Below are 56,550 nucleotides of genomic sequence, written 5' to 3'. Positions count from 1 at the left end.
GGCATCCGAGGGCGGCGCGTGGGGCGTCGCGGTCCTCGCCGCGTTCGCGAAGGCGGCCCGAGCGGGCGACGCGCCCGGCCTCGCCGACTACCTCGACGCCGTCGTCTTCGCGGGCGCCGCTCAGTCGACGCTCGAGCCGGACCCCGACGACGTGGCCGGGTTCGCCGCCTACCTCGAGCGCTACCGCGCCGGCCTCGCGGTCGAAGCGGCGGCGGTCGAGGCGCTCTGAGCCCGGCCGCGCCTCGCAGGATCGCCCCGCGGAGCGCCAGTAGGCTCGCGACCATGGGCGATCTCTTCGACGACTACGACAAGCCCTTCGCGACGCCGAGGAAGCGCGAGGGCAAGCCGTGGGACGAGATGTTCGAGAGCAAGGGCGTCGCCCGCGGTCCGTACAAGCCGCTGTACGACGCGCTCTCCGAGCTGACGAAGGAGGACCTCCGAGCTCGCGCCGATGCGCTCGCGACCTCCTACCTCGCGCAGGGCGTCACGTTCGACTTCGCGGGGGAGGAGCGGCCGTTCCCGCTCGACGCGATCCCCCGCATCATCACCGCGGAGGACTGGAAGCACGTCGAGTCGGGCGTGCAGCAGCGGGTCCGGGCGCTCGAGGCGTTCCTCGCCGACATGTACGGCCCGCAGCGCGCCGTCGAGGACGGCATCATCCCCGCGAAGCTCATCAGCACATCCACCCACTTCCATCGCCAGGCGGCCGGCGTCGTCGGCGCGAACGGCGTGCGCATCCACGTCTCGGGCATCGACCTCATCCGCGACGAGCTCGGGGAGTGGCGCGTGCTCGAGGACAACGTGCGCGTCCCCTCGGGCGTGAGCTACGTGATCTCGAACCGCCGCGTCATCGCGCAGACGCTGCCGGAGATGTTCGCGTCGATGCGGGTGCGCCCGGTCGGCGACTACTGCGACAAGCTGCTCTACGCGCTGCGCGCCGCCGCGCCCGCGGGCGTCGACGACCCGCGCGTCGTGGTGCTCACGCCCGGCGTCTACAACTCGGCGTACTTCGAGCACACGCTGCTCGCGCGCCTCATGGGCGTCGAGCTCGTCGAGGGCCGCGACCTGTTCACGAGCGGCGGCCGCGTCTACATGCGCACGACCGAGGGGCCGGCGCGCGTCGACGTCATCTACCGCCGCGTCGACGACGACTACCTCGACCCGCTGCAGTTCCGCGCCGACTCGATGCTCGGCAGCCCCGGCCTCATGCTCGCCGCGCGGCTCGGCAACGTCACGATCGCGAACGCCGTCGGCAACGGCATCGCCGACGACAAGCTCGTCTACACGTACGTGCCCGATCTCATCCGCTACTACCTGTCGGAGGAGCCGATCCTCAAGAACGTCGACACGTGGCGGCTCGAGGATCCGGGCGCGCTCGAGGAGGTCATCGACCGCCTGCACGAGCTCGTCGTGAAGCCCGTCGACGGCTCGGGCGGCAAGGGCCTCGTCGTCGGTCCCGACGCGACGCCGGAGGAGCTCGAGGCGCTCAAGCAGCGGCTGCTCGACGACCCGCGCGGCTGGATCGCGCAGCCCGTCGTGCAGCTCTCGACCATCCCGACGCTCGTCGACGAGGGCATGCGGCCCCGGCACGTCGACCTGCGGCCGTTCGCCGTCAACGACGGCAAGGATGTCTGGGTGCTGCCGGGCGGGCTCACCCGGGTCGCGCTCCCCGAGGGGCAGCTCGTCGTCAACTCCTCGCAGGGCGGCGGCTCGAAGGACACGTGGGTCATCGCGGGCGCGCGCGAGCAGCTGCCGCCGATCGATCACGACGCGGAGTTCGGCGCGTCCGGGGAGCCGATGACCCGGCCCGTCCCCGTCGTCGCGGGCCACGAGCATCCGCAGGACCAGTCGCCGCAGGACGCGCCGCGATCGAAGACCAAGCAGGCCGAGCAGCAGCAGCAGACCGGAGGTGAGCGCCGATGATGCTCTCCCGCATCGCCGAGAGCCTGTTCTGGATCGGCCGGTACATCGAGCGCGCCGACGGCACCGCGCGCATCCTCGACGTCTACCTCCAGCTGCTGCTCGAGGACGTCGCGGTCGACGAGGACACCGCGTGCCGCGCGCTGCTCGGCGTCATGGGCCACGACGCCCCGCCGGAGCGCAAGCTCACGCGCGTCGACGTCGTGAACACCCTCGCGACCGACCGCACCCAGCCTGCGTCGATCGCGTACTCGGTGAACGCGGCGCGCGAGAACGCCCGTCGCGCTCGCGAGATCATCTCGACCGAGCTGTGGGAGGTGCTCAACTCCACGTACGCGAACATGCCGCGGCGCGTGAGCCCCGAGCAGGTGCACGTCATGTTCGGCTGGGTGCGCGAGCGCGCGGCGCTCGCGGGCGGCATGGCCGACTCGACCGCGAGCCGCGACGACGCGTGGAGCTTCCTCAACCTCGGCCGCTTCATCGAGCGCGCCGACATGGTCGCCCGCCTGCTCGCGACGCGCGCGCTCACCGAGGCGTCGGGCCCGTCGTGGACGACGATCCTCCGCTCCGTCGGCGCGTACGAGGCGTACCTGCGCACCTACCGGGGCGTGCCGTCGTCGACGAACGCGGCGGAGTTCCTGCTGCTCGACCGGCTCTTCCCGCGCTCGATCCTCTTCTCGGTGCGGGGCGCCGAGGCGTGCCTGCACGACATCGAGCCGCGGCAGGATCGGGTCGGCTACGTCGACCCGGCCCAGCGGATGCTCGGCCAGATCCGCGCGGAGCTCGAGTTCACGCCCATCCAGGAGATCATCGAGAACCTGCCGACCGTGATGGACAAGGTGCAGACGACGACGACCGCGGTCTCGCACGCGGTGCGGGAGCGCTACTTCCCGACCCACAACCTGCCCGCCTGGACGAGGGAGGCCTCGTGAGCCGGCTCCGCATCCGCCACACCACCGGCTACCGCTACGAGCGGCCGGCCGTCGCGTCGTACAACGAGTCGCGCATGCTGCCGTCGACGAGCGACGGGCAGTTCGTCATCTACTCGAACCTCGACATCCGCCCGAACACCTCGATCAACACCTACGAGGACTACTGGGGCACGAAGGTCGTCTCGTTCGACGTGCTCGCGCCGCACACCGAGCTGCAGCTGACCGCGACGAGCCTCGTCGAGGTGCGCCCGCGCATCAAGGGCGGCCACGACCTGACGTGGGAGCAGCTCGAGAAGGTCGCGTCGCGCGCGACCCAGCACGTCGAGCAGCTCGGGCAGACGGTGCGCACGCGGCCGTCGGCCGATCTGGTGACGGCGTCGCGGGAGATCGCGGATGCGTCGGAGACGCCGGGCATCGCAGCCGCCGCGATCGCCCGCATGGTCGGCGAGGAGATGGAGTACATGTCGGGCGTCACGCACGTCCACACGCTCGCCTCGGAGGCCTGGCCGAACCGCAAGGGCGTGTGCCAGGACATCGCGCACATCACGATCGGTGCGCTGCGCTCGGTGGGGATCCCGGCGCGCTACGTCTCCGGCTACCTGCACCCGAAGCGGGAGCCGGTGATCGGCGAGACGATCCGGGGCGAGTCGCACGCGTGGGTCGAGTGGTTCACGGGCGAGTGGGATGCGTGGGATCCGACGAACCTCATCGACATCGGCGAGCGACACGTCAAGGTGGGACTCGGCCGGGACTACAACGACGTGCCGCCGCTGCGCGGCGTGTACGCGGGAGCGGGCAAGAGCCAGCTGTTCGTGTCGGTGGAGATCACGAAGGAGTCGTAGGCCGTCGGGTTCCCGTCACGCGCGCATGACGACGCGGCGCGGTGGGCCGAGGAGGTCGAGCGCCCGCGTGTGCGGACCCGATCGGCCGCGCGTCGACGCCCGTCGGCGCAGCCGCACCTCGATGGAGACGGCCGAGCCCGGCGCATGCTGCTTCGACGCCATGGGTGGTGGCTCGATCTGCGGGAGCACGCCGACTCTCACCGAAGCGATGGGCCTGATGGGCTCGGGAATGCGGACCGCGAGCGGTGGCGGGGCCGACGCCGCCACGGCGGTCGCCCGCTGGGGCTCGCGCGGCGGGGCTGCGGCACGGGACGTGCGCGCGTAGGGATCGCTCGGCCGCAGCTGCGGGACGACGCGCCAGTCGCCCGGCTGCCCGATGACCACCAGTCGGCCGCGGTGCACCTCGTGGTGGCAGTGGCTGCAGAGCAGGATGCCGTTGGCGGTGTCCGTCTTACCGCCGCGCTCCCACCAGACGACGTGGTGCGCCTCCGTCCACGCGACGGGGAAGCCGCAGCCCGGAGTCGCGCAGCCGCCGTACTCCGCCGCGAGCGCTCGACGCTGCGCCTGGGTGAACAGGCGCACGGTGCGACCGAGGTCGAGCACGTGCCCCTTGCTGTCGGTCACGGCCCGCTGCACGACGCCGTCGCACAGCAGCCGGTCGATCGTCTCGATGGGCACCATGGATCCGGTGTGCTCGATCTCGAGAGACCGGTCAGGGTGCTCGACGCCTCGCAGGTATGCGTCGAACGCCTCGATCGTGCCGGTGAGGACGAGCCGTGGCACCTCTCCGCCCGCAACCGGCGCACCGCCGGAAGCGACGTGCGCCTCCACCATCGCGATGAGCGCGTCGTGGCGCTTCTGCTGCGGCGACCGGTCGTCGGCAGGCGCCGTCGGGTCCCCGGACGCGGCGGTGTCCGCTACTGACCGGTCCGCGGGCTCGCCGGCGTCGCTCTCGGCCTGCTCGTCACGGAACCGCACGACGCGCGGCGCGGTGAACGCATCCAGCGCGGTCTTGAGCGCGGCTCCGTCTTCGGCAGGGGAGTGGACGACGGTGCGCCAGCTGCCGTCGGGCAGCTGCGTGATGCGGAGCGACCGCATGGCGCGCTGTCGCTCGCTGTCAGGCAGCACGCCGTCGGGGTCGAGCACGGCGACGTACGCCTGCGCCTGCGTCTGCAGCAGCTCGGGCACGAGCCGCCGCTCGGGGTGCGTGGCCTCGTCGACGAGGCAGCGCTCCGCCCAGGCGAGCTGGCCGAGGTCGGCGCGCGGGGCGGCCGGCGCGAGCGTGCTGACGATCGCTCGCGCTTGCGAGAGCGAGATCGCACCGGCGTCGAGCGCGGCGCCCACCTGAGGGAACGGGACCGCGATGCTCTCGCCGGTGATGCTGCAGGCCGAGGATGTCGCCGCGGCGAGCGAGAGCAGGTCGGCCGCTTCGCGGACCCGCAGCCCGAACGCCTTGCCGACCGCTTCTCGAGCGTGTCGAGCGCCCAACCCGTCGGAGAGCGCGTCGTCGTCGGACCCATGCGAGCGCTCGGCGATCGCGCCAGCGAGGCGCACGCGCTGCGCATCGACCAGGCGGCTCAGCTCGGCCGTGAGCGCGAGCAGGTCGACGACCTCCTGGGGCGTGGCTCGGGACAGCGCCGCCTGGTCGGCGAACGCGACGCGGGCGGCATCGACCGCTGCTGCAGCCGCTTCCACCATCGCCATGCGCGCTCCGCTCCTTCGCGACCGACCATCTTCGAACGTTCGTTGCGAACACAGTAGCGAGCACCACTGACATCGGGTGCCCTCGCTCGAGCGCCTGTGGACAACCGGACACGCCTCTGCCGCAGCCCGACGAGAGCGATTACCGTGACCGCCATGTGCAGGAACATCACCGAGCTCCGCGGCCTCGAGCCAGCCGCGAACGACGAGGAGATCGAGGCGGCCGCCCGTCAGTACATCCGCAAGGTCTCGGGGATCACGCATCCGACCGACCGCACGCGTGAGGCGTTCGAGCGCGCCGTCGCCGAGGTGGCGCACATCACTCAGCACCTGCTCGAGGACCTGCCCGACCGCCGCCAGCCGCCGAAGACGCTGCCGCCGCTCCGTCGGCCGGAAGTGCGCGCTCGGATCGCGGAGCGTGAGGCGGCACTCGCCGCCCGCTGACTGGAGTCAGCTGGTGCGCCGGCGCCGGCGCCGCGCGACGGTGATGGTCGCTCGCGCGCGCACCGGCGGAAGCCGCCCGTCGCTGGTTGGAACCCCGTGCCGTCGCCGGAGGCGCGCTCAGCCGCGGCGCATCCGCATGGCCGCCGCGACGTCGTCCATGACCCGCATGATCGCGACCGACTCGTCGAGCGGCATGAGCGGGCTCTCGAGGCGGCCATCGGCGATACAGCGCTCGACCTCCAAGGCCTGGAACTGCATGCCGCGCCCCACGAGCTGCGGCTCGAACTCCTCGACCGCGGTCGTGTGGGCGGATGCGTGGCGTCGCCGATAACGCGTCCACGAGTAGAAGGCGGGGTCGAGCTCGATGACGCCCTCGGTGCCGGCGATCGTCGCCCGGTTCGAGCCGAGCGTCGTCATCGAGAAGGTGTGGGTGGACATGCCGCCGCCCTGGTGCTCGAGGATCACCGCGCCCCGGTGGTCGACGCCGTACTCGTCGACGTGGCCTGACGCCTGCACCGCCTCGACGGGCCCCAGCAGCGCGTGCGCGAGCGAGATGCAGTAGACGCCGAGGTCGAGCAGGGCGCCGCCGCCGAGCGCCGCCTCGATCATGCGGCTGCCGGGGGAGAGATCGAGCATCTGCGAATGGTCGGCGGTGACGCTGACGACCTCACCGAGATCTCCGGCGGCGATCCGCTCGCGCACCGCGACCATCGTGGGCAGGAAGCGGGTCCACATCGCCTCCATGGCGAAGATGCCCTTCGCGCGGGCGGCGTCGGCGATCGCCTGCGCGTCGTCGCCGGTCGTCGTGAAGGCCTTCTCGACGAGCACGTGCTTGCCGGCGTCGATCGCGAGCAGCGCGTGCTCGCGGTGATGCGAGTGCGGTGTCGCGACGTACACGACGTCGACGTCGGGGTCGGCGACGAGAGCCTCATAGCCGGCGTGCGCTCGCGGGATCCCGTGCCGCTCGGCGAATGCCCGCGCACGGTCGCCGTCTCGACTGCCGACCGCGGCGACGCGGTGTCCGCCGATCGCGAGGTCCTTCGCGAACCCGCCGGCGATTCCGCCGGCGCCGAGGATGCCCCAGCCGGGCGTGGACTCGTTCATGCCGGCGACTCTACGAGCGCTCGCCTCCGAGCGGGGCGAGCGTCAGCCGCCACAGCCGGCTGCCGACGGGTTCGCCATGCAGTCGCCGTCGGTCAGCACGGTCCCCACCTCGAACACCTTCACCCCCACGCTGGGCGCTTGCACGGCCAGCGTGCCTGATACCGCGAACCACCCGCCGCCTGCGTTCACCTCCGCCGTGAAGACGACGGTGACGGATGCAGTCACGTCATCGCGCGACGCGTACGTGTGGCTCGTGGCCGTCTCGGTCCACGACTCCTCAGGTCCTTGCCAGGCGGTGCCGGATGCGCTGCTCGTCTCGGACGTGCCGTCGCCGTAGTCGAAGACGTATGACGTGGGGGTCCACCGCACCTGGATCGGTACGTCGAACAGCTCGCCGTCCATCGTGTGCGACTCGGCAGTCGCGTAAAAGTTGGTCGGCGTGTCCACGACGCCCCACCCATCGGGCTCCACGACCAGCTGGCCGACGATCGGGCGGAACGCAGCAAGGTCGCTCATCGTGATCGGGTCGATGGCCGGCGCGGGCGCTGTCGCCCCCGGCCGGCGGTCAACAACCACAACGTCACATCGCGCGAGTCCCGGCGTCGCCGCGTCGACGCAGTCTTCGAAGCGAGCGGCCAAGTACGCCTGCCATGCGGCTGCCCAGTCTTCCGACGTCAGGCGCTTAGTCCCTGGTGAAGTGCCCGGCACGAGGCGATCGCCGGCCACCTCCAGTGTTGAGCCGCCGAAGAAACCCACCTCTGGCGGATCGTCGTCAGCGGCCGAGGCGAGTGCGGTCAGCACTGCCGCGGCGACGCACATGATTACGCGCATGGATCCGCGGCCGCGCTGTCGTCGAATGCCGTCACGCTCTCCACGAAGAAGCCCCGCTCGCTTGCGCGGGTCACCAGCGTGACGGACACCGCTTCCAGTGCGGGCCTCTCTGAATCGACGATCTCCAGGCCTTCGTCGCCGATCACGCGCTCGCCGGTGAGGTCGACGCACGCTGCTGCTTCGACCCGCTCCGGGGCAGCCGACGCATCAACTACCGCGAACTCCGTCGTTTCTCGCTTTCCCTCTGTGTGGATACGTCGGTCGGCGGCCTCGCGGAAGTTGTCGGCGAGAAACTCGGCGTGGGCGGGTTCAGCGACGTCCCGCAGGGCGTCGATGTCAGCCGACGCTGGGTCTGCGCCCAGCTCGGCAAGTCGCTCTTGATACCGGTCCCACCCTTGGCGCGCTTCCTGCTCAATGTCGACGCTGTCGGGCGAGGGCGTTCGCTCAGCAGGAGTGGAGCCCGGCGTCTGTTGAGGCGGTGAGCAACCGACGAGCACAAGAGCAGCGACAGACGCGAGCGCCGCAGCGCTGCCCAGCCTTCGGATCATGCGGGCAGGCTACGGGAACCCACCAGACCAGTGAGGCAGCTCTCCACAGGCGCTGGGTGGCCCACGATGCGCGCGCGGGCCACCCAGCGGGGCGGGGGTGCTCAGCCCAGCTCGGAGAGCACGCGCTCGACGATGCTGTCCTTCGACAGGCCGTAGCGGTGGTGGAGCGTCGGCAGCGCACCCGCATCGATGAACTCGTCGGGCAGTCCGATCGGCACGATGCGCTTGCCGAGCCCGCGCCGTGCGGCCGCCTCGGCGACTGCAGAGAAGAGCCCGCCGACGACGGTGTGGTTCTCGAGCGTCACCGCGAGGCGCGGGGTGTCGATCTCCCGGAGCACCGTCTCAGCGTCGAACGGCTTGATCGTGGGGGAGTGCACGACCGCCACGTCGACCTTGTGGGCCGCCAGCGCATCCGCCGCCTGCAGCGCGCGCATGGTCATCAGCCCCGAGGAGACGAACACGACATCGGCGCCGCCGCGCAGCACCTTCGCCTTGCCCAGCTCGAACGAGTAGTCGTACTCGTCGAGCACGACCGGCACCTTGCCGCGGAGGAGCCGCAGGTAGGTCGGGCCCTCGTGCGCGGCCAGCTGCGGCACCGCCTGCCGGAGGTCGACGGCGTCGCACGGGTCGACGATCGTCAGGTTCGGCAGCCCGCGGAAGATCGCGACGTCCTCGGTGGCCTGGTGGCTCGGCCCGTACCCCGTCGTGAGCCCCGGCAGCCCGCCAACGACGTTCACGTTGAGGTTCGGCTCCGCGATGTCGAGCGCGATGAAGTCGTACGCCCGACGGGCAGCGAACACCGCGTACGTCGACGCGAAAGGGATGAGCCCGGTCTCCGCCATGCCCGCGGCGGCGCCGAAGAGGAGCTGCTCGCTCATGCCCATCTGGAAGAAGCGCTCGGGATGCTCCTGCGCGAAGATGTGCATGTCGGTGTACTTGCCGAGATCGGCGGTGAGCCCGACGATCCGCTGGTCCTCCTCGGCGGCCGCCGCGAGCGCGTGCCCGAACGGCGCGCTGTCGGTGCGCTGATCGGCGTCGGCGATCGACGCGATCATCGCGCTCGTGCTGGGCCCCTTGCGCTCGAAGCGCTGCACGGGAGCGGTCGCGCTCATCGGTCGTCCTCCTCGTAGCCGGCGGTCAGCTGGTCGCGGCAGATCTGCCACTCGTGCTCCTCGATGCGCATGAAGTGCGCCTTCTCGCGCTGCTCGAGCAGGGGCACGCCCTTGCCGACCTTCGTGTCGCAGATGATGACCTGCGGCTGCCCCACGGCGGCTCGTAGCGCCTCGCACTCGTCGAACGCGTCGATGAGGGCGGCCGGATCGTTCCCGTCGACGCGCACGGCGTGCCAGCCGAACGTGCGCCACTTCTCCTCGACCGGCTCGATGCGCAGCACGCTCGCCGTCGGACCGTCGGCCTGGAGCGCGTTCATGTCGACGAGTGCCGTCAGGTTGCCGAGCCGGTGGTGCGCCGCGCCCATCGCCGCCTCCCACGTCGAGCCCTCGTCGAGCTCGCCGTCGGAGAGGAAGTTGATGACGCGCTGCTCGGTGCGCCCCTGCAGCCGCAGGCCGAGCGCCATCCCGACCGCGACGGTCAGGCCGTGGCCGAGCGAGCCGCCCGAGATCTCCATGCCGGGCGTGTACGACGCCATGCCCGACATCGGCAGCCGCGAGTCGTCGGCCGCGTACGTCACGAGCTCCTCGACGGGCACGATGCCCGCCTCGGCGAGGGCCGCGTAGAGGCCGATCGCGTAGTGCCCAGTGGAGAGGAGGAAGCGGTCGCGCTCCTCCCAGTGCTCGTCGGCCGGATCGAAGCGCAGCTGGTCCGCGTACACGGCCGCGAGCATGTCGGCCGAGCCGAGCGCCTGCCCGACGTAGCCCTGGCCCTGCACCTCGCCCATGTCGATCGCGTGGTGCCGCGCGCGGTAGGCCGCTTCCTGGATGGCGCGGATGCGCTGCGCGCGGTCGCGGCCGACTCGGCCGGCCTCGCGCGTCACGGTGGGAGCGGCCGTCATGCGAGCACCCGCTCGCTCGATGCGGTCGTCGCGGGAGCGGCGTCGCCGACGATCGCAGGCGCCGTCTCGCGAGCGCTGAGCGCTGCGAGCGTCGAGATCACGCCGAGCGCGACGAACAGCAGCGCGGGGCCCATCCACCCGATCCAGCCGAACAGCGCGGTCGCGATGAACGGCAGCAGGCCGGCGACGATGGATGCGCCGTTGTAGCCGAGCGAGATGCCCGAGGTGCGCAGGTGGGCGGGGAAGAGCTCGGAGAACCAGCTCGACTCGACGGCGAAGATCGGGTCGTGGCTCAGCAGCAGCGCGAGTGCGACGGCGACGATCACCATGATGAGCGAGCCGGTGTTGATGAGCAGGAACATCGGGATGCCGAACAGGATCGTGAAGACGGAGCCGATGAGGAAGACGCGCTTGCGGCCGATGCGGTCGCTGAGGGCGCCGAACGCGAGGTGGCTGCCGAGCCCGAGCGCCGAGCCGACGAGCGTGCCGATGAGCACGTCGTTCTTGTCGGTGATGCCGGCGAGCACGACGTAGGAGAGCGCGAACGCGGTCGTCACGTAGTAGCCGCCCGTCTCGGCGAGGCGCAGCGCGATGATGCGCAGGATCGACCGCCACTCGGTGCGGATGACGTCAAGCGCCGGCTGGCGACGGATCTCGCCTGCCGCCTTCACGTTCTCGAACGCGGGCGACTCCGAGATCTTGAGGCGGATGAAGAAGCCGATCGCGACCATGACGATCGACAGCAGGAAGGGCACGCGCCAGGCCCAGTCGCCGGGCAGGCCGCTCGTCGCGAGGATCGTGCCGTTCGCGAGCAGCAGACCGGCGGGGATGCCGATCTGCGGCACGGCGCCGAAGAAGCCGCGACGGCGCGCGGGGGCGTGCTCGACGGCCATGAGCACCGCGCCGCCCCACTCGGCGCCGAACGCGATGCCCTGGATGATGCGCAGGAGGATGAGCATGATCGGCGCCGCGATGCCCACGACCGCGTAGGTCGGCAGCATGCCGATCGCCATGGTCGCGACGCCCATGATGATGAGCGACCAGAGCAGCACGGCCTTGCGGCCGATGCGGTCGCCGAAGTGCCCGGCCAGGTAGCCGCCGAGCGGGCGGAACAGGAAGCCGACCGCGAGCGACGCGAACGACGCGAGGACGCCGACGAACTCGTTCTCGGCGTGGAAGAACACCGTGCCGAAGTAGGCGGCGGCGGCCGTGCCGTAGATGAAGGAGTCGTACGACTCGACGGCCGTGCCGATCATCGATGCGAAGGAGACCTTCGCGGGGTTGTCGCGCTTGGCCGCGACCGCAGGCGAGCTGCTGGACATGCTTCCTCCTCGAAGCGTCTGGGAGCGGCGCCGCGATCGCGGCACCACGGATCGCCGCCGGCTGCTGCCGGCGGACGTCGGATGGGGGACTAGTGCTGGTAGGTCTCGATCACGCGGCTGTCGTCGCGGCGCTCGAGGCCGGCGGATGCGGCGAGCAGGTAGCGCTCACGGGCTGCGGCGAGGACCGGGACGGCGGCGCCGACGGACTCGGCCGCCTCCGCGACGAGGCCGGAGTCCTTCACGAAGATGCCGACCGTGCTCGTCACGGGCGCATCGGTGCCGAGGAGCATGCGGGGCCCGCGGTCCGAGAGCATCCAGCTGCCGGCGGCGCCGCCCGCGACGAGGTCGAGCACATCCGCCTTCTCGAGCCCGAGCGCCTCGCCGAGCGCGAGCGCCTCCGCGGCCGCGACGATGTGCACGGAGCACAGGTGCTGGTTGACGACCTTGATCGCCTGCCCCTGGCCGAGCTCCGAGCCGACGACGCGCACGGTGCCGAGCGGCGCGAGCAGCGGTGCGACCTCGGCGAGCTCCGCGTCGGCGCCGGCCGCGAAGACGATGAGCTCGCCCGTGACCGCGCGCGCGACGCCGCCGGTGACCGGCGCGTCGACGACCCGGGCGCCCGCGGTCGTCAGCCGCTCGCCCGCGCGCCGCACCGCATCCGGCCCCACGGTCGACATGACGACCCAGACGCGCCCGGCGGCGACGGATGCTGCGGTCGCCTCGTCGACGAGCGCGTCGAGCTGGTCGGGGGTGGCGACCATGACGATGACCGGACCCTCGGCGGGGGCCTCGGCGATCGACGCGACGGCGCGGATGCCGGCCTGCTCGGCGCGCTCGCGAGCGACCTCGAAGGGATCGACGCCGGTCACGCCGAAGCCTGCGGCCGCCAGCCGCTGCGACATGGGGGAGCCGATCGCGCCGAGGCCGACGAAGACGGCGGGGGAGCTGGTGGTCACGCGGAGGCCTCCTCGGCTTGGTCGAGCGTGATGAGCGAGTGGATCTCGAAGTGCCTGCGGATCGCGTCGCGCGCGGCGTCGGGATCGTTCGCCGCGATCGCGTCGACGATCGGGTAGTGGATGGTGTCGGTGGCGGTGCGGCCCTCGGCGTCGGGGGACTCCGCTGCGATCGCGCGGCGGCGGCGCTCGTGCATGGCCTGCTGCAGCGCGTGCGCGAGGCCGGAGTGCACCATCGTGAAGACGGGGTTGTCGACGATCCGGAACAGGCCAGCGTGGAACGCGAGGTCGGCCTCCGTCGCCGCGTCGTGGTCGTCCGCAGCGGTGCACGCGACCATCTCGTCGACGAGCTGTCGCAGTCGCTCGGCGTCCGCAGGGGTGGCGCGGCGAGCGGCCTGGACGGCGACGACGGTCTCCAGCATCTCGCGGGCCTCGGCGATCGCCGCGGAGTCGAGGAACCCGAGGGCGCGCACCGTCGTGAAGTAGGTGCGGATGACATCGGGGCCCGGTGCCTGCAGGTAGGTGCCGTGGCCCTGCCGCCGCGAGAGCACGCCGATGTACTCGAGCTGCGAGAGGCGCTCGCGCAGCGCGCCGCGGCTCACGTTGAGGCGCGCGCAGAGCTCGCGCTCGGGGACGAGGCGCCGGGAGCCGTCGGGCTCGGGGTTCGAGAGGTCGATGAGCTGCATCGCGAAGGCCTCGAGCGTGTCGTGCACGGGCTCCCTCCTCTCCTCGTCGAGCGGTCGCACCGGATTGGTTCGACCAATGAGCAGGACGCTACGACACGGATGGCCGGCTGTCAACATTGGTCCAACCAATCGGCTCGGGCGACTGAGCGGCGGATGCTGCGAGGGCCGACTCCGGAGGCTTATGTCCCCCAGAGCGAACTCGCGCATCCGAGCTCGAAGAAATGTCCAGATAGGGCTTGCACTCGGGCGTGTCGTCGTTATACCTTCGTGACCGCGAACTTCCACGCCTAGCAGAAAGGAGAGCTCGCGATGTTCATGACCACCACGATTGCCGCTGACGCCCTCCTCGCAGGCGGGGTCCGCTAGCGGCGGAGCGCACGGGCCGACGGCTCGCAGGTCATCCGTGATCTGCACTCGCCAGGCCACAGCAGGCTTCTGAGCCCTGCGTCTCCTCCTTGCACCGCACGCTGCTGCGCGGCGATCGCACGGCGTCCGGCCCTCGGGCCGAGCGCTCTGCGCCCGCCGCACCTCGCGCATCCGAATGCATTCTCCGATGCCATCGCGCGCGCATTCTCCACGCAATTCATCCTGCGATATCGCACGCCCTCGAACAGGGCGATATCGCCATGCCAGAAAGCAGATCATCATGTCGAACTCGATGTTGGTGCTGCCGGCTCCTCGCCGGTTCGCGCTGAACGCATCGCGGCAGCTCGAGCGCTGGGCGCTGAAGCCCCAGCACGACGAGTCGCTGCGACGAGAGGCCGAGGCCTACGAGCGCGCAGTCGCCGCTCGCGAGCAGCGCGCCCTCGACGCGCTCGCGCTCAGCATGCTGCGATGAGCGCAGCAACAGCGGGGCCGTCCCTCCGGGGTCGGCCCAGCTGCTCGTTCCGCCACTAGTCCTCGAGAGCAGCAGCCACGGCGTGGCCGATCGTGCGCATGTCGCGCAGGACACCCGCGACGCCGGCGGCGTCGGCAGCCGGCCAGTTGGCGAGTGCCGCGTAGGCGAGCACCCGGCGCCGCCCGCGCACGAGCCCCGCGTCGACGCGGACGCCCGCGTCGGTGCCCGTCTTGTTCAGCACTGCCGGCCGCGCGTCGCCCACCCCGTGCGACAGCGGATCGAGCCCGAACGCCGACGCCACCATGCTCAGGTCGAGCGAGTGCCGCATCCACCCGAGCACGCGCTCGCTCGCGGCGGCCGAGCCGAGGCTGCGCGACTCGAGCCGCGCGAGCAGGTCCACGAGTCCGGTTGCCGAGGCGGTGCCGAGCCGCGGGGGATCCCCCGCACGGCGCACGTCGCGCACGCGGTCGTGGAGCCGCACGCCCTGGATGCCGAGCTCCGCGGCGACGCGACCGACCGCATCCAGCCCGATGCGGTCGAGCAGCGCGTTCGTCGCGAGGTTGTCGCTCGCGGCGCCGACGAGCATCGCCGCGTCGCCGACGGCGAGCGTCTGCTGGGCGAGGTGCTGCCACAGACCTGAGTCGCCGACCGGTTCGACGCGCGAGCGATCGAGCGGCTCCGCGAGGTCGAGCTCGCCCCGCTCCGCGAGCACCGCGCACGCGACGAGCAGCAGCAGCTTCGGCGCCGACGCAGCCGACAGCTGCGCCTCGGGCGCGCGCTCGAGCAGCACCTCACCGGTCGCCGCATCCCGCACGAGCACCGACCACGTCGCCGCCGCGGTGAGGGGCGGATGCGTCGCGGTCATCGCGTCTCCATCGACGGTCGGGCACGGGGCGGGCGGCAGGCAGCGGGCGCGGGCGCGCGCTGGCCGCGAGTCTAGGCCGGCGGGAAGCGAGCGGGACTCCGCGGTGCGTCCCCAAGGAGCCCTCGCGCATGCGCACTCCGGGCATCCGCCCGCGCTGCCGTGCGCGACGAGCGCCGCGCCCGCGGACAGTCGCGGCGGCTACCGTGAGCGCATGGGCCGCACCTCCTCGTTCGCCGACGCGGTCGGCGGCGCCGGCGCGAGGGCGGCGCCCAAGGCGAAGCGCGCCCTCTACCGGTGGCTCCCGCCCGACCGCATCGCGACCGCCGTGCGCACCGCGCTCGCCGCGATGATCGCGCTCGGCCTCGGATCGCTGCTGCCGGGCGACCTCGCCGAGTACGCGTACGCGGCACCGCTCGGCGCGTTCATCACCGTCGGCACGACCTTCTTCACGATCGCGCGCGCCGCCTTCCAGCAGGCGCTCGGCCTCGTGCTCGGCGCCGCGCTGGGCCTCTCGATGCTGTGGATCGAGATCCCCGCGCTCGCGAAGATCGGCATCATCGGCGCTGTCGGCGTCGTGCTGCAGGGCGCCGCGACGCTCGGGATCGGCGCGAGCGTCGTGCCGGTCGTAGCGGTTCTGGTCATCCTCTTCGGCGGCGCCGACCCCGACGGCTACGCCCTCGGCTACGTCGGCCAGTTCACGCTCGGGCTCGTCGTCGGCGTGCTCGTGAACGCGCTCGCCCGCCCGCCGCTGCGCGACCGCACCGCCCACGACCGCATCAACACCTCGGTGCTCGACCTCGCCGACCGCTTCGACGAGCTCGCCGAGACCCTGCGCGGCGACTGGCCGCCCGAGCGCGAGGACTGGGCTGCCTGGGGCCCCGAGCTCGAGAGCTGGGTCGAGCAGCTCGACCACGAGGTGCAGGAGGCCCGCGACAGCCGCAAGCTGAACCCGCGCGCCCGCTTCCGCCCGCACGACGTCGAGCGCGACGCCGATGCGGTCGCGGCGCTCCGGGCGGTCGTGCACCGGGCGATCGACGTGCTCGACGCGCTCGCCGGCGCCGCGTGGGCGACACCGGTCGAGGTGAGCATCGACGCCGACGAGCGGCGGCTCGCCGCCGACGCGGTCGAGGGGCTCGCCGAGCACCTGCGCGCGTGGGAGGAGCTCGACGGCGTCGAGCAGGCGTCGGATGCGTCGGGTCGGGCGATCGACGCGCTCTACGAGCAGGTGGTCACCCGCGCGCGCCCCGAGTCAGGGGTCGCCGCGGTCGTCTTCGCGCTGCGCGCGATCCGCAGCCGCATCGACCACGCGGCGGCGCCGAGCGCACCGGAGCGAGAGCGGTAGCCGCCGTCGCGCTCTGCCCCGCATCGGCGGCCGCCCCGCAGGTGTACGTGCAGCGCCGCTCGATCGCGCGCGATGAGCGCCGGTCGCCGATCGCTGCGGCGCGCGACGCAGGGCGGACTCAGCCTGGGTCGCCCTCGTCCGCCGCCGAGCTCGGCCGTGGCGCACCCACCGGCGGCACGAGCACCGAGCCGCCCTCGCGCATCCACCACTGCCCCGTCTCGCGGCGCTCGGCGCGCGTCGCGAAGCGGTACCGGTAGACGCGGGCCCGCACCCACCGGGGGCGCCGTCCGTCGAACGGGTCGCCCGCGAGCAGCCGCAGGGTGGGGCGGTCGGCCTCGAGCAGGCGCACGAGGAGCATCTCGAACCACAGGCCGTGCGAGCCGAGCGCGAGGAACCACATGAGCCAGTCGAGCCGCAGGTGGTACGGCGCGAACCAGCCGGGCACGCGCCGCACGTCGCCGGGCTTGCCCTTGAAGGCGTACTCGACCCAGTCGTCGTCGCGCGGCGCATCGGCGAGCGTGCCCTCGATGACGATCTCGTCACGGCGCTTCGTGACGGTGCCGAACGCGCCGTAGGCGTTCGCGAGCCGCAGCCGGTTGAACGACGCGTTCATGAGCTGGCGCCGCGACGCGAGGTTGCGCACCGACGGGATCGACAGCCACACGTACCAGAGGAAGACGACGGCGACGAGGATGCTGAACCACACGGGCGTCGGCTCGTAGGCCCGCGTCGACGGCCAGGCGGGCAGCAGCCACGCGACGACGCGATCGTCGACGGCCGCGAAGCCGAGCACGATCGTGATCCAGTTGAGCCACGCGAAGTTGCCGGTGATGACGAGCCAGCCCTGCGTGAGGATCATGATGGCGGCGGCGCCGGTCGCGATCGCGGCCAGCACGAGCGAGGCCGAGCCGTCCCGCGCGCCGGCCCCCACCGCATCCGCCACCACCGAGCCGAGCACCGCGACGAGCAGCACCCACGGCGCGACGAGCTGCGCGACATGGTTGCCGATCACCTCGAGCCGGTGCCACCACGCGGGCGCGAGGTGCGCCCAGCGGCTGAGCGGCCCCGGCATCGGCTGCGTCTCGTGGTGGTACATGAGCGCGGTGAGGTCGCGCCACTCGCGGCCGCCGCGCAGCTTGATCATGCCGGCGCCGAACTCGAGCCGGAACACGAGCCAGACGATCAGCAGCAGCGCGAGCGTCGGCGGCGCGTGCTGCGCCGAGCCGAGGAACGCGACGAGGAACCCCGCCTCGCACAGCAGCAGCTCCCAGCCGAAGCCGTAGAAGACCTGGCCGATCGGGAGGATCGAGAGGTAGACGATCCACAGCACGAGGAACGCGAGCAGCGGGAGCCACGGCGGCCCCGCTTGCGGCAGCCCCGCGACGAGGGCGAGCGCGATCGCGATGCACACGAGGCAGAGGATGCGCAGGAACCGGTCGGAGTAGTGCCACCGGAAGATGCTCGGCTGGCCGTCGAGGCCGCCGGCGGCGATGTAGCGCGGGGCCGGCTGCAGCCCGTGCTCGCCGAGCAGCGCGGGGAACTGCAGCAGCGTCGAGAGGAGCGCGACGGCGAAGACGGCCGCCGTGCCGCGCTGCAGCACCTGGCGGGCGAGCTCGGCGTGCGGGGCGTCGAGCCAGGCCGCCCACTCCATCGCACACCTCCCGCTGGTCGAGCACCGTGCGGAGCGCGGCGCATCGAGACCACTCTCGCGAGCCGCGGACGTGCGAGCAAGGGCCGCCCGCCAGGCCGCACCGCGGCGGCCGGCCCTGCGCTGATCACTGGCCCGACCGGTGCAACTCGCCCCTGATGCGCCGACACGTCGCGGAGTACGATGCGGGCGCCCGGCGAGCGCCAGCGCGCGCCGGAGCTGCAGCGCAGGAGGTGCTCGGTGAGCGCTCGCCAAGGAGCAGCGGCCACGCCGCGCACGCTGCTCGTGATCGCGATGCTCGCGGCGATGCTCTGCGTCTCCGCGTGCGGCGGCCCGCCGGGCTCTCTCGCGCCGCCCTCGCCGTCCTCGTCCTCCTCGCCGATCCCGTCCCCTTCGCCGATCCTGTCCGCTTCGCCGACGGAGGCGTCGTCGCCGCCCACGGCGTCCGCGACCGCCGGCGCCCGCGCGGCGCCCACCCCTCCCGCGAGCACCGTGCCGCCGCCCTCGCCCTCACCCGCGACCGCGCTCGCCGACTGCGGTCTCCCCGGTGCGCCGGACCGGCTCGTGCGCGCGGTCGAGCCCCACGACCTCGCGGCGCTCGACGCGGCGCTGGGCTTCGCGCTGCCCGGGTCGCCGACGTGCGGGTACGTCGACGAGACGGTGCAGACCGAGCGCATGAGCCGGATGCTCTACCTCGAGTTCGGCGGGCAGCCGGCCCTGCTCGACCAGATCTCTCGGCAGTTCATCGCGGAGGGCTGGAACGCGCTCGGCTCCGAGGGTCCCCCGGTCTACGAGCGCGGCGGCGTGGAGGTCGGCTTCGTCCCCTCGCCGCCCGGCCTGTTCATCGCGCTTCCGTGAAGGTGTTCGCGTACGGCGGCGGCGCGGGCCTCGTGTGCGATGCTTCCTGCCTGACGGCAGGAGGCCGGAGATGTCGATTGACCAGGCCGGGACCATCTACGCCGCGATCGGTGTCGCCACATTGGCCGCGGCGCTGCTGCCGCGGGCGCTCGGACGGCTGCCCGTCTCGATGCCGATGGTGTTCGTGGCGGCCGGGATGCTCGCGTTCGTGCTGCTGCCCGACCTGCCGACGCCCGATCCGATGGAGCATCCCGAGTTCGCCCTGCACCTGACCGAGCTCTGCGTGATCGTGTCGCTCATGGGCGCCGGGCTCGCGGTCAACCGCAGGCTCGGCTGGCGCCGCTGGTCGACGACGTGGCGGCTGCTCGCGATCACGATGCCGCTGTCGATCGCCGCCGTGGCGCTGCTCGGCTGGGCGGGCCTCGGCCTCGGCCTCGCGAGCGCGCTGCTGCTGGGCGCTGCGCTCGCCCCCACCGACCCGGTGCTCGCGACCGAGGTGCAGGTGAGCGAGCCGATCACCGACGACGAGGATGCCGACGACGACGAGGCGCGCTTCGCGATCACGTCCGAGGCGGGGCTCAACGACGGGCTCGCGTTCCCCTTCACCTACGCGGCGATCGCGGTCAGCCTCGTGGGGATCGCGCCGAGCGCGTGGCTGGGGGAGTGGATCCTGCTCGACGTCGGCTGGCGGCTCGCGGTCGGCGTCCTCGGCGGGCTCGGCGCCGGATGGCTGCTGCGACGGCTGTTCTTCTCGTCGATCGCCGACCGGCTGCAGCTCACCGAGAAGGCGGAGGGGTTCGTCGCGCTCGCGGCGACGTTCCTCGCGTACGGCGTGACCGAGATGGCCGAGGGGTACGGGTTCATCGCGGTCTTCGTGTGCGCGACGACGATCCGAGCGGCCGAGAGCACGCACGGGTTCCACGCCGTGCTGCACAAGTTCGTCGAGCAGATCGAGCGGCTGCTGACCGTCGCGGTGCTCGTGCTGCTCGGCGGTGCGGTCGCCGACGGCCTGCTCGAGGCGCTGCGCCCCGTTGACCTCCTGCTCGTGGTCGTGCTGCTGTTCGTGATCCGTCCGCTCACCGCGCTCGTGGCCCTCACGCCGGGGAAGACGGGCCCGAGGGAGCGCGGCGTCATCGCGTTCTTCGGCGTGCGCGGCGTCGGGTCGCTCTTCTACATCGCGTACGCGCTGCAGGCGGGCGACTTCCCCGACGGCGAGCGGCTCTGGGCGATCGTCGCCGCAGTCATCCTCGGCTCGATCCTCGTGCACGGCGTGGCCGCGACCCCCGTGATGCGCTACGTCGACCGGCGGCGTGCCCGGCGGGCGGAGGCGAGCGCCGGCCCGGTCGAGGCGACGCCGGTGTGACGCGCAGCCGAGGCGCCCGGGGCTCCCGGCAGATCGGCCACCCGGCGACTCGCCGACCGCTCTGCGCGCCCGGCGGCACGCGGGGCGACCGATCTGCCGGGCCGCCCGTGCCTCACCCCTCGTGCACGCCGATCTCGCGCAGTGCGGCGTGCGCCGCGTGCCAGCCGCTCATGCCGTGCACGCCGCCGCCGGGCGGCACCGACGACGAGCACAGGAACACGCGCCCGGCCATCGGCACCCGGTAGGGGTTCGCGAGCTTCGGCCGCGCGAGCTGCTGCGTGCCGATGAGCGAGCCGCCGCCGATCGACCCGCCAACGAGGTTCGGGTTCCACAGCTCGAGCGCCGCGGGTGGCATCGGCCGCCGCTCGACGATGCGGTCGCGGAAGCCCGGCGCGAACCGCTCGATCTGCGCCTCGATGGCGGCGGATGCGTCGCCCGGCCACGCGTGCGGCACATGGGCGTAGGCCCACAGCGTGTGCTTCCCCGCGGGCGCGCGCTCGGGGTCGGCGGCGCTCGGCTGGGTCGCGAGCACGAACGGCCGCTCGGGCATGCGCCCGACCGCGACCTCGTGCTCGGCGTGCGCGATCTCGGCGAGCGTGCCGCCCAGGTGCACGGTGCCGGCACGGGCGACGCGCTCGTCCTCCCAGGGCACGGGCCCGTCGAGCAGGAGGTCGAGCTTCGAGACGGCGGGGCCGTACGTCCAGCGCTCGAGCCGCTTCGCGTAGAGCCCCTCGATGCGGCCGTGCGCGAGGCGCAGGAGCTGGTGCGGGGTGATGTCGAGCAGGATGAGGTCGGCCAGCGGCAGCTCGCGCAGGTCGGTGACGTCGACGCCCGTGCGCACCTTCGCCCCCGCGTCCTCCGCGACGCGACGCAGCGCATCCGCGATCGACTGCGACCCGCCCTTCGCGAACGGCCACCCGGCCGAGTGGCCGACGCCGCCGAACGCGACGCCGAACGCACTCGTGAGCGGATGCCCGAGCGGCAGCGTCGCGTGCGTCACGGAGCCGGCGAAGAGCGCCTGCGCGGCGCCCGATCGGAAGACCGAGCGCGCGAGCAGCGTCGCGGGCCACGCGCCGCGCAGCCCGAAGCGGGCGAGCAGCACCGGGTCCTTCGGCCAGCGCAGCAGCGGCCCGAGGATCGCCTCGGCGGTGCCCTCGGGGTCGTCGGTCGCGGGCGCGTGCAGCCGCAGCCACGCCTTCGCGTCGACGCCGAGCTCGCGCGCCGTCTGCTCCGCGTCGCGGTGCAGCACCGCCGCGCGGCCACCGGGCAGCGGGTGCGCCATCGGGTAGTCGGCGTGCACCCACTCGAGCCCGTGCTGCTCGAGCCCGAGCGCGCGGAACGCGGGGCTCGTGATGCCGAACGGGTGGCCCGAGGCGCCCGGGTCGATGATCGCCTGGTCGCCGAACGCGGGGATCGACGCGCTCGCGCCGCCGACCGTGTCGAGCCGCTCGAGCACGGTCACCTCGAGCCCGGCACGCGCGAGCACCGCGGCGGCGGTGAGCCCGTTGGGCCCCGCGCCCACGACGACGGCGCTGGTCATGCGGCCTCCAGGGTTCGGTGGGGCGGATGCGTCGGGCCCGGCCGGGCACGTCGCAAGCCTTGCGCCCGCAGGCTACGCCCGCAACCTCCGCTGCGGCGTCGGCGCCGCGGGTGCGCCATGGCGGCACATGCCGCCGAGCACCGCGTCGTGCCGAACCGGCGCCTCGCGCCCCCGCGGTCGCGCTCGTAGCCTGGCGCCGAGCCAGGAGCACGAGCACAGGAGGCGAGCATGCGGGCGCTGGTGGTCTACGAGTCGCTGTGGGGCAACACCGAGGCGGTCGCGCGCGCGATCGCCGAGCAGCTCGGGCAGTCGATGGAGGTCGAGATCGTCGATGCGGATGCGGCGGCCCGCTCGACCGACGGGTTCGACCTCGTGGTCGTGGGCGGCCCGACGCACGCGTTCTCGATGTCGCGGCCGTCGACCCGGCAGAACGCGGTCGACCAGCACGGTGCCCCGCACGCGCCGCGTCGCGGCATCCGCGAGTGGCTGCACGAGCTCGAGCCGACGCGCGGCACGCTCGCGGCGACGTTCGACACGCGCGTCGACAAGCCGCGGCTCCCCGGCTCAGCCGCGCGGGCCGCGAAGCAGGAGCTGCGGAGCCTCGGCTTCGAGATCGTGATGAAGCAGGAGTCCTTCCGCGTGCACGACTACGGCGGGCCGCTCCTCGACGGGGAGACGGAGCGCGCGGCGGAGTGGGCGCGCACGATCGCGAACGCGGCGCTCGCGACTGGCCGCTGACGCTCAGGCGAAGCGCTCGCGCACCGTCTCGCGGCTGATGCGCTGCAGCTCGGCGATCTGGTGCTCGGCCCGCCGCACGAGGTCGTCGAGCAGCGCGCGGTCGGGGCGCGGGTCGGTCTCGCTCAGCTCGAGGAGCGCCTGCCACATCGAGAGCTTCGCGCGCACCGCGCCGGTGAGGAAGTCCAGCTCGAACTGCGCCATCGAGCTGCGCCGCAGCCGCAGCAGGTTGACCGGGTTGACGCTGCCGCCCGCGCGCAGCACGACGGTGAGCACGCGCTTCCAGCCCTTCGGCCGGTAGCCGAGCCCCTGGATGATGCGCGCGAGGTCGCGCCGGTCGCGGTCGACCTCGTCGGCGAGCGCGAGCAGCGCCTGCTCGTGCGGCGAGCCCTCGAACGTCTTCGCCGCCGCGTGGAAGGCGCGCACGCCGCCCTCTGAGGCGAGCAGGTGCTCGTTCAGGTACGTCGAGAGATTGGCGTGGGCGGATGCGCGGGGTCGCTCTCGGTCTGCCATGGTCGCCTCCTCCGCGGTGCCGTCGGATTCCCGAGGCTAGGGCTGCAGCCTGAAGCGCCGCCGAGTGCCGGGACGGTCGGGTTTGCGGCTCCTGTTACGCCCGTGTATCGTCCTGTCCACAGGGCAAGACGAAGACTCCTGACAGGAGTTCTTCGTGTGCCCTTTTCTCATGTAGGCGTTGCACCTGTCGGGGCTGACAGAGAGGTCAACTACCGATGGCAACGAGAATCCTCCACGGCGTTTCCGACGTCGTCTCCTACATCGACTCGCGCACCGGCATCCGCGGCCGGGCCGGCGTCATCTGGTGGCTCGCGCTCGGCGGGCTGTTCCTGGACGCGTTCTCCAACTCCGCGCTGAGCGCGGGGCTCGGGCCGATGACGCGCGACATGGAGCTGAGCCCGACGCAGATCGCGATCCTCACCTCGATGGCGTCGTGGGTCGCGCTCGCGTTCAACCCGATCGGCGGCTGGATGGCCGACCGCTGGGGCCGCATCCCGCCGCTGCTGCTCGCGAAGGTGCTCGCCCTCGCGGGCGCCGGCATCGCCGCGTTCGCCCCGACCTTCGAGCTCGTCGTCGCCGGCCGCTTCTTCGTCGGGGCCGCCTACGGCATCGACTTCGCGATCGCGATGGCGCTGCTCGCCGAGTTCACGCCCGCTCGCTTCAAGAGCCGCCTGAACACGTGGCAGGGCATCTGGTACACGGCCGTCTGCTCGAACCTGCTGCTCGCGATCATGTTCTACAACTGGAACGTCGGCGACGCGATCTGGCGCTACGCGGTCGGCGCCGCGGGCGTCGTGGCCCTCACGCTCTTCATCCTGCAGGCGACGTTCATGGTCGAGAGCCCGACCTGGCTGGCCCGCAAGGAGCGCCTCGAGCGCGCCGCCGCGTCGATGACGAAGATCTACAAGGAGCAGTTCGAGGCCGCGCCGGTCGAGGACCGCGTGCCGGTCGTCAACCTCGCGACGAAGGGCGTCCGCAACGTCGCCCTCATCTTCCGCGGCACCTACCTGCCCCGCACGATCCTCGCCTCCACCGTGCAGATGGCCCAGTCCATCCAGTACTTCGCGGTCGGCTGGTACCTGCCGATCATCTCGATCGCGCTGTTCGGCGAGGGCGACTTCGTGCTCGCGACGCTCGGCACGCTCGTGTTCAACGTGTTCGGCATCATCGGCGGCTTCTCGTCGTCGTTCATCGCCGGCAAGCTGGGCCTCCGCAAGGCATCGGCGATCGGCTTCGGCGCCGTCTTCCTCATGCTCGTCACGATGGGCCTGTTCTTCGAGAGCATGCCGCTGTGGCTCGCGTTCATCGTGCCGTCGCTGTTCATCCTGTTCCACTCCGGCGGCCCGGGCGCGAACGGCAAGAGCCTGTCGACGCTGTCGTTCCGCAGCGAGCTGCGCGCGGGCGCGAACGGCATCATCGGGGCGATCGGCTCGCTGGGCGCGGCCCTCGGCCTCATGGTGTTCCCGCTCCTGCGCGACCAGCTCGGCCTCGGCACGACGTTCCTCATCCTCGCGCTCGTCCCGCTCACGGCCTGCATCATCTGCAGCGTCATCAAGTGGGAGCCGACGCGCGCCGCGGTGAGCCCCGACGAGGAGCTCGACGCACCGCAGTTCGCCGACGACGCCGCGCGCGAGCCCGAGCTCGTCCGCTAGGAGCGCGACCATGGGCATCCGTCACGGCATCATCGCCATCGACGAGGGCACGACCGGCACGCGCGCCGCGTGGGTCACGGCCGACGGCACGGTGGGAGGGCTGCACTACGAGCGCCTCGCCGTCTCGTCGCCGAGCGCTCGCGTCGTCGAGCAGGACGCCGCCGAGATCCTGAGGAAGACGACGGATGCGGTGCGGCACGCCGTCGCGGACGCCCGGGAGCAGGGGGTGGCGGTCGTCGGCCTGGCGATCGCCACCCAGCGCGCCACCACGGTGCTGTGGGACACCGCGACCGGCGAGCCGCTCGTGCCCGCGATCGTGTGGCAGGACACGCGGCACGCCGACGAGCTCGCGGCGCTCGCGCCCGAGTGGGACGACTGGCTCGTGCCGCGCGTCGGCCGCCCCGTCGGCGTGCGCTCGCCGTACCTCACGGCGGCGCTCCTCATCGAGCGCGACGAGCGGGTGCGCGAGGCGCACCGGGCCGGCCGGCTGGGCTTCGGCACCGTCGACACGTGGCTGCTGTGGAACCTCGTGCAGGGCCGGCCGCTCGCGACGTCGGCGACGAACGCGACGAGCTGCGGCGCGTACCTGCTCGGCGAGCACCGGTACGCGACCGACTACCTCGACGCGCTCGGCTTCCCGCGCGAGCTGCTGCCCGAGCTGCACGACGACCAGCACGACTTCGGGGTCACCGACCCGGCGGTGCTCGGCATCGAGGTGCCGGTCGTCGCGGTGCTCGGCGACCAGCACGCCGGCATGCTCGGCCTCGGCACGCTCGAGGCGGGCGACGCGATGTGCGTGCACGGCACCGGCTCGTTCGTCGACCTCAACCTCGGCGACCGGCTGCCCGAGCGGCCCGGGCTCTACGAGGGGGCGCTCGCGCTCGTCGCGTGGCGCGCGCAGCAGCGCTCCCGCTACAGCGTCGAGACGTTCACCGCCGCGACCGGCAGCGCGCTCGACTGGATCTGCGGCTCGCTCGGCTGGTTCCCGGACGCGAAGGCGATCTCCGAGGCGGCCGCGACCGCGTCGCGCTCGAACCCCGTGCAGTTCCTGCCGGCGATGACCGGGGTGCGGATGCCCGTGGTGGAGCCGCGCGTGAAGTCGATGCTCACGGGCTTCGACTTCTCGACCACGAAGGCCGACATCGCGGCCGCGGTGCTCGAGGGCATCGCCCAGTCGGTCGCGTGGAGCCTCGAGGCGGACGCGGAGGTTGCTGGCGTCGAGGTGACGAGCATGCTCGTCGGCGGCGGGCTCGCGCAGAGCGATCCGCTGCTGCAGCTGCAGGCGGATCTCACGCAGGTGCCGCAGCGGCGGCTGCGCGCGACGGAGGTCGCGAGCCTCCGCGGCGCGGCGTTCCTCGGCGGCATCGGCACGCTGTGGCCCGACCTCGAGTCGGCCGCGGCGCTGCTGCAGGAGGAGGCGGTCTTCGAGCCGCGGCTCGAGCGCGCGGCGCGCGACGAGCAGGTGCGCGCGTGGCGCGCCCGAGTGGAGCTGGAGGTGCGGCTCGCCCGCGCCGGAGAGAACGAGGGGGACTGAGATGGCTGCGGCCAAGATGGTGGGCCTGCCCGCCCGCAAGACCGACCGGGATCGCGAGCGGATGACGATCACGGAGCCGCTGCGGCTGCAGCGCGCCGAGCAGGCCGAGCGGCTGCGCAGCGAGCGCTTCGACATCGTCATCGTCGGCGGCGGCATCACCGGCGCCTACGCGGCGATGGACGCCGCGCTCCGCGGCTTCAAGGTCGCGCTGCTCGAGAAGGACGACTTCGCCTCGGGCACGTCGTCGAAGTCGTCGAAGATGATCCACGGCGGCCTGCGCTACATCGAGCAGGGCAACCTGCCGCTCGTGCGCCACTCGCTGCTCGAGCGGCAGCGGCTGCGGCGCAACGCGCGGCACCTCGTGCAGCGCCTGCCGTTCCTGTTCCCCGTGCTGAGCGTCGGCGGCGTGTTCGACCGCCGCCTCGCGGCGGGCTTCGAGTCGCTGCTGTGGACGTACGACCTCGCGGGCGGCTGGCGCGAGGGCATCCTGCACCAGAAGCTCTCGAAGAGCGAGGTGCTCGCCCACTGCCCGACCTTCAAGGCCGACCGGCTCGACGGCGGCTTCCTCTACTTCGACGCGCGCGCCGACGACGCGCGCCTCACGCTCGGCATCGCCCGCACCGCGGCGTTCCACGGCGCGGCCGTGCTCAACGGCGCGAAGGTGACGGATGTGCGGCGCGAGGCCGGGAAGGTCGCCGGCGTCGTCGTCGAGGTCGACGGCGAGGAGATCGCCGTGCGCTCGCGCGCGGTCGTCATCGCGGTCGGCTCGTGGCTGCGCGACTGGAACGGGGCCGGCAAGGACGTGGACGTGCCGAACATCCGCCCCGCGAAGGGCGTGCACGTCGCCGTGCCGTGGCTCAAGATCCAGAACGACTGCACCGTCACCATCCCGGTGCCGGGCCGCAACCGCCGCGCCACGATCACGCGGTGGGGCGACACCGCCTACCTCGGCACGACCGACGAGGACTACACCGGCGATCTCGACGACGTCCACTGCACGCGCGAGGAGCTCGACTTCCTGCTCGACGGGGCGCGATCGGCGCTCGACATCGACATCGAGCCCGAGGAGGCGCTCGGCTCGATCGCCGGCACCCGCCCGCTCGTCGCCCCGCCCGGGGGCAAGACCATCGAGGTCAAGCGCAACCACGAGATCCGCACCGACCCCGACGGGCTGGTGACGGTCGTGGGCGGCAAGCTCACCACCTCCCGCCACATGGCGGAGCAGACGATCGACGCCGCGCAGGCGGTGCTCGGGGAGCGCAGGCGCGTGCGGACGAAGGACGCGTACCTCCTCGGCGCCGCGGGCTACGACCCGGAGGCGGTCGTCGCCTCGGGCGGGCTGCGCGCCCACCTGGGGGAGCGCTATGGCACCGAGTCGGCGTTCGTGAGCCAGATCCTGGCCGCGGAGCCCGAGCTCAACACGCCGGTCGTCGCGGGGCTCCCATACCTCGAGGCGGAAGTCGTCTATGCGGCCCGGCACGAGCTCGCGCGCGACGTCGACGACGTGCTCAGCCGGCGCACGCGCAGCCGCATCCAGGCGCGCGACGCATCGGCGGACGCGGCGCAGCGAGTGGCGGAGCTGCTGCAGCGCGAGCTCGGCTTCAGCGACGCCGAGCGCGAGCGGCAGGTCGCGGCCTACCGCGCCGCCACGACCAAGGAGAAGGACATCCTGCTCGGCTACACGGCCACGAGCAGGACGGCGGACCAGTTCGAGACAGCACAGATGGGACAGCGAGCATGATCAGCAAGGAAGCAGTGAAGCGCGGGTACAACCGCGGCAACTACACCGTCGGCGCGCCCACGCAGCCGCACTGGGCGCCCGAGACCCCGGCGCCCGCCGAGCGCGCGTCGCTCGCGATCGCGACCACGCCGGTCCCGGAGGCCGTCCTCGCCGAGCTGCGCGGCGCATCCGACGAGGTCATCACCGACCAGGCGGGCGTCATCCACGGCACGCGCGACTGGTGGGCGCGCACGATGGTCGCCGAGACGAGCGGCGAGCCCGCCGTCATCGACGCGGTGATCGTCAAGGTCTCGACCGAGGAGCAGGTGCAGCGCGTCATGCGGATCGCCTCCGAGCACGCCATCCCCGTCACCGTCTCGGCCGGCCGGTCGAACGTGACCGGCGCGGCGCTCCCGCTCGCTGGCGGCATCGTGCTCGACGTGTGCGGGCTCGACAAGCTCGTCTCGTGGGACGAGCAGAGCCAGATCGTCGAGGTCGAGGCCGGCATGTTCGGCGACATCTTCGAGGAGACGATCCAGCGCGACTTCGGCATGACGATGGGCCACTGGCCCTCTTCGTACGGCATCTCGACGGTCGGCGGCTGGGTCGCGTGCCGCGGCGCCGGCCAGCTCTCGACCCGCTACGGGAAGATCGAGGACATGGTCGTCGGCATGGACGTCGTGCTCGCCGACGGCGAGAGGATCACGCTCGGCGGCACCGCGCGCGCCGCGGTCGGCCCCGACCTGATGCAGCTGTTCATCGGCTCCGAGGGCGTCCTCGGCGTCATCACGCGCATCCGCTTCAAGCTCGAGCGCCTGCCCGACTACGGCCGCGCGATCGCCTACGCGTTCGACTCGTTCGCCGACGGGCTCGAGGCGTGCCGGCTCATCATGCAGGAGGGCGCGACGCCCGGCGCGCTGCGCCTCTACGACGCGCTCGAGAGCGGGCTGCAGTTCGACGAGCCCGAGCGGCACGTGCTGCTCATCGCCGACGAGGGCCCGCAGGGGCTCGTCGACGCCGGCATGGCGATCGCCGAGGACGTGTGCCGCCGGGTGGGCGGCGCAGAGCTCGACGGCGACGCGATCTTCGAGCGCTGGCTCGACACGCGCTACCTCACGGGCAAGAGCGCCGAGGGCTTCACGAAGAGCCCGGGCTTCGTCGCCGACACGCTCGAGATGATCGGCCGCTGGCGCGACCTGCCCGCGATCTACGACGAGGTCGTCGAGGCGCTGCAGCAGGTGCCCGGCACGCTCGCGGGCTCCGCGCACCAGTCGCACGCGTACGTCGACTCGGCATGCCTCTACTTCAGCCTGCGCGGCGAGGTCGCGGTCGAGGACCGCGCCGACTGGTACCAGGCGGCATGGGACGCGGCGAACGCGGTGATCATCCGCCACGGCGCGACCCTCAGCCACCACCACGGCGTCGGCCTGCTGCGCGCGCGGTTCATGGAGCCCTCGCTCGGCGGCGCCTTCGACGTGCTGCAGACGGTCAAGCGCGCGCTCGACCCGCAGGGCATCCTCAACCCCGGCAAGCTGGGGCTCGCTCGCTAGCATCGCGAGCGTGAGTGCCTTGACGCGTCGCCGGTCGCTGGTGTCCACCCAGCTGCGCACCCGACCGGCGATCGCGTCGCTGTTCACCCCGAGCGACATCGACGAGTTCCTCGACACCGACGCGCCGGTCTGCATCGTCGCGAACGCCGACCTGCTGCGGCTCGAGGCGATCGTCGCGCGCATGGCGGAGGCCGAGCGGTTCGCCTTCATCAACGCCGACACCGTCTCGGGCCTCGCGCCCGACCGCGGCGGCATCGACTTCCTCGCGAAGGTCGGTGCCGCCGGGGTCGTGACCACGCGGGCGGCGATGGTCTCGCGGATCGAGCAGCAGGGCATGCTCGCGATGCAGAAGCTCTTCGTCACCGATCGCCTCAACCTGCCGCGCTCGACGCACGGGCTCGAGGGCTCGAAGCCCAGCTACGTGCAGATCATGCCGGCGCCCGTCCTCCCCTACATCCTCGACGAGCCCCTCATGCGCATCTCCCCGGTGATCGCGGGCGGCTTCGTCGCCAACGAGCGCTCGCTCGAGGCCGCGCTCGCCTGCGGGGCCGCCGCGGTCTCGACGAGCGAGCGCTCGCTCTGGAACTACCGAAGGAAGCAACCATGAACCAGCACTTCACCGTCATCGCCACCTACACCGCGAAGCCCGAGGCGGCAGACCAGGTCGCCGAGCTCCTGCCGCAGCTCGCGGCGGCCTCGCGCCAGGAGCCCGGCAACCTGTCGTACTCGGTCGCCCGCGACCTCGAGCACGCGAACGTCTTCACGATCGTCGAGTCCTACGACGACGCGGATGCGTTCGCCGCGCACCGCGAGAGCGCGCACTTCGCGTCGATCGGCAAGATGCAGATCATCCCGCTGCTCGAGAGCCGCGATGTCGTCGGCTACGAGGGCGACGGCGCCATCGGCTGAACCTTCGCCAGCCCACGCTCCGCGTCGGAGTGCCGAGCAGCAGAGCCGCTCAGAACGGAGCCGGCTCGGCCTCCGCGCGGGGCGTGCGTCGGTCGCGGGGCGCGTCTGACTCGCCCAGCAAGCCACGCCAGTGGCCCGCGTCGAGAGGCGCCGGCGGTGGTGAGTCGCGGCCGCTCCGCTCGGCTGCAGGGCGCTCGAGGCGCTCGACCGCTTCCCGGTAATCGCGCACGCGTTCACTTCGGGTGCGCTTCGGCGGCTTGGGCCTCGATCGAGGCACATCGGTGAAGGTCGGGCCCGCGGGCTCGACGATGTCGTCGATCACCTGGCCGATGGGCGACGTCCATCGCAGGGCTCCTCCCGGCAGCTGCTCGACGCTCCACCGGGTGTCGTGCTTCAAGCCGTGATCCGACCGGCAGAGGTGCTCGAGGTTGTCGAGGCTCGTCGAGCCGCCCTTGGCGAAGTCGTTCGTATGGTCGAGGTCGGTCCTCATCACCGGCTTCGCGCAGCCTGGCCCGCGACAGCGCCCGTCGCGTGCCCTGAGCCAGCGACGCTGCGCGGCCGACGCGCGGTAGGCGTCGACCGTCACGGGCACTCCCGACACCGGATCGGTGAACAGGCGCTCCCACACGGCGGTGTCGCCGGCGATGCGCCGCGCCGACTCGCGGTCGACGAGCACCTTGCCGTCGAGCGATGCCGGGAAGTCGACGGCGCGGAGCGCCGGGTCCTGCCCATCGGCGCCGTGCAGCAGCTCTGTCGCCGGAATGGCGATCGAGATGTGCGCTGTGATGGGCGAGACGCCGTGCAGATCGTCGGGCACGACCCCCGCGAGCAGCACCTCCTGCAGCGCATCGGCGCGGAACTGGTCGTAGGTCCGCGAGTCGTCCTTCGGCTTCTTGCGAGCCGCCTGCGTGAGCCGGTCGTGGATCGCCGCCGCCTCGAGGGCGGGGATGCGCGCGACGAGGTCGGCCATGCCGTCGCCGGCGTCGAAGATCTGCACGCGCCGCTGCTGCCGCGCCGTCTCGTGGCGGATCTGCAGCGGTCGGGTCAGCGCGTGGTTGACGATGCGCTTCGCCCGCGCCCGCAGTTGCGCGGTGCTGACGCTCTCGGCCACCGCGACGAGCTCGTCGATCACGCGCGTGCGCTCCTCAGCGGCGACGTCGGCATCGAGCCGAAGTGCGCGCGTCTCGCCCTCGATGACGCTCAGGTGCGCGGTGGTGATGCGACCCGAGGCGGCCGCCTCGTGTGCCGCCGGCAGCTCGGTGACGATCGTCCACGCATCCGTCATGCGCCGAGCCACGCCCCCGCCCGTGAGGCCGAGCTCGACCGCGGTTATCATCGCGAGCTCCTTGACGCGCGGACCCGAGTCGCCCGCCATGTCGATGACGCGCTGCAGGTGGGAGGCCATGAGGGCTCGGCGCTCGCCCTCGATGCGGGCGGACCGGGCCTCGATGGCGCGCATCCGCCCGACGAACTCCTGGTCGAGCCGCAGGCGCTCGGCGGCATCGGAGCGCGGCGGCTCGGTCACTCGGGGGATCGCCGCGCCGGTGCGAGCGATCTCATCGATCTGCTCGTCGCTCAGCGCACGCAGCCGCTCGGACATCGCGCGGTCGAAGTCGTCGAGCGACTCCTGCAGCTCGTCGGCGGAGCTGCCGAACGGGTCGATGGTGCCCGCGCGGACCGCGGCGATGTACTCCTCGCCGTCGAGCCCGAATGCGTCCATGCAGGCAGTAGACCAGAGGCCACCCACACGACGCGCGCGTCGCCGCGACGGCTGTGGAGACCGCCTGATCCGCGGCCGCTCAGCGCCGAGCGGCCGCCCTCCGCGACGCGCGGCCGCTCCCGCCGCCCGCGCCCGCCGTCAGCGGCTGCGCGAACTGGTAGCGCTCCTGCCGGATGCGCTCGTGCAGCCACGCGTCGACCGAGATGACGCCCGGCGTGGCCCTCGCAGCGTCGAGCACCTCGCGCAGCTCGTCGAGCGAGCCGACCGGCACGGTCGCGACGAGGTCGAAGCGGCCGATCGTGCGCGCCATGAACTGCAGCCCGGGGCGTGCGCCGAGCAGCTCGATGAGGGCGGATGCGTCGGCGGTCGACGCGCCGAGGCCCACCGTCAGGGAGGTCCCCGACTCCGCGTGCTGGCCGATCGCGCCGACGCGCATGACCGCCGACTCGAGCAGCCGGTGGAGGCGCGCTCGCGCGCCCGTGATCGAGAGGCCCGCCGCCGCCGAGAGGTCGCGCAGCGGCACCCGGCCGTCCTCCTGCAGCAGCGCGATGATCGCGCGGTCGGCCTCGTCGAGCACGAGGTCGGTGACGTCCGGCTCCGGGCCGAGGAAGAAGCTCGAGAGCACCTCGTGGTAGATCGTCACCGTCAGCTCCTGCACCCCGGGGATCGCGCGCATGAGCCGCAGCTGCTCGTGAAGCGCCTCCTCCGACTGCACGTGCAGCTCGACCGCGATGTTGAACGGGCCGATCGTCTGCGACACGAACACCGCCGCCGGCAGCTCGAGCATGGCGCCCGCGACCTCGTCGACCCGGCCCTGCACGCGAGCGCCGACGTGCGCGAGCACGCGGAGGCCGAGCACACGCGGGTGCACCGCGGCGAGCACGCGCAGCTCGCCCGAGTCGAGCAGCGGCCCGATGCGGTGGGCGATCGCCGCGCGCGTCGTGCCGAGGCGGTGCGCGATCTCGCTGAACGAGAGGCGCCCGTCGCGCCGCAGCTCCACGAGGGCGAGCTCGGTCGTGCGATCCATCTGCGCTCCTGAATCTTCGTCGATCGTCGTGGTGCAGCGTTTGCGTCAGCGTACCGCACAGCATGCCGGATGTGTCACAATGGCGAACAAGGCGGCTCAACATTTCAGGAATCGCCTCGTCTCGATGAAAACTCGTCTTGACATGGACGCGGCTCCCCGGCAACGATTGACCAATCGTCGGCCCCAGGTGCCGGCCCCTTCCCGATGGAGTGAAGATGAAGAAGTCCCTGCTCGTGATCGGCGCCGCCGCGGCCACGATCACCCTGCTCGCCGGCTGTTCCGCCGGGTCCGCAGCGCCCGAGGCCTCCGGCTCCGCCGGCGGCGACGCGTCGTCGAACGCGCCCGAGGGCCTCGTCAACCCGGGCCAGCTCTCGGCCTGCATCGACCCCGAGTACGCGCCGCTCGAGTACTACGCCAACGGCAGCGACGGCGAGATCATCGGCTTCGACGCCGACGGCATCCGCGCCCTCGCCGACCACTGGGGCGTCGAGACGAACATGGTCGTGACGAGCTTCGACGGCCTCATGCCGGGCCTGCAGTCGGGCACGTGCGACATGATCTTCGGCGGGCTCTACATCACCGAGGAGCGCCTCGCGGTCGCCGACGCCTCGCCCGTCATGAACGCCGGCTCCGCGATCCTCGCGAAGCCCGAGCTCGCCCCCGAGCTCACTGAGCCCGCCGACCTCTGCGGCCTCACCGTCGCGGTGCAGGCCGCGAGCTCGAACGAGCTCGAGCTGCAGTCGATCAACGAGACCGAGTGCGGCGACGACCCCATGACGATCCAGAGCTACCCGAAGACCGCCGAGACGGTGCTCGCGGTGGTCAACGGCCTCGCCGACGCCCTCACCGAGACGAACGTCGCGGCCGCCTACATGGAGACGCAGAACGAGGGCCGCCTCGCGGTGGCCGACGTCTTCCCGACCGACACGGTCTTCGGCGTCTTCACGCAGAAGGGCAGCCCCGTGAGCGCCGCGGTCGCCGAGGGCCTGCGCGCCCTCCACGACGACGGCACCCTCGCGTCGATCGCCGAGGAGTACAACCTCGACGCCGACATCGTCGACGTCTACTAGTCCGAACCTCCACCACTGAGCGTGCCCGGCGGGCGAACCGCCGGGCACGCGAGAGGAGCCCATCGTGGGATTCGATCTCCAGATCTTCCTGACGCAGCTGTTCAGCCCCGTCTACCTGCAGGGCGCGCTGCTGTCGATCGGCGTCGCGGTCGTGTCGCTCATCATTGCGACCGTCATCGGCTTCATCCTCGCGGTCGCGCGCGGCTCGAAGTCGGCCGTCGCGCAGTGGCTCTCGCTCGCGTACATCTGGTTCTTCCGGGCGATCCCGGCGCTCCTCGTGCTCCTCATCATGTGGAACGCGCTGCCGCAGCTCATCCCGGGCCTGCGCGAGTGGGGCTACAACCCGTTCATCGCCGCGTCCGTCGGCCTCGGTCTCGTCGAGGCGGCCTTCATGGCCGAGATCATCCGCTCCTCCCTCTCGTCGGTCGACGAGGGCCAGGCGCTCGCGGGCCGCGCGCTCGGCATGAAGCCCGGCTCCGTGATGTCCAAGATCCTCGTGCCCCAGGCCATCCGCATCGCCCTGCCGCCGACGACCAACGAGTTCATCGGCCTCATCAAGTACTCGTCGCTCGCCTCGGTCATCTCGCTCCGCGAGCTGCTCACGACCGCGCAGGTGGGCGTCAACATCACGTTCCGCTACGCCGAGTACTACGCCGTGGCGATCATCTACTACCTCGTGATCGTCAGCATCATCACGATCATCCAGATGCAGATCGAGCGGCGCTTCCACTGGGCGTCGTCGCTGCCGACGAAGAAGCGCCGCGCACTCAAGCTGGTGGGAGCCGCACGATGAACGAGCACACGAACGCCCAGGCCGCCGACGCCCAGGCCGCCGACGCCCAGGCGACGCAGCCCGAGTACACGCCCACGGGCGCGCTGGTCACCGACATCCCCACCCTCGAGGTGCGCGACCTGCACAAGGCGTACCACGGCAACGAGGTGCTGAAGGGCGTCGAGTTCAAGGTGCGCCAGGGCCAGGTGAAGGCCGTGCTCGGCCCCTCGGGCTCGGGCAAGTCGACGATGCTGCGCCTCATGGCGCTGCTCGAGCCGGCCGACAAGGGCGAGATCCTGCTCGAGGGCAAGCGCATCGGCGTCAACGCCGCCGGACGCGCGCTGCCCGAGGCGCAGCTCGCCGTGCAGCGCCGCGACGTCGGCATGGTGTTCCAGAAGTTCAACCTCTTCCCGCACCTGACCGCCGCGAAGAACGTCGCGCTCGCGCTCACCGCCGTGCAGAAGGTGGGCCGCGCCGAGGCCCTCGAGCGCGCCCACACGATGCTCGGTCGCGTCGGGCTCTCCGACCGCGCCGACCATCACCCCTCGCAGCTCTCGGGCGGCCAGCAGCAGCGCGTCGCGATCGCGCGCGCGCTCGTGCTCAATCCGAAGGTCATGCTCTTCGACGAGCCCACGAGCGCGCTCGACCCCGAGCTCGTCGGCGAGGTGCTCGAGGTCATGGAGCAGCTCGCGAACGACGGCATGACGATGATCGTCGTGACGCACGAGGTGCGCTTCGCCCGCCGCGCGGCCGACGAGGTGACCCTCTTCGACGGCGGCGTCATCGTCGAGCAGGCCCCGCCCGAGCAGTTCTTCGACGACCCGCAGCACGAGCGCACGAAGAAGTTCCTCAGCCATGTCCACTGACGTCGCGGCGGGCCGCGTCGTCGCGGTCGCGCGCGACCTCGACGAGCTCGACATCGAGACCGGGGTGCGGATGCTCGAGGCGGCCGGGTGCCGCATCGTCCGACCGCGCGACGACCGTCCCGACTCGCTCGTGTGCGCGGCGCCGGACGCCGAGGTGCTGCTCACGGGCTACGGCCGCGTCGACCGCGAGCTGCTCGAGCGGATGCCGCGGCTCGGCCTCGTCGCGACCGCGTCGATGGGCTTCGACATGGTCGACGTGGATGCGGCGACCGAGCGCGGCATCTGGGTCGCGAACGTGCTGGGCGCGGCGACCGAGGAGGTCGCGACGCACGCGCTCGCCCTCGCGCTCGCGAGCACCCGCGGCGTCGTCGCGCACGCGGCCGCCGTGCGCTCCGGCAGCTGGGACCTCGCCGACGCCCCCACGCCGCGCCGGCTGAGCGAGCTGACGCTCGGGCTCGTCGGCCTCGGCCGCATCGGGCTCGCGCTCGCCGAGCGCGCATCCGCCACCTTCGGCCGCGTCGTCGGCTACGACCCCTACGCGGGCGAGACGCCCGGCATCGAGCGGATGAGCGCCGACGAGGCGCTCGAGTCCGCGGACGTGCTCTCGCTGCACCTGCCGCTCACGGCCGAGACCGCCGGCTGGCTCGGCGCCGAGCGCATCGCGCGCATGCCGCGCGGCGCGACGGTCGTCAACGTGAGCCGCGGCGCGCTCATCGACGAGGCGGCCCTCCTCGACGCCCTCGAGACCGGTCACCTCGCCGGCGCGGCGCTCGACGTGCTCGCCACCGAGCCGCCGCGCGCCGACGACCCGCTCGTCGCGCATCCGCGGGTCATCGTCACCCCGCACTCGGCGTTCCTGTCGGATGCGTCGATGGCCGACTACGTGCGGCTGCAGGCCGAGAACGCGCTCGCGTTCCTCCGCACCGGCCGGCCCGCCACCCCCGTCAACACCCCGACTCCGCAGAGGAAGACCGCAGATGCGTCACCTGCCCGCGCCTGAGGCCCGCAACGAGCACCCGCTGCTCATCACCGCCGAGCGCATCCGCACCATGGCGAGCGCGGCCGACGGCAGCGCTGCCGTCGCCGCCGCGATGCTCGTCATCGACGGCCGCATCGCCGCGATCGGCGAGGTCGCCGACGTCGAGCGCGCCGCCGCGGCGCTGCCGCACGTCGAGCGCGTCGACCTGGGGGACGCCACGGTCGTGCCCGGCTTCGTCGACGCCCACGCGCATCCGCTCATGCTCGGGCAGCTGAGCACGTGGGTCGACTGCGGGCCCGACAAGGCGCGCGACATCCCCGGCATCATCGCCCTCCTGCGCGAGGCCGCCGACCGGCTCCCCGCCGGCGCGCCCGTGCGCGGCTACGGCTACGAGCAGCGCAACCTCGCCGAGCGCCGCCACCCGACGCGCTTCGAGCTCGACCGGGTCGCGACCGACCGCGAGGTATACCTCATGAACGCCTCGGGCCACGGCGGCGTCGTCAACTCGTGGACGCTCGAGCACAACGGCGTCACCCGCGACACCCCGAACCCGGAGGGCGGCGAGTTCTTCCGCGACGCCGACGGCGAGCTCACGGGCGAGCTGTCGGATGCGGCGTGCAACGTGCTCACGGGCCTGCACGGCGTGAAGATCGGGCACCACGGGCCGAACTTCCACCTCGGCGACGAGCCGGCGGAGCTCGTGCGGCAGCTCGAGGGCGCGCAGGCGCAGTTCCTCGCGGGCGGCGTCACGACGATCGGCGACGCGCAGGTCTCGAAGCGCGAGCTCGACACCTACCTGCGGCTCGCCGAGCGCGGCGGCCTCAGGATGCGGGTCGCGGCCTACCTGCTCTCGCACCTGCTCGACGCGGCGATCGAGATGGGCGTGCACGGCCCGCTCGGCGACGCGCGCCTGGCGATCCAGGGCATCAAGCTCTACGCCGACGGCACGCTCGGCGGCGAGACCGCCTGGTTCCCCGACGGCTACCTCGACGACCCGTGCCGCACCGGGCAGCTGTACCACGACCCCGAGGAGTACCGCTCGCTCGTCTCCCGCGCGCACGCGGTGGGCCTGCAGACGGCGACGCACTCGCAGTCGCCCGACGCGATCGAGATGGTGCTCTCGGGGCTCGAGGCGGCGCTCGCCGAGCGCCCCGACCCCGACGCGCGCCACCGCATCGAGCACTGCGGGCTCCCGACGCCCGAGCAGATCGAGCGCATGGCCGCGGCCGGCATCATCCCCGTGAACCAGCCGCAGCACCACTTCAACTGGGGCGAGGGCGTCACGCGCGCGATCGGCACGCCGGGGGAGCGCTTCAACCCGCTCGGCGAGTTCGAGCGGGCCGGGCTGCCGCTCGTGATCTCGTCGGATGCGCCGGTGGCGGACCCGAGGCCGCTCGAGGCCGTGCAGGCGGCCGCGTCGCGCATCACGCGGCGCGGCGTGCAGCTCGGCGGCGACGACCTCGCGATCGACGTCGAGCTCGCGCTGCGTGCGCACACGATCCACGCGGCCCGCGCGATCGGGCGCGAGCGCGACCTCGGCTCGCTCGAGGTGGGCAAGGCCGCTGACTTCGCGGTGCTCGCGGCCGATCCGGTCGCGACGCCCGTCGACGAGATCGCCGGCATCGGCGTGCGCGCGACGTGGGTCGGGGGCGTCGAGGTGCACCGCGCCGAGGCCGACCACGCCGACGGCGCCGCCGCGGAGCGCGGCGCGACCGACGACGGCGCGCAGGCCGACCGCGCGGCGCAGGCCGACGCATCCGCCACCGCACACCTCGAGGCAGCACGATGACCGAGGCGCGCCGCAACGCCGGCTGGGCCGTGCTGCAGACGATCGCCGGCTACGGCGTCGACACGGTCTTCGGCATCCCCGGCACGCACAACCTCGAGCTCTACCGGCACCTGCCGGCGCTCGGCATCCGCGCGGTCACGAGCCGGCACGAGCAGGGCGCCGGGTACGCGGCGGATGCGTGGGCGCAGCGCCGCTCGGCGCGCGGGCCGATCACCCCGGGCGTCGTGATCACGACGAGCGGGCCGGGCCTGCTGAACGCGCTCTCGGCGGGCGGCACGGCCTTCGCGGAGTCGCGGCCGATGATCGTGCTCTCGCCCGGCGTCGCGATCGGCGACGAGTTCGCCGACCGCGGGGCGCTGCACGAGACGAAGGACCAGTCGGCGGCTGCCGCCGCGATCCTGCTGTGGAGCCGGCGCGTGCGCTCGGCGGAGGAGGCGGTCGAGGCGGTGCACGACGCGTTCGCGCTGTTCCGCTCCGGGCGCCCGCGCCCCGTGCACGTCGAGGTGCCGCTCGACGTGCTCGAGGCCGAGACGGCGATCGACGACGCGCTGCTCGCGCCGCGCGAGGCGGCCGCGCCCGAGGTGACGGACGAGGCGGCCCTCGACGCCGCGGCCGCGGCGCTGCAGGGCGCCGAGCGCCCGGTGATCATCGCGGGCGGGGGAGCGGTGCGCGTGGGCGCGGCGCTCACCGCGCTCGCCGAGCGGCTCGGTGCGATCGTGCTCACGACGCTCAACGGCAAGGGCGCGGTGCCCGAGTCGCACCCGCTCTCGCTCGGCAGCGAGCTGCGGCTCGCGCCCGCCGCCGAGGTGGTGAACGGGGCGGATGCGCTGCTCGTCGTCGGCTCGAAGCTCGGGGAGGCGGAGCTGTGGGGCAACGAGCTGCGGCCCGCGGGCGCCGTGATCCGCGTCGACATCGACGAGGCGCAGCTCGACAAGAACCTCCCGGCCACGATTCGCCTGCACGGCGACGCGCGCTCGGCCGTCACCGCGCTCGCCGCCCGCGTCGACCGCGCGCCGGCCGACCCGCAGGGGCTCGACGAGGTGCGCGCCGCGCTCGTCGAGGCCGCCCGCGCGTTCGCGCCGCGCGAGATGGCCGCCGCCGAGGCGATCGCGAGCGGCATCCCGCGCTCCGCGGTCGTCGCGGGCGACTCGTCGCAGATCACCTACTACGGCATGACGAGCGCGGTGCGGCAGAACGCCCCCGCGTCGATGCCCTACATGCCCGCGTACGCGACGCTCGGCTACGGCCTGCCCGCCGCGATCGGCTCGAAGATCGCGACCCCGGAGGACCCGGTCGTCGTCGTCACGGGCGACGGCGCGCTCATGTTCAGCGTGCAGGAGCTCGCGACCGCCGTCGAGCAGCAGCTCGACCTCGCGGTCGTGGTCGTCGACAACGGCGGCTACGGCGAGATCGAGCAGAATGAGGCCGACCGCGGCATCGACCCGATCGGCGTGCGCCTGCACCAGCCCGACTGGGCCCTGCTGGCCCGCGCCTTCGGGGCCTCCGGCACCCGCGTCGACGACGCATCCGCCGTGCCCGCCGCCGTCGCGGCCGCGATCGCCGAGCCCGGCGTGAGCCTCGTCCACATCCCCCTGCAGATCTTCGGAGCATGACCATGACCGACACCGCGACGACGACCGCCGCATCCGCCGACCTCTCGGAGGCCGCGAAGGCCACGGCCCGCGCCTGGATCGACGAGCACATGGCCGAGCTCTCGGCCTGGCACAGCGAGATCTTCGGCTACGGCGAGCCCGCCTGGCGCGAGTACCGCTCGGTCGCCTGGTACGTGGCGAAGCTGCGCGAGCACGGCTTCGAGGTCGAGGAGGGCTCGGCTGGCATGCCGACCGCGTTCTCGGCGACGTGGTCGAACGGCGACGGGCCGGCCCTGCTGAGCTACGCCGAGTACGACGCGGTGCCCGGCAACTCGCAGGCGCCGGTGACGCACCAGCAGCCGCGCGAGGGCTCGAGCCGGTTCTCGGGCGGGCACACCGACCCGCACTCGGCGCTCGGCATCTCGACGCTCGCCGGGGTGCTCGCGACGCAGCACGCGATGCGCGAGCACGGCATCGCCGGCACGCTGCGCTACACCGGCGAGCCGGCCGAGAAGATGCACGGCTCGAAGGTCGTGCACGGGCTGCGCGGCTACTACGACGGGGTCGACGCGATCGTCTCGTTCCACCCCTTCTACATGCTGCCGCTGTGCAACACGGCGCGGTGGGACACGCAGTGCGGCGCCTACTACTCGAAGGTCTACACGTTCCTGTGCGAGGAGCCCGAGACGTGGCAGCGCGGGCACGGCGACTCGCCGATCCCCGCCTCGCACTCGGCGGCCCGCGCCCCGGGCGCGAACCTCGCGCTCACGCAGATGTACACGGCGTCGCGCGCGATGCAGGACGCGATCCTGCCGGCGACCGGCGGCTGGTCGTTGACGGATGCGATCCTGACCGATGGGCAGGCGACGGCCGACAACCTGCCGGCCCGGTCGGCGCGCATCCAGTTCTCGTGGCGCACGCCCGACATCGCGATGGCGGAGTCGATCCTCGCGGCGCTCGACCGCAACGCCGCGGCGGCCGCGACGATGGCGCACTGCACGGTCGAGGAGACGTGGGTCGCGCGCTCGCGGCCCGGCCGCACGAACCACGTGCTCTCGGCGGCGCTGTTCGACGAGCTCTCGGCGGTCGGCGCGCCGTCGTACGGGGCGGATGCGGTGCAGGTCGCCCAGGAGATCCAACGGGAGCTCGGCATCGAGCCGATGGAGCGGCCGTTCCTCGACGAGTGCGAGCAGCTCATCACGCCGCAGGACGCGGAGGCGAAGCTGCGCGAGATGATGCCCGCGTGGCAGCGCAACTGGACGAGCGACGACTACGTCGAGATGACGCACTACGCGCCGACCGTGCGCTTCTACGTCTCGCGCCCGGCGCTCAAGCCGGATGCGGCGGCGCCGTACCCGGCGTGGACGATGAACGCGATGGGCGGCATCCCGGCGACGATCGACCCGACGATCGAGACGGCCGGCAAGACGATCGCGGGCACCCTCCTGCGCCTGCTCACGTCGCCCGACGAGCTCGCGGCCGCGCGCGCCGAGTTCGACGAGCGCACGGCCGCCGACCCGATGCCCCCGCTCCTCCCGCGCGACTTCGAGGCCCCCATCGACCTCCCCTGGCCGACCTCATGACTCGCCCGTTGGTCGAGTAGCCACGGCCCCACCCCGCCCCCACCTCCGTTGGTCGAGTAGCCGCCGAAGGCGGCGTATCGAGACCAAACACCTCACCCCAGGCAAAGGAGCCCCCGCGGTGCTGACCCCCCACCCCTACCTCACCACCCGCTCCCACGGCTTCCTCCCCTCCCCGGTCCGCGACGTCTGGGAGGCCTCGATGCGCCCGGGCGTCATCTCGCTCGCGGGCGGCAACCCCGACCTCACCTTGGCTCCGCTCGAGTGGCTCGCCGACGCATCCGCCCGCCTCATCCGCGACCGCGGCCACGAGGTGCTCCAGTACGGCGCGGGCAACGGCTCCGGGGGGCTGCGCGAGTCGATCGTCGAGCTGATGGCGGCCGAGCACGTGCACGCGGACGCCGCGGGCATCCAGGTGACCGCGGGGTCGCAGATGGCGCTCGACATCGTGACGAAGCTGCTGTGCGAGCAGGGCGACACGATCCTCGTCGAGGACCCGACGTACGTCGGCGCGCTCGGCGTCTTCGGCGGCGCGGGCCTGCGCGTCGAGCACGTGCCGATGGACGCCGACGGCCTCGTGCCCGAGGCGCTGCGGGAGCGCATCCGCCACCTGGCCGGCGAGGGCCGGCGCCCGCGGATGCTCTACACGATCCCGAACTTCCAGAACCCGCGCGGCGTGACGCTCGCCGAGTCGCGGCGCCCCGCGATCGTCGAGATCTGCCGCGAGGCGGGCATCCCGATCGTCGAGGACAACCCGTACGGCATGCTCGCGTTCGAGCCGCGGCGGCTCACGTCGCTGCACGAGCTCGACCCTGAGCACGTCGTCTACCTCGGCTCGTTCTCGAAGGTGCTCGCGCCGGGCCTCAGGGTCGGCTGGGCGGCGGCGCCCGGGTGGATGCGGCGCCCGCTGCAGCTCGCGTCGGAGTCGACGGTCATCTGCCCGTCGCCGCTCAGCCAGGCGCTCGCCGCAGACTACGTCGCGCACCACGACTTCCGCGGCATCATCGCGAACGCGGCCGCCGTCTACCGCGAGCGCGCAACCGCGCTGCGGCAGGCGCTCGTGCCGCTGCTGCCCGCCGGCTCGGAGCTCACCGAGCCGACCGGCGGCTTCTTCACCTGGCTGACGCTGCCCGAGGGCTGGACGACGCACGCGCTGCTCGACGCGGCGATCGACGAGCACGTCGTCTTCGTGCCGGGCGCCTCGTTCTGCGCGCCTGGCGAGGGCGCGCGCGAGCTGCGCCTCGCCTTCTCGTTCGAGACGCCCGAGCGGCTCGCCGAGGGCGCGCGGCGGCTGGGTCTCGCGTTCGAGCGGACGGCGGCTTCCGTCGCCGCCTGACGCCGAGCGCCGGGCAAGGACGGCTCGATACGGTTGATCCTCACCACCCGAGGAGGATCCGTGCCGCATCTGGCGAACGGCAAGTACGTCTCGCAGGCCGACGCCATCCGCAAGTGGGCCCCGGCGGCCCGCGATGCGCTGATCGAGACCGCCGGCGAGTACGGCGCCTGGGTGACCTACGAGGCACTGAGCGGGCGCGTCCAGGCCCGCACCGGCATCACGACGAACCAGCCTCCGGAGGAGTGGATCCCTCGGGTGCTCGGCGCGGTGGCGGCGGATGCGCAGCAGCGCGGCGAGCCCCGGCTCACGTCGTTGTGCGTCACGGCGGAGCGCCTCGTCGGCGACGGCTATCCCGGCGTGGCGACCGGCACCGACGCCCACACGCGCGAACGGGTCGCAGCCGAGGACCGGCTCGAGTGCTACCGCTTCTACGGCGCGACGATGCCGGCCGACGGCGGCACGCCGACGGTGCTCGCGCCGCTGCCCGCGCGCGCAGCCAAGCCGGCTCGCGCCGCCAAGCCGCGTGGTGCCGCCAAGCCGCGCGGCACCACCCGCGCCGCGGCGGCACCGAAGGCTGCGCCCCCTGGGGCGATGCGCGAGACCACCTGCCCGAGCTGCTTCATGGTCGTGCCGGCCGGTCCCACGTGCCGCGACTGCGGCGAGCCCCTCCTGGCCTGACGCCGTTCGCCTTGCTCGTCACCGCGCCGATCGGCCAGCAGCGCGAGAGGCGGTCAGCCGATGAGGTAAGCCATTCCTCGACCCTCGGTGGCAAGCGCGGAGACGAAGGCGCGAGCGGCATCGAGGTAGTGCATCGCATAGTCGGCCTCCGCGTCCGGCTCCCCGCCGAAGCGGCCGCTCTCCCTCAGCCGGGCTCGGGCTTCGGCGTCGTCGATGCCGGCGAGATCACGCGCGATCGCTGGCACCTCATCAGGCGGCAGCGCTCGTACCCACGGCTCCCAGCCGCCTTCGCGGTCCGTCACATGCCCCTCGAACATGCGATATGCGGGCCGCACATCGCCGTCGCCTGAGCCCGGGCCCGTGAGGCGCTGCAGCATCGACCACGCTTTGTCGAGGTAGAGCATGTCGCGCTTCGGCACCGACTGCTCGAAGCTGGGTGACGCGATCTGCGCGCCGGGCTCGAAGCCCCACGCGTCAGCGAGTGGATCGCCCGCGATGAAGCTTCTCGGGTCCGCGAGCGCCTGTTGGGTCATCGGACGGTCGAAGGCATACGCGTAGTACCTGATTCCCATGTGGCGAGTGTCGTCGATGCCCCGCAATCGGCGTGCCCTATTCCGCCGACGCTGTGGACGACGCGCGGGCTCGCGTCGTCGCGCACGCGGACGGCCGGGAGCGCGCCGCGCTCGCCGCCGTTGCTGCCGTTGACAGCGGAACGGGCGGGCACCCACGCCCGCCCGTTCGTCCCTGCTCGGGTCTAGTAGGCGCGCGCGGCGCCCAGGCGTGAGCCGGTCGCCGCCGCGAGCTGCCGCTGCATGTCCGCCCGGAGCGACGACACATCCGTCGCCGCGGTCACCATCGTGAAGCCCTGCTCGATGCGGCGGGCGGCCTGCTCGCCGTCCGCGCAGTGCACGCCTGCGATCTTGCCCCGCTCGCGGCAGGCGGCGGCGATGCGGTCGAGCTCCGCGTCGAGTCGCGGCACGATGGCATCCTCGAACGGCACGCGCGCGCCGAGCGCGAGCGAGAGGTCGTACGGGCCGACGTAAACGCCGTCGACGCCCTCGACGTCGAGGATCGAGTCGAGCTCGGCGAGCCCCGACGCGGTCTCGATCATCGCGAGCACCGTGACCGACGCATCCGTCTCCTCCGGCGTCGCGCCGAAGTGCGGGCCGAGCCGCATGGGCCCGTAGGAGCGGCGGCCGCCCGACGTCGGATAGCGGGCAGCCTCTGCCGCCGCGCGAGCCTCCGCCGCCGTGTCGATGAGGGGCACGATCACCCCGCGCGCTCCCGCGTCGAGCACGCGCCCGATCTCGGCGGCGCTGTTCGTCGACACGCGCGCCCACGGCTCGGCGCCGCCGGCTGCGACCGCAAGCAGCGCGCGCACCTGCGCGTCGTAGCCGATGACGCCGTGCTGGCCGTCGACGCAGACGTAGTCGAAGCCGGCGCGAGCGATCTGCTCGGTCGCGATGGGGGCATCGAGTGCGACCCAGGCGCCCACGCGGGGCGCCCGGGCCGGCTCAGCGGAGCGCTGCTCAGGCATCGAGCTCTTCGGTGTGGCGAGTCTTCACGAACGAGACCGAGATGAATCCGACTGCCGCGCAGATCACGACGAAGACCGCGACCGGGATCCAGCTGCCCATGAACGCCGCGAGCAGCGCCGTGGCGATGAGCGGGGCCGGTCCGCCGACGATCGCCGCACCCACCTGGTAGCCGAGCGAGGCGCCGGTGTAGCGGATCTCGGGCGCGAAGTTCTCGGCCAGCACCGTGCCGATGAGCGAGCCGTAGGTCGGCCAGACGACCGCGAACGACAGGATGATGGCGAGGCCGGCGAGCCACAGGTTGCCGCTCGCGACCATCGCGAGGTACGGGAAGATGAAGATCGCCACCGCGACCGAGCCGCCGAGGAACACCTTCTTGCGGCCGATGCGGTCGGAGAGGCCGCCGTAGAAGAGCATGCCGCCGATGCCGAGGATCGCGCCGACGAGCAGGAAGCCGAGGATGGCGCCGAAGTCGTAGCCGAAGTTCTTCGCGTACGAGATCGAGAAGGTCGCGAAGATGAAGAACGTGCTCGTCTCGACGAACTTCGCGCCGGTCGAGATGAGGACCTCGCGCCAGTAGTGCTTGATCACGGTGGCGATCGGCAGCTTCTGCGTCGTGCCCTCGGCCTTGACCTTGCGGAACGACGGGGTCTCGTCGATCTTCGAGCGGATCCAGAGGCCGACGACGAGCAGCACGCCCGAGAGCAGGAACGGGATGCGCCAGCCGAACGACTCGAACGCATCCTCGGGGAAGACAGCGCGCGCGCCGATCGTCACGAGGTTGCCGAGCGCGAGGCCGGCGAGCGCACCGACCTGCGGCACGGCGCCGTAGAAGCCGCGGCGGTTCTTGGGCGCGTACTCGACCGCGAGCAGCAGGCCGCCGCCCCACTCGCCGCCGAGCGCGAGGCCCTGCACGAGGCGCAGGAGCGTGAGCAGGATCGGCGCTGCGACGCCGATCGCGGCGTAGTCGGGCAGCACGCCCATGAGCATCGTCGCGACGCCCATGAGCGTGAGCGTGATGACGAGCGTCTTCTTGCGACCGATGCGGTCACCGACGTGGCTGAACACGACGCCGCCGAGCGGGCGCACGAGGAACGCGAGCGCGAACGAGGCGAACGCGAGCATGGAGCTCACGACCGGGTCCTCGCTCGGGAAGAAGTGGAGGTTGAAGACGGCGGTGGCCATCGTGCCGTACAGGAAGTAGTCGTACCACTCGATGGTCGAGCCGACCGCGCTGCCCCAGAGGGCGCGGCGCCGGTCCTTCGCCGACACGACGACCTCTGGGGTCGTCGGCGGCTTCTCGTCGATGGTGCTGGTCATGCTGTCTCCTTTGAGAGCGATGCGGATGCGTCGGTGCGGTGGGAAGGGAAGGGCAGGTTCAGGGGACGAGGATCGGGCGCCCGACGGCGCCGGTGCGCAGGTGCTCGATCGCCTCGTTGGCGTCCTCGAGCGCGAACGACTGGTCCAGCAGCCGGTCGAGGGGGAGGCGGCCCGCGCGGTAGAGCCGGAGGATCTCGGGCAGCTGCACGGGCGTGTTCGACGAGCCGTACAGCGCGCCGACGACTTTCCGGTCGCCCTGCACGAGCAGGTTGATCGGGATCGAGAGCTCCTCGCCGACCGCGCCCAGGCCGACGACGACCTCCGTGCCGCCTGGGCGGAGCGCCTCGAAGCCCGCGCGGATCGTCGCCGGGCGGCCGATGGCCTCGAGCACGTAGTGCACGCCGGTGCCGGTGATCTCGAGCACCCGGTCGGTGAAGCCCTCGGTCGAGGAGTCGATCGTGTGGGTCGCGCCGAGCTCGCGCGCCTTCTCGAGGCGGGCGGGCACGACATCCGACACGATGATCTGCGCGGCGCCGACGAGCTGCGCGGCGATCACGGCGGAGAGGCCGACGCCGCCTGCGCCGATGATGGCGACCGACTTGCCCGTGAGGTCCGGCATCCTGTTGAGCACGGTGCCCATGCCGGTGATGACTGCGCACCCGACGATCGCGGCGATCTCGGAGGGGATGTCGCTGTCGATCGCGATGAGCGACTCCTGCGAGACGACCGCGTGCTCCGCGAAGCACGCGTCGCCCATGAGGTGGTGGTAGCGCACGCCGTCCTTGCTGAGGCGGGTGCCGCCGCGCAGCAGGCCGTTGGTCTGGCCGTGCACCTTGCCGAGCGCGCACTGCGCCGGCTGCCCCGTGAGGCAGAACTCGCACTCGCCGCAGCGCGGGCGCCACATGAGCACGACCTTGTCGCCCGGGCGGAACCCAGTGACGCCGTCGCCGACCTCCTCGACGATGCCGGCGCCCTCGTGGCCGAGCACGATCGGAGTCCGAGCGGTGAGACCGCCCGAGATGTAGTGCACGTCGCTGTGGCAGACGCCTGCGGCCTCGATGCGCACGAGCACCTCGCCGCGGCCGGGCTGGTCGAGCTCGAGTTCCTCGAGCACGAGCGGTGCACCGGTCTCGTGCATCACCATCGCCTTCACGCGGCGCCTCCTCATCGATCGGTCGCTGCGCATCGATGCCGAGTGGCGGCCCTGCGCGCTTCGGTGCGCTGCAGTCGATGTCTGACGACGCCGTTCACGGTAGGGGCGGCAGCGCGGTGTGGTGCAAACCGCGTTCCGGCCAGCGGAACGGGTTACAGCGAGCTGAACGCCGAGTTCGCGCGGATGCGTCGATTGAGCCCGAGGGCGGTGATGCGCACTGCGGGGGCGTACTGGAGCATGTCGGCGCGGCCCGCTGGCCCGGTCACCGAGATCGCGGCGATCGGGGTGCCGTCGGCCCGCAGCAGCGGGCATGCGACGCACTCGACGCCCGGGTTCGACTCCTCCACCTCGTGCGAGAAGCCGTTCGCCCGCACCGCCTCGAGCTGCCGCCGGAAGGCCGCCTCGTCGGCGACCGTGCCGGGTCCGAGCGGCTCGAAGACCTGCGGCGTCGAGCGCTCGATGACCTCCTCGCTCGAGTGCGCGAGCACGGCCTTGCCGCCGGCCGTCGCGTAGGCCGGCACGCGCCCGCCGACTCGTGAACGGATGACCATGTCGGCGTCGCGCCCTCGGAGGATCTCGACGTACACCTGATCGGGCGTCTTCAGCACGCTCAGCTGCACGGTCATGCCGGTCGCCTGGCGCAGGTCGGCCATCGCGGCCAGGGCTAGTTGGCGCAGTTCCTTCGAGCGCTGCGCGAGCTCGCCCAGCTCGAACATCCGGATGCCGACGCGCACGCCGTTGTCGGCGCGCTCGAGGAAGTCCGCCTCGACGAGTTCGCTCACGATGCGCGAGGTGACCGACTTCGCGAGCCCCGCGGAGCGCGCGATGTCGTTCACGCCGAGCACCGGCCGCTCGCCGCTGAACGCGCCGAGCACCGCGGCCACTCGACCGATCATGGAGCGCGGAGTGTTCCGCTCATCGGAACTCATGACCCCAGTGTAGGCGGCGCTCGGGATTCAATGGAGCGAGCCGCGGCGCTGCCGCCGTGGGCCTGCTCATGACTGGAGGACCCGATGACCGAGACCGCGACGATCGACCGCACGACTGACGAGGCCGTCCTCGAGGTCGCCGAGGCATCCGCCCTCTGGGCTGCCACGCCGTACGCCGAGCGCGCGCGAGTGATGCGGGCGATCGCCGACGCGCTCGACGCGGCTGGCGCCGACCTCATCGCGATCGCGCAGGAGGAGACGGCGCTCGCAGAGGGGCGGCTGCAGGGTGAGCTGAAGCGCACGACCTTCCAGCTGCGGCTCTTCGCCGACGAGGTCGAGCGCGGCGAGTTCCTCGACGTCCGCATTGACAGGGCCGACCCCGACTGGCCGATGGGCGCGCCGCGGCCCGACCTCCGCCGCATGCTCGTGCCGATCGGCCCGGTGCTGAACTTTGCGGCGAGCAACTTCCCGTTCGCCTTCTCGGTCGCAGGCGGCGACACCGCCGCGGCGCTCGCGGCCGGCAACGCCGTGCTCGTCAAGGCGCACTCGGGCCACCCGCGACTCTCCGACGCGACGGTGGCCGTCATCCGCGAGGCCGCGATCGCCGCAGGTGCCCCGGCCGCCCTCGTGTCGGTCATCCATGGCACCCAGAACGGCGTCGCGGCGCTCCAGCACCCGGCGATCAAGGCTGCGTCGTTCACCGGCTCGATCGGTGGCGGCCGCGCGCTGTTCGACATCGCGAACGCGCGCCTCGAGCCCATCCCGTTCTACGGCGAGCTCGGCAGCGTGAACCCCGCATTCGTCGCCCCCGGCGCCGCGTCGCGCCGCGCGGAGCAGATCGCGACGGAGTACCTCGCGTCGGTCACCGGCAGCCAGGGGCAGCTCTGCACGAAGCCCGGCGTGCTCTTCGCGCCGGCGGAGTCGGGGGTGGTGGATGCGCTGCGTCGCGCAGCCGTGCCGGCTCCGGCGCCGCTCCTCAACGACCGCATCCAGGAGGGCTTCGTCGCGGGGCTCGAGGAGCTGACCGGCCGCTCGGACGTGTCCGTGCTGCGCGAGGGCGAGGCGAGCCGCCAGTCGCCGCCTGAGGCGACGCTGCTGCTCACGACGATCGATGCGGTGCTCGAGGACCCGGAGGCGCTCGTGCGCGAGGTCTTCGGCCCTGCCGGCCTCGTCGTCACCTACACGGATGCCGCCGACCTCCCCCGGGTCGCCCGTGGCCTCGAGGGCCAGCTCACCGCGACGGTCGTCGCGGATGAAGACGACCCGACCGACCTCCAGCTCGCGCGCAGCCTCGTGCCGGCGCTCGTCGACCGCGCGGGCCGCGTGCTCTGGAACCAGTGGCCCACCGGCGTCTCCGTCACCTTCGCGCAGCAGCACGGCGGCCCGTATCCGGCGACGACCGCGCCGACGACGACCGCGGTCGGCACCGCATCCGTCACCCGCTTCCTACGCCCCGTCGCGTTCCAGAACTTCCCGGCGGCGCTGCTGCCCGAGGCGCTGCGCGACGAGAACCCGCTGGAGGTGCCGCAGCGCGTCGACGGTTGACTGACTTCGACGCGACTATGTCGGCTCGCTGTGGCGGCGGCTCGTGCTCGCACTCGGCGGTTCACTGAGCCCCGAGGGGCTCACGCCACGCGACGACGGTTAAAGCCGATCGAGTAGCTGCGACTTCTTCGCGACGAATTCGTCCTCAGTCAGGATTCCTTGATCGCGTAGCGCGGCCAGCGCCTTGAGCCGCTCAGTTACTTCCGCGCCGACAGGCACGGCGGCAGCGGTTGCCTCCGGTCGGGGAAGTCGGTCCCGAACCAGGTCTGACACGAGCGTGAACGCCTGCTGCGCCGCCGTAGGAGGCTCTGCGGGACGGGTGGGCTCGACGGCGGCGGCCGTGGCGGCTGGCTCGGGATCGGGGCTGCGGCGATCGCGGAGCAGGATCGCGAAGTGCGTGAAGAGGCTCTCAGACATCTTGATGAGGGACTGCTTGCCGTCCACCCAATCGACCTGGACGAACCGCGGGGGGCGGACAGTCGTGTCCAGCGCGGCACCGACAGCTGCCGAGGCCGTCTTGCTCAGCATCCGCGGTGCGACCGCGCCCGCTACCGCCTTGCCGATGGCACTGATCTTGCTCGGATTGGCATCAGCGGGCTGTTCGACCCACGCGGCGACCTGCTCAGGCACCAGCTTTCGCCTAGTGAACCCGCCCTGCACAATAAGTGAGTTCCCGAACGGGGCAGTAGTCACCGTCGCGCCATGGAAGTCTCCGCCGACTACCTGTCCGTATGCCATGGCATGACTCTATTGGGCGAGCGGGCGAATCCGATGTCCTGCGCCCGATCGCGTCCTAAAAAGTCCCGCGTCGAAAGCGCTGCACGAAGAACCCGCTCTGTGTTGTCGCGGCGCGCAGACGGTGGATGTTCGCGTCCTGAGGGCGAGTGCCCGACGTTCCGTCAGTACCCGGCTGCGCGTCTCACGCCATCGGGCGACCAGACACGCTGAGCGAGATCAAGCACGAGCTCTCCGCGTTCCGCCTGCTCAGCTACCCCGAACCGCTCCATTGGGCGGAAGGGCAAGCCATCGCGCTCGATCAGCGTTCGGAACTGGGGCTGGTGGGAGTAAGGCTGACTCGTCAGGCTCGCCGCGAAGAAGTTTTGATTCGCGTACTGCCGAGCCTTCTCCTCGTATGGCTTCGCCTGGACGCTTCTATTGACGTCAGCCGGTAGCAGCAGTAGACCGCCGATGCGATTCCGTGCGGCTTCGAAGTCGGAGCGACTCGGGAAGGACGCGGCGAAGTAGTCATGGTCGTCGTGCCAGATGTGCTCGATGTCGAAGGGGTTGTGCCGGGCACGGTCGACCGTTTCGGCGAACCGGTCCGCTCCCGTCGCGCGGAGATCGACGTAAGCGGTGATCCTCGCCAGCAAATGGTAGATGTAACGCTTGCTGAACTGATTTAGGGCGAGATCGCGTATCCCAGACCGACCCCGCGAGGGGGCGCCCTCGAAGGTGACATCATCCTCCTCCAGTCGGCGCGTCAGCAGCTCGACAAGTTCCTCGAGTGGCCTACGTCGGATCTCCTTCACGAGCAGGTACATCGCGTAGCTTGTGGTCGAGTAGCCCACCCGGATGTAGTTCGACACCCGTCGCATGATCCAGATGTCGAGGAACGCGGCTGTCGCGGCGATCTTCCTTCGTACTGTCTCTGGATCATCGTGCCGCTCGAGCGGAGCCAGCAGGACCGTCGGCTGCCAGGTGAACTCATTGTGGGCGTTGTAGAAGACGTGCTCGAGGCCGGGCGTATAGCGGCGTGAAGCCTCCATGATGCGCAGATAGGCACCCGCAAAGAACGGCAGTTCCTCGGTCATGATTTCTACGTTGCGGGCGGCATCCCCGACGCGAAGTCGTTCCGGGCTGTCTCTTATCCAGCGGTGGAAGGTGGTCCCGATCGTTTCCCAGTCGCGATCCAGAGACCCGGCCTTTCTCTCGCGAACCGACTCGGCATGCTGGCTGCGAAGCCACGCCTTCATCATCACCGCATCACGTTCCGGATCGGGCTCATCTCCCGACGTGTTGAGCTCCAGCGTCATCCTGCGCCAGACGCTGTTCGAACGAGCGCGCTCGGCCTCGTCGTGTACGGGCGCGAGTAGGTAAGCCTTGAGCATGTCAACCGGGCTGAGCGGCTTGCCGCGATCGTTCATCGTCTCGAAGATCGCGTAGGCCTGCGCGTCGTTGGACGCCACGATCTCAATCAGGCCGACACGGTTGATGAGCCAGTAAACGAACGTTTCGAGCGCATCGCCGAGCTCGTCCTCGAAGTCGTTCGCATCGATGTCGTCGTAGCGGGCAAGGATCGTCCCGATCGATTCGTCCTGGCCGCTCGACGTGTACGGCTCGCCGTTGAAGAGCGCGCGGAGTACGGGCGTCCGCTCTGGTATATCCAGGTTGAAGACGTGTTCGCCGTAGCTGTCCGAGTAGACGAGGTCCGCAACAGTCGACGCGACGTTGAGGCTTCGTGCCTTGGCCTCGCGGTACAGGAAGATGAGAAGCAGCGTCAGTGAGGTGACCCTCTGCTGGCCGTCGACCAGGTAGCTGCGGCCCTCACGCTGCGTGACGATGATCGAGCCGAGGAAGTAGTCACTGTAATCCGGCACGGACCGCGGTGTGTCCCCGTCGCGATAGCTGCCCTGGAACCGGTTCACCAGATCGTTGATGAGCTCCTCGATGTGACGGTGTTCCCACTTGTACTCTCGCTGATATTCATCGATGGCGAAAGTACGATTCTTGAGGAGTTCGCTGATCGTGCGGTAGTGGGGCTGAATCGACATTGAGTACCTCCAGCTTGCACGGTACCGGGTCGAACGCCAGCTCCGGCGTAGTGCGCGCCAATCGAGCGCTCGGCACCCCTCCTTCGACGTCTTCTCTGACCTCTGATGCTCAGACGGCAGTCGCCTCGCCATCGGGGCGCAAGTCGTCCAGCGATCCGCTTGGCAGGTGGATCCAGCCTTCCTCCAATGCGACGTCGCGATCCTCCGGCATGTGCGTTAGCCCCAGCTGCGCCGCTCGAGCTACCAGAGCGCATGCAACGGCGTCCAGCGCATCGTCGGAGGCGATAAGCAGGGTGCGGTGGCTTGCAAGGTCAAGCCATGGAGCGGCATCCTCGAGCTGACAGACGATGGCCTCCCGTCCGCGAAGGCCCTCGGTGCGCTTGTAGTTGCGGAACGGCAACCCCCAGAGGTTCAGAGCGGCGGCAGGGTAGGCCTCGACCACCCGGCCTGAGCCGTCCCTCGCGATCGGCTGCCGGGCAGCCGCGAAGACACGCGCAAGCCTGAGCGCAGGAAAGGCGATCCGGTCCGCCGAGACGCGGAGTGGGGTCATGCTCGTCGCTGCGCGCACGTAGATGTCGGTGGCTCGAAGTGTCCTGCGTTCGATGAAAGGCTCGTCGAAGTTGGCTTGCTTGACTCCATCTCGGTGAGCGATGAGCAGTTCCGTGAAGTGGCGCGGCCATCCGAACGGGCAGTCGATCGCAAGGACGCCGTCTTCAGCCTCGATGTGTCGGAGCAGCACTTCGTCGCTGCATGACGTTGTGAGCTCTACGAGGCTCGCGCCGCCAGCGGTCCACTCAATCTTGGCCAGCGCGCTCTTCGAAGGTTGGGAGGCGAGGTCAACGCCGACGGTGACGCTCATCGAGGAGCCGGCCGGAGGGGTATCGGTAGATCGAGGGGCGGGTTCAACGCGGCGACCGCAGCGGCGAAGCGCTCTTGGAAGCGTCGTTGCTGGCCAGACCCCGGGAAAGGGACCGGCTCTTCGTGCAGCAACGGCAGGCTCGCCGCTTTGAAGGGATCGGCAAGCAGCTCGTGCACACTCCGCTTGACAAGGATCACCCCTTCGGGCCCAAGCGCGACGGCTCGCGCGGTGCAGTCGGCGACGCTCGAGGCCAAAGTCCTGTTGCGGTTTGCGCCCAGTCGGTTGACCGGGACGGGCGACAGATCGATGAGGAAGACGCCTGCATCGCGAAGAGCGCCGAGCCAGGGCACCTTGGCGCCAGCGCCCGAGCGAAGCGAACCCGCATTGCAGAGGCCCTTCGCGACTTCGCGGAAGAGCCCGTCCTCCTTAAGCAGATCATCGTCGTAGAAGTAGCGCCGCTGACCTCCATCGACTGCGGGAGGACTCTCCGCGACGAGCAGCAGTCGGACTCGCTCCGGCCTCCAGCGCTCCCGGCGGGCGGTGTACCAAGGGTCCTCACGTATCAACGAACCACATCCAGCTCGGGCAGCGACCTGACGATGCGCACGGTCTCGAGGCTGACCGTCGTGATGCGGCCGATGAGGTCGAGGATGTAGCGCGGGTCGCCGTGCTCCTCGCCCCAGGCGTTCGGGTCGTTGACGATGCCGGAGCGCTTGTCGGTCTTCACCTGATAGCGCTCGAGGATCCAGTCAAGCGCGGAGCGGGCGCCGAGCATGTACTCCTGCGCTTCGAGCGGGATGCCGCGTACGGTGATGCCGTTGTTGTACACGATTATCGACTTGTCGACCTGCCCGCCCGTCTTGCCGTAGCGCATCTTCTCGACGCGCAACGAGGCGCCCTCGCGTCGGTCGATGGCGACCGGATGCGGCGTCGCCGTCTCGTAGCCGATGTGCAGTCGTGCGAGCTCGGCACCGGCGCTTGCGAACTCGCGGAAGGCCCGCACCTTAGGGATGCGCGGCAGCATCTTCTTGAGGTCGGTCTTGAAGCGCGCCCGGTAGTCGGGACTGTGAAGGATGCCGTACAGGTAGTGGAAGATGTCGTCCTTCGTCACGCCTTTGCCGAACGTTGCCTGGTACTCGGCGAGGATCTCGTCGGTGACGTTGTCGATGCGGCGGTAACCGGAATCCGCAGGTTCGAGACCCGCGAGCAGATCGTGGTCGATCGGCTCAAAACGGTAGCGCGGGAAGAACTGCCCGGTGTCGAGCGAGTGCAGATCGGGCACTGTGTCGACGGCAAGCACCTCGAACGTGGGGTAGTGCGATGCCGGGGATGTCAGCACGAACCCCCAGTTCTTAGATTCGGGCGTCGGGTAGAGCTTTGTCATCTGGTAAGTGCGCTCGAGCAATCGCGGCTCGAAGTGAAGGTGCGTCTTCGAAAACGGGCGATACGTTGCCGTGGCAGACCGGTGTTGCTCGACCTGGATCCGTATCCCACGCTCGAGCAAACTCTGGAGCCCAGCTCCCCAGCTGATCCTCGAGGCGTCGACGACGCGGTCCTGCGGCCCTCCGCCGAGAGCGGCGTCAACCTGCGCGTTGTAGAACTCGACCATGCGGCGCACGTTAGCCTCGAGTGCCGGAGCTGAGTAGTTGTAGACCCAGGCGTCGCGGGCAGTCGCGAGACCGCGCGAGTACAACTCGAGGAAGCGGGCGCGGTGCTTGTCGGCGGGATCCTTGCTGCCGATCGGCGTGTAGCTCTCGAACTCGGGGGACCGTTGCCCGAGCCAGTCACCCTCGTCGTTCGGCTCGACGCGTCGCCAGTCGAGCGCCGCAAACGAGCCGGCCTTGGCGATCGTCTCGAGCTTCTCCTCGCGGCTGAGGTAGTCGCCGATGTCGCGGTAGAAGACGCCGCCATTGCGCTGCTGCGGGTTCTTCACCAGCAAGTAGATCGCAATCGTCGCGCGGCTGCCGCCGCCGAAGACCTTGCCGCCTTCCTTACGAGACTGCTCGCCGGCCGTGCGCTGATTGCCGCGCAAATTGAAGATGTAGAGACTGCTGAACTCGTCCTGCAGAGTCTTGCGTAGACCATCCGCCGTATTTCCATCGATGAACCCGCCGTTCGAGACGTAGGCGACGATGCCTTGGTCGCCGATGCGATCGCTCGCCCATCGAATCGCTCGGATGTACGAGTCATACAGGCTGTTCTTATTCGTGCCGGTCGAGCGCTTTGCGTACGTGTCGGCAATGCGTTTGTCGAGCGTCGGGTACTTCAGGTTCTGGTTGTCGTCATTGCCGGAGTCCTGCCCCTTGGAGTACGGAGGGTTCCCGACGATCACGCGGATCGGTCGCTCGAGCTGCGCCTGCACGCGCTCGTTGTTGACGGGGAAAACACCGCGGCCGTCAAGCTCGTCGCCGTCTTCAGTCATCTGGAAGGTGTCGGTGAGCACGATGCCGTCGAATGGCACGTGGTTGCCGCCCCGCAGCGACTGGTACGTCTCCTCGATGTTGACCGCGGCGACATAGTACGCGAGCAACACCAGTTCGTTGGCGTGCAGCTCGTGCCGGTACTTGCGTGGCAGCTCGTCGGGAGCGATGAGGCCCGATTGCAGCAGGCGCACGATGAATGTGCCAGTGCCCGTGAACGGATCGAGTACATGGACGCCCTCATCCGT

Annotated in this window: 51 protein-coding genes (2 of these 51 running past the window's edge); 26 read left to right on the top strand and 25 right to left on the bottom strand. The window is 71.6% G+C overall.

The window, feature by feature from the left end; translation table 11 throughout:
- The 4 genes in view from NWP09_RS00510 to NWP09_RS00495 are tightly spaced (at most 53 nt apart) and all read left to right on the top strand, a layout consistent with a single transcriptional unit that may run on beyond the window.
- A protein-coding gene (locus tag NWP09_RS00510; protein WP_258273586.1) for a xylulokinase crosses the window boundary here: on the top strand, positions 1–229 show its 3' portion. It extends 1,367 nt beyond the left edge of the window; 229 of the gene's 1,596 nt are visible here — the last part of the coding sequence; its start codon lies off the left edge, out of view; it ends in the stop codon at positions 227–229.
- A 53-nt stretch (positions 230–282) separates the two neighbouring features.
- Positions 283–1,923, top strand: a complete 1,641-nt coding sequence (locus NWP09_RS00505) for a circularly permuted type 2 ATP-grasp protein (protein WP_258273585.1) — start codon at positions 283–285, stop codon at positions 1,921–1,923.
- Positions 1,923–2,852 carry an alpha-E domain-containing protein gene (locus NWP09_RS00500; protein ID WP_258273613.1) on the top strand — a complete coding sequence of 310 codons (930 nt, stop codon included), beginning with the start codon at positions 1,923–1,925 and terminating at the stop codon, positions 2,850–2,852. Before NWP09_RS00505 ends, NWP09_RS00500 begins: the two co-directional genes overlap by 1 nt.
- Positions 2,849–3,694: a transglutaminase family protein gene (locus NWP09_RS00495; protein WP_258273584.1), complete on the top strand. Its 846-nt coding sequence runs from the start codon at positions 2,849–2,851 to the stop codon at positions 3,692–3,694. The genes NWP09_RS00500 and NWP09_RS00495 overlap by 4 nt, the downstream gene beginning before the upstream one ends.
- A gap of 15 nt (positions 3,695–3,709) precedes the next feature.
- Here NWP09_RS00495 and NWP09_RS00490 read toward each other — a convergent pair whose 3' ends face one another.
- Complete coding sequence (locus NWP09_RS00490) at positions 3,710–5,398, bottom strand: HNH endonuclease signature motif containing protein (protein WP_258273583.1); 1,689 nt, start codon at positions 5,396–5,398, stop codon at positions 3,710–3,712.
- Positions 5,399–5,551: 153 nt separating this feature from the next.
- Here NWP09_RS00490 and NWP09_RS00485 point away from each other — a divergent pair, with 153 nt between their 5' ends.
- Positions 5,552–5,839 carry a DUF2277 domain-containing protein gene (locus NWP09_RS00485; protein ID WP_258273582.1) on the top strand — a complete coding sequence of 96 codons (288 nt, stop codon included), beginning with the start codon at positions 5,552–5,554 and terminating at the stop codon, positions 5,837–5,839.
- A gap of 117 nt (positions 5,840–5,956) precedes the next feature.
- On the opposite strand, the gene NWP09_RS00480 is transcribed toward NWP09_RS00485, so the two are convergent.
- From NWP09_RS00480 to NWP09_RS00445, 8 genes are all read right to left on the bottom strand, one after another.
- Positions 5,957–6,943, bottom strand: a complete 987-nt coding sequence (locus NWP09_RS00480; protein ID WP_258273581.1) for a Gfo/Idh/MocA family protein — start codon at positions 6,941–6,943, stop codon at positions 5,957–5,959.
- A 42-nt stretch (positions 6,944–6,985) separates the two neighbouring features.
- Positions 6,986–7,774 carry a hypothetical protein gene (locus NWP09_RS00475; protein WP_258273580.1) on the bottom strand — a complete coding sequence of 263 codons (789 nt, stop codon included), beginning with the start codon at positions 7,772–7,774 and terminating at the stop codon, positions 6,986–6,988.
- The gene (locus NWP09_RS00470) at positions 7,765–8,322 is read right to left on the bottom strand and encodes a hypothetical protein (protein WP_258273579.1); all 558 of its coding nucleotides are present in this window, start codon (positions 8,320–8,322) and stop codon (positions 7,765–7,767) included. Before NWP09_RS00470 ends, NWP09_RS00475 begins: the two co-directional genes overlap by 10 nt.
- Before the next feature lie 101 nt (positions 8,323–8,423).
- On the bottom strand, positions 8,424–9,434 hold the full coding sequence (locus tag NWP09_RS00465) for a transketolase family protein (RefSeq protein ID WP_258273578.1): 1,011 nt from the start codon (positions 9,432–9,434) through the stop codon (positions 8,424–8,426).
- Positions 9,431–10,333, bottom strand: coding sequence for a transketolase (locus tag NWP09_RS00460; protein ID WP_258273577.1), 903 nt, complete (start codon positions 10,331–10,333; stop codon positions 9,431–9,433). The genes NWP09_RS00465 and NWP09_RS00460 overlap by 4 nt, the downstream gene beginning before the upstream one ends.
- Positions 10,330–11,655, bottom strand: a complete 1,326-nt coding sequence (locus tag NWP09_RS00455; RefSeq protein ID WP_258273576.1) for an MFS transporter — start codon at positions 11,653–11,655, stop codon at positions 10,330–10,332. Before NWP09_RS00455 ends, NWP09_RS00460 begins: the two co-directional genes overlap by 4 nt.
- 89 nt (positions 11,656–11,744) lie before the next feature.
- Entirely contained in the window at positions 11,745–12,611 is an 867-nt protein-coding gene (locus NWP09_RS00450; protein WP_258273575.1) for an NAD(P)-dependent oxidoreductase, read from the bottom strand.
- Positions 12,608–13,321: a FadR/GntR family transcriptional regulator gene (locus tag NWP09_RS00445; protein ID WP_258273574.1), complete on the bottom strand. Its 714-nt coding sequence runs from the start codon at positions 13,319–13,321 to the stop codon at positions 12,608–12,610. Before NWP09_RS00445 ends, NWP09_RS00450 begins: the two co-directional genes overlap by 4 nt.
- Before the next feature lie 619 nt (positions 13,322–13,940).
- Between NWP09_RS00445 and NWP09_RS00440 the strand changes: the two genes are divergently transcribed.
- The gene (locus NWP09_RS00440) at positions 13,941–14,132 is read left to right on the top strand and encodes a hypothetical protein (RefSeq protein WP_258273573.1); all 192 of its coding nucleotides are present in this window, start codon (positions 13,941–13,943) and stop codon (positions 14,130–14,132) included.
- Positions 14,133–14,187: 55 nt separating this feature from the next.
- Here NWP09_RS00440 and NWP09_RS00435 read toward each other — a convergent pair whose 3' ends face one another.
- Positions 14,188–14,997 carry a serine hydrolase gene (locus NWP09_RS00435; RefSeq protein WP_258273572.1) on the bottom strand — a complete coding sequence of 270 codons (810 nt, stop codon included), beginning with the start codon at positions 14,995–14,997 and terminating at the stop codon, positions 14,188–14,190.
- Between the two features lie 211 nt (positions 14,998–15,208).
- On the opposite strand from NWP09_RS00435, the gene NWP09_RS00430 reads away from it, so the two are divergent.
- Complete coding sequence (locus NWP09_RS00430) at positions 15,209–16,339, top strand: aromatic acid exporter family protein (protein WP_258273571.1); 1,131 nt, start codon at positions 15,209–15,211, stop codon at positions 16,337–16,339.
- 118 nt (positions 16,340–16,457) lie between these two features.
- Here the strand turns inward: NWP09_RS00430 and NWP09_RS00425 are convergent, their stop codons facing one another.
- A complete protein-coding gene (locus tag NWP09_RS00425; protein ID WP_258273570.1) occupies positions 16,458–17,990 on the bottom strand; it encodes a lipase maturation factor family protein in 1,533 nt (510 codons plus the stop codon).
- 489 nt (positions 17,991–18,479) lie between these two features.
- On the opposite strand from NWP09_RS00425, the gene NWP09_RS00420 reads away from it, so the two are divergent.
- A complete protein-coding gene (locus NWP09_RS00420; protein ID WP_258273569.1) occupies positions 18,480–18,845 on the top strand; it encodes a hypothetical protein in 366 nt (121 codons plus the stop codon).
- Positions 18,846–18,915: 70 nt separating this feature from the next.
- Positions 18,916–20,208: a cation:proton antiporter gene (locus tag NWP09_RS00415; RefSeq protein ID WP_258273568.1), complete on the top strand. Its 1,293-nt coding sequence runs from the start codon at positions 18,916–18,918 to the stop codon at positions 20,206–20,208.
- 112 nt (positions 20,209–20,320) lie between these two features.
- Here NWP09_RS00415 and NWP09_RS00410 read toward each other — a convergent pair whose 3' ends face one another.
- Positions 20,321–21,748, bottom strand: a complete 1,428-nt coding sequence (locus NWP09_RS00410) for an NAD(P)/FAD-dependent oxidoreductase (RefSeq protein ID WP_258273567.1) — start codon at positions 21,746–21,748, stop codon at positions 20,321–20,323.
- A gap of 228 nt (positions 21,749–21,976) precedes the next feature.
- Here NWP09_RS00410 and NWP09_RS00405 point away from each other — a divergent pair, with 228 nt between their 5' ends.
- Complete coding sequence (locus NWP09_RS00405; protein WP_258273566.1) at positions 21,977–22,486, top strand: flavodoxin domain-containing protein; 510 nt, start codon at positions 21,977–21,979, stop codon at positions 22,484–22,486.
- Positions 22,487–22,489: 3 nt separating this feature from the next.
- Here NWP09_RS00405 and NWP09_RS00400 read toward each other — a convergent pair whose 3' ends face one another.
- Positions 22,490–22,996 carry a hypothetical protein gene (locus NWP09_RS00400; RefSeq protein ID WP_258273565.1) on the bottom strand — a complete coding sequence of 169 codons (507 nt, stop codon included), beginning with the start codon at positions 22,994–22,996 and terminating at the stop codon, positions 22,490–22,492.
- Positions 22,997–23,211: 215 nt separating this feature from the next.
- On the opposite strand from NWP09_RS00400, the gene NWP09_RS00395 reads away from it, so the two are divergent.
- The 6 genes from NWP09_RS00395 to NWP09_RS00370 are packed head-to-tail and all read left to right on the top strand — an operon-like array spanning position 23,212 to position 30,361.
- Positions 23,212–24,648: an MFS transporter gene (locus NWP09_RS00395; protein ID WP_258273564.1), complete on the top strand. Its 1,437-nt coding sequence runs from the start codon at positions 23,212–23,214 to the stop codon at positions 24,646–24,648.
- A gap of 10 nt (positions 24,649–24,658) precedes the next feature.
- The gene (locus tag NWP09_RS00390; protein WP_258273563.1) at positions 24,659–26,182 is read left to right on the top strand and encodes an FGGY family carbohydrate kinase; all 1,524 of its coding nucleotides are present in this window, start codon (positions 24,659–24,661) and stop codon (positions 26,180–26,182) included.
- Position 26,183: 1 nt separating this feature from the next.
- Complete coding sequence (locus NWP09_RS00385) at positions 26,184–27,923, top strand: glycerol-3-phosphate dehydrogenase/oxidase (protein WP_258273562.1); 1,740 nt, start codon at positions 26,184–26,186, stop codon at positions 27,921–27,923.
- A complete protein-coding gene (locus NWP09_RS00380; protein ID WP_258273561.1) occupies positions 27,920–29,452 on the top strand; it encodes an FAD-binding oxidoreductase in 1,533 nt (510 codons plus the stop codon). Before NWP09_RS00385 ends, NWP09_RS00380 begins: the two co-directional genes overlap by 4 nt.
- 40 nt (positions 29,453–29,492) lie before the next feature.
- Complete coding sequence (locus tag NWP09_RS00375; protein WP_258273560.1) at positions 29,493–30,059, top strand: glycerol-3-phosphate responsive antiterminator; 567 nt, start codon at positions 29,493–29,495, stop codon at positions 30,057–30,059.
- Positions 30,056–30,361, top strand: coding sequence for a putative quinol monooxygenase (locus tag NWP09_RS00370; protein WP_258273559.1), 306 nt, complete (start codon positions 30,056–30,058; stop codon positions 30,359–30,361). Before NWP09_RS00375 ends, NWP09_RS00370 begins: the two co-directional genes overlap by 4 nt.
- A gap of 49 nt (positions 30,362–30,410) precedes the next feature.
- Here the strand turns inward: NWP09_RS00370 and NWP09_RS00365 are convergent, their stop codons facing one another.
- On the bottom strand, positions 30,411–32,081 hold the full coding sequence (locus tag NWP09_RS00365) for an HNH endonuclease signature motif containing protein (RefSeq protein WP_258273558.1): 1,671 nt from the start codon (positions 32,079–32,081) through the stop codon (positions 30,411–30,413).
- Between the two features lie 79 nt (positions 32,082–32,160).
- Positions 32,161–33,108 carry an Lrp/AsnC family transcriptional regulator gene (locus NWP09_RS00360; RefSeq protein WP_258273557.1) on the bottom strand — a complete coding sequence of 316 codons (948 nt, stop codon included), beginning with the start codon at positions 33,106–33,108 and terminating at the stop codon, positions 32,161–32,163.
- Between the two features lie 215 nt (positions 33,109–33,323).
- On the opposite strand from NWP09_RS00360, the gene NWP09_RS00355 reads away from it, so the two are divergent.
- From NWP09_RS00355 to NWP09_RS00315, 9 genes are all read left to right on the top strand, one after another.
- The gene (locus NWP09_RS00355) at positions 33,324–34,178 is read left to right on the top strand and encodes a transporter substrate-binding domain-containing protein (RefSeq protein ID WP_258273556.1); all 855 of its coding nucleotides are present in this window, start codon (positions 33,324–33,326) and stop codon (positions 34,176–34,178) included.
- Positions 34,179–34,242: 64 nt separating this feature from the next.
- Entirely contained in the window at positions 34,243–34,971 is a 729-nt protein-coding gene (locus NWP09_RS00350) for an amino acid ABC transporter permease (RefSeq protein WP_258273555.1), read from the top strand.
- Positions 34,968–35,816, top strand: a complete 849-nt coding sequence (locus NWP09_RS00345) for an amino acid ABC transporter ATP-binding protein (RefSeq protein WP_309137086.1) — start codon at positions 34,968–34,970, stop codon at positions 35,814–35,816. Before NWP09_RS00350 ends, NWP09_RS00345 begins: the two co-directional genes overlap by 4 nt.
- A complete protein-coding gene (locus NWP09_RS00340; protein ID WP_258273554.1) occupies positions 35,806–36,816 on the top strand; it encodes a C-terminal binding protein in 1,011 nt (336 codons plus the stop codon). The genes NWP09_RS00345 and NWP09_RS00340 overlap by 11 nt, the downstream gene beginning before the upstream one ends.
- The gene (locus NWP09_RS00335; RefSeq protein ID WP_258273553.1) at positions 36,794–38,584 is read left to right on the top strand and encodes an amidohydrolase; all 1,791 of its coding nucleotides are present in this window, start codon (positions 36,794–36,796) and stop codon (positions 38,582–38,584) included. The genes NWP09_RS00340 and NWP09_RS00335 overlap by 23 nt, the downstream gene beginning before the upstream one ends.
- A complete protein-coding gene (locus NWP09_RS00330; RefSeq protein WP_258273552.1) occupies positions 38,581–40,197 on the top strand; it encodes a thiamine pyrophosphate-dependent enzyme in 1,617 nt (538 codons plus the stop codon). The genes NWP09_RS00335 and NWP09_RS00330 overlap by 4 nt, the downstream gene beginning before the upstream one ends.
- Positions 40,194–41,759, top strand: coding sequence for an amidohydrolase (locus NWP09_RS00325; RefSeq protein WP_258273551.1), 1,566 nt, complete (start codon positions 40,194–40,196; stop codon positions 41,757–41,759). Before NWP09_RS00330 ends, NWP09_RS00325 begins: the two co-directional genes overlap by 4 nt.
- A gap of 118 nt (positions 41,760–41,877) precedes the next feature.
- Positions 41,878–43,092, top strand: a complete 1,215-nt coding sequence (locus NWP09_RS00320) for a PLP-dependent aminotransferase family protein (protein ID WP_258273550.1) — start codon at positions 41,878–41,880, stop codon at positions 43,090–43,092.
- A 60-nt stretch (positions 43,093–43,152) separates the two neighbouring features.
- Positions 43,153–43,770, top strand: coding sequence for a hypothetical protein (locus NWP09_RS00315; RefSeq protein WP_258273549.1), 618 nt, complete (start codon positions 43,153–43,155; stop codon positions 43,768–43,770).
- Positions 43,771–43,823: 53 nt separating this feature from the next.
- On the opposite strand, the gene NWP09_RS00310 is transcribed toward NWP09_RS00315, so the two are convergent.
- From NWP09_RS00310 to NWP09_RS00290, 5 genes are all read right to left on the bottom strand, one after another.
- Positions 43,824–44,342 carry a YfbM family protein gene (locus NWP09_RS00310; RefSeq protein ID WP_258273548.1) on the bottom strand — a complete coding sequence of 173 codons (519 nt, stop codon included), beginning with the start codon at positions 44,340–44,342 and terminating at the stop codon, positions 43,824–43,826.
- A 182-nt stretch (positions 44,343–44,524) separates the two neighbouring features.
- Entirely contained in the window at positions 44,525–45,307 is a 783-nt protein-coding gene (locus tag NWP09_RS00305) for an HpcH/HpaI aldolase/citrate lyase family protein (RefSeq protein WP_258273547.1), read from the bottom strand.
- Positions 45,300–46,625 carry an MFS transporter gene (locus tag NWP09_RS00300; RefSeq protein WP_258273546.1) on the bottom strand — a complete coding sequence of 442 codons (1,326 nt, stop codon included), beginning with the start codon at positions 46,623–46,625 and terminating at the stop codon, positions 45,300–45,302. Before NWP09_RS00300 ends, NWP09_RS00305 begins: the two co-directional genes overlap by 8 nt.
- A gap of 58 nt (positions 46,626–46,683) precedes the next feature.
- The gene (locus NWP09_RS00295) at positions 46,684–47,769 is read right to left on the bottom strand and encodes a Zn-dependent alcohol dehydrogenase (RefSeq protein WP_258273611.1); all 1,086 of its coding nucleotides are present in this window, start codon (positions 47,767–47,769) and stop codon (positions 46,684–46,686) included.
- A 161-nt stretch (positions 47,770–47,930) separates the two neighbouring features.
- Positions 47,931–48,674, bottom strand: coding sequence for an IclR family transcriptional regulator (locus NWP09_RS00290; RefSeq protein ID WP_258273545.1), 744 nt, complete (start codon positions 48,672–48,674; stop codon positions 47,931–47,933).
- A 117-nt stretch (positions 48,675–48,791) separates the two neighbouring features.
- Between NWP09_RS00290 and NWP09_RS00285 the strand changes: the two genes are divergently transcribed.
- Complete coding sequence (locus NWP09_RS00285) at positions 48,792–50,252, top strand: aldehyde dehydrogenase family protein (protein WP_258273544.1); 1,461 nt, start codon at positions 48,792–48,794, stop codon at positions 50,250–50,252.
- Between the two features lie 99 nt (positions 50,253–50,351).
- Here NWP09_RS00285 and NWP09_RS00280 read toward each other — a convergent pair whose 3' ends face one another.
- From NWP09_RS00280 to NWP09_RS00260, 5 genes are all read right to left on the bottom strand, one after another.
- Positions 50,352–50,882, bottom strand: coding sequence for an SHOCT domain-containing protein (locus NWP09_RS00280; protein ID WP_258273543.1), 531 nt, complete (start codon positions 50,880–50,882; stop codon positions 50,352–50,354).
- A gap of 269 nt (positions 50,883–51,151) precedes the next feature.
- On the bottom strand, positions 51,152–53,023 hold the full coding sequence (locus NWP09_RS00275; protein WP_258273542.1) for a DUF262 domain-containing HNH endonuclease family protein: 1,872 nt from the start codon (positions 53,021–53,023) through the stop codon (positions 51,152–51,154).
- 109 nt (positions 53,024–53,132) lie between these two features.
- A complete protein-coding gene (locus NWP09_RS00270) occupies positions 53,133–53,882 on the bottom strand; it encodes a DUF429 domain-containing protein (RefSeq protein WP_258273541.1) in 750 nt (249 codons plus the stop codon).
- The gene (locus NWP09_RS00265; RefSeq protein ID WP_258273540.1) at positions 53,879–54,448 is read right to left on the bottom strand and encodes a hypothetical protein; all 570 of its coding nucleotides are present in this window, start codon (positions 54,446–54,448) and stop codon (positions 53,879–53,881) included. Before NWP09_RS00265 ends, NWP09_RS00270 begins: the two co-directional genes overlap by 4 nt.
- Positions 54,445–56,550, bottom strand: the 3' portion of a protein-coding gene (locus NWP09_RS00260) for a type ISP restriction/modification enzyme (RefSeq protein WP_258273539.1). The gene runs 2,709 nt beyond the window's last position; 2,106 of the gene's 4,815 nt are visible here — the last part of the coding sequence; the start codon falls outside the window, past its right edge — the gene reads right to left on this strand; the stop codon is at positions 54,445–54,447. The genes NWP09_RS00265 and NWP09_RS00260 overlap by 4 nt, the downstream gene beginning before the upstream one ends.

Source organism: Agrococcus sp. HG114, assembly GCF_024723325.1.
In the GTDB taxonomy this organism is placed as follows: Bacteria; Actinomycetota; Actinomycetes; order Actinomycetales; family Microbacteriaceae; genus Agrococcus.
This window is presented reverse-complemented; position numbering and strand designations above follow the sequence as displayed.

Bases quoted from the DNA above. Each gene is read 5' to 3' on its own strand.
- NWP09_RS00325 (WP_258273551.1), top strand. From the start codon at position 40,194: ATGACCATGACCGACACCGCGACGACGACCGCCGCATCCGCCGACCTC.
- NWP09_RS00410 (WP_258273567.1), bottom strand. From the start codon at position 21,748: ATGACCAGCGCCGTCGTCGTGGGCGCGGGGCCCAACGGGCTCACCGCC.
- NWP09_RS00490 (WP_258273583.1), bottom strand. From the start codon at position 5,398: ATGGCGATGGTGGAAGCGGCTGCAGCAGCGGTCGATGCCGCCCGCGTC.
- NWP09_RS00470 (WP_258273579.1), bottom strand. From the start codon at position 8,322: ATGATCCGAAGGCTGGGCAGCGCTGCGGCGCTCGCGTCTGTCGCTGCT.
- NWP09_RS00330 (WP_258273552.1), top strand. From the start codon at position 38,581: ATGACCGAGGCGCGCCGCAACGCCGGCTGGGCCGTGCTGCAGACGATC.
- NWP09_RS00505 (WP_258273585.1), top strand. From the start codon at position 283: ATGGGCGATCTCTTCGACGACTACGACAAGCCCTTCGCGACGCCGAGG.
- NWP09_RS00345 (WP_309137086.1), top strand. From the start codon at position 34,968: ATGAACGAGCACACGAACGCCCAGGCCGCCGACGCCCAGGCCGCCGAC.
- NWP09_RS00475 (WP_258273580.1), bottom strand. From the start codon at position 7,774: ATGCGCGTAATCATGTGCGTCGCCGCGGCAGTGCTGACCGCACTCGCC.
- NWP09_RS00305 (WP_258273547.1), bottom strand. From the start codon at position 45,307: ATGCCTGAGCAGCGCTCCGCTGAGCCGGCCCGGGCGCCCCGCGTGGGC.
- NWP09_RS00355 (WP_258273556.1), top strand. From the start codon at position 33,324: ATGAAGAAGTCCCTGCTCGTGATCGGCGCCGCCGCGGCCACGATCACC.
- NWP09_RS00390 (WP_258273563.1), top strand. From the start codon at position 24,659: ATGGGCATCCGTCACGGCATCATCGCCATCGACGAGGGCACGACCGGC.
- NWP09_RS00270 (WP_258273541.1), bottom strand. From the start codon at position 53,882: ATGAGCGTCACCGTCGGCGTTGACCTCGCCTCCCAACCTTCGAAGAGC.
- NWP09_RS00335 (WP_258273553.1), top strand. From the start codon at position 36,794: ATGCGTCACCTGCCCGCGCCTGAGGCCCGCAACGAGCACCCGCTGCTC.
- NWP09_RS00480 (WP_258273581.1), bottom strand. From the start codon at position 6,943: ATGAACGAGTCCACGCCCGGCTGGGGCATCCTCGGCGCCGGCGGAATC.
- NWP09_RS00400 (WP_258273565.1), bottom strand. From the start codon at position 22,996: ATGGCAGACCGAGAGCGACCCCGCGCATCCGCCCACGCCAATCTCTCG.
- NWP09_RS00500 (WP_258273613.1), top strand. From the start codon at position 1,923: ATGCTCTCCCGCATCGCCGAGAGCCTGTTCTGGATCGGCCGGTACATC.
- NWP09_RS00290 (WP_258273545.1), bottom strand. From the start codon at position 48,674: ATGATCGGTCGAGTGGCCGCGGTGCTCGGCGCGTTCAGCGGCGAGCGG.
- NWP09_RS00415 (WP_258273568.1), top strand. From the start codon at position 18,916: ATGTCGATTGACCAGGCCGGGACCATCTACGCCGCGATCGGTGTCGCC.
- NWP09_RS00440 (WP_258273573.1), top strand. From the start codon at position 13,941: ATGTCGAACTCGATGTTGGTGCTGCCGGCTCCTCGCCGGTTCGCGCTG.
- NWP09_RS00295 (WP_258273611.1), bottom strand. From the start codon at position 47,769: ATGGTGATGCACGAGACCGGTGCACCGCTCGTGCTCGAGGAACTCGAG.
- NWP09_RS00395 (WP_258273564.1), top strand. From the start codon at position 23,212: ATGGCAACGAGAATCCTCCACGGCGTTTCCGACGTCGTCTCCTACATC.
- NWP09_RS00460 (WP_258273577.1), bottom strand. From the start codon at position 10,333: ATGACGGCCGCTCCCACCGTGACGCGCGAGGCCGGCCGAGTCGGCCGC.
- NWP09_RS00380 (WP_258273561.1), top strand. From the start codon at position 27,920: ATGATCAGCAAGGAAGCAGTGAAGCGCGGGTACAACCGCGGCAACTAC.
- NWP09_RS00310 (WP_258273548.1), bottom strand. From the start codon at position 44,342: ATGGGAATCAGGTACTACGCGTATGCCTTCGACCGTCCGATGACCCAA.
- NWP09_RS00405 (WP_258273566.1), top strand. From the start codon at position 21,977: ATGCGGGCGCTGGTGGTCTACGAGTCGCTGTGGGGCAACACCGAGGCG.
- NWP09_RS00365 (WP_258273558.1), bottom strand. From the start codon at position 32,081: ATGGACGCATTCGGGCTCGACGGCGAGGAGTACATCGCCGCGGTCCGC.
- NWP09_RS00485 (WP_258273582.1), top strand. From the start codon at position 5,552: ATGTGCAGGAACATCACCGAGCTCCGCGGCCTCGAGCCAGCCGCGAAC.
- NWP09_RS00300 (WP_258273546.1), bottom strand. From the start codon at position 46,625: ATGACCAGCACCATCGACGAGAAGCCGCCGACGACCCCAGAGGTCGTC.
- NWP09_RS00425 (WP_258273570.1), bottom strand. From the start codon at position 17,990: ATGGAGTGGGCGGCCTGGCTCGACGCCCCGCACGCCGAGCTCGCCCGC.
- NWP09_RS00285 (WP_258273544.1), top strand. From the start codon at position 48,792: ATGACCGAGACCGCGACGATCGACCGCACGACTGACGAGGCCGTCCTC.
- NWP09_RS00340 (WP_258273554.1), top strand. From the start codon at position 35,806: ATGTCCACTGACGTCGCGGCGGGCCGCGTCGTCGCGGTCGCGCGCGAC.
- NWP09_RS00360 (WP_258273557.1), bottom strand. From the start codon at position 33,108: ATGGATCGCACGACCGAGCTCGCCCTCGTGGAGCTGCGGCGCGACGGG.
- NWP09_RS00385 (WP_258273562.1), top strand. From the start codon at position 26,184: ATGGCTGCGGCCAAGATGGTGGGCCTGCCCGCCCGCAAGACCGACCGG.
- NWP09_RS00465 (WP_258273578.1), bottom strand. From the start codon at position 9,434: ATGAGCGCGACCGCTCCCGTGCAGCGCTTCGAGCGCAAGGGGCCCAGC.
- NWP09_RS00435 (WP_258273572.1), bottom strand. From the start codon at position 14,997: ATGACCGCGACGCATCCGCCCCTCACCGCGGCGGCGACGTGGTCGGTG.
- NWP09_RS00430 (WP_258273571.1), top strand. From the start codon at position 15,209: ATGGGCCGCACCTCCTCGTTCGCCGACGCGGTCGGCGGCGCCGGCGCG.
- NWP09_RS00370 (WP_258273559.1), top strand. From the start codon at position 30,056: ATGAACCAGCACTTCACCGTCATCGCCACCTACACCGCGAAGCCCGAG.
- NWP09_RS00275 (WP_258273542.1), bottom strand. From the start codon at position 53,023: ATGTCGATTCAGCCCCACTACCGCACGATCAGCGAACTCCTCAAGAAT.
- NWP09_RS00455 (WP_258273576.1), bottom strand. From the start codon at position 11,655: ATGTCCAGCAGCTCGCCTGCGGTCGCGGCCAAGCGCGACAACCCCGCG.